Raw genomic sequence first — 55,497 nt, 5'->3', positions numbered from 1 at the left:
CCACACCACCGCGTCGTCGGGGTCGCCCGGCGCCTCCTCGACGGCTTCCTCGGCGGCCCTGGACAGGGCCATGTCGAGCTGCTCGGCCGCGATCGAGCCCTCGTCCTTGAGCCATTCGAGCCGGCCGATGACCTCGTTGGCCGACTCGCGCGCGAGGTCGCACAGCACCAGGTCGCCGGGCGGCCGGTGGGCGGCGCCCGGCAGGACCGCGACGTTGGTGACGCCGGCGCAGTCGTCGAGCACCTCCAGCACCTCGCCGGTGCGGTCGGCCGGGCTGATCAGACGCAGATGGAGCACCCGGCCATTGTCGTCCATCCGACGTTGACGTTCCGTTGAACGTGATCAGGCAGGCTGACTTCATGCGGATGTTGACATGTCATGACCACGGCGAGGAGTGCTGGTTCGCGGACATCGACGACCTGGGCTGTTCGGGGCGGTTCGCGAGCTACCTGTTCGACGAGGTGTTCAGGTCCGGCGAAGCCGTACCCGCCTGACGGAGTGGTCGGCGCCCTTGTGCAGGACGAGGTCGGCGCGGCCGCGGGTGGGGGCGATGTTCTCGACGAGGTTGCGTTCGTTGATGTCGCGCCAGACGTTGACCGCGAATTCGGTGGCCTCTTCGTAGGACAGCTCGGCGATGTGCCGGAAGTAGGACTTGGGGTCCTCGAACGCGGTGCGGCGCAGCTTGTGGAACCGGTCGACGTACCAGGTGCGGATGTCCTCGACCTTGGCGTCCACGTAGATGGAGAAGTCGAAGTAGTCGTTGACGGCGAGTGAGGTGGGCGGGGCGGGCTGGAGGACGTTGAGCCCCTCGATGATCAGGATGTCGGGGTTCTTCACGGTCTGGCGGGCGCCGGGGACGATGTCGTACTCCAGGTGGCTGTAGACCGGGGCGTTCACCTCGGCCGCGCCCGCCTTGACCTCGGCCACGAACCGCACCAGCGCCCTGCGGTCGTAGCTCTCGGGGAAGCCCTTGCGGTGCATGATGCCCTTGGACTCCAGCACCGCGTTGGGGTAGAGGAAGCTGTCGGTGGTGACCAGCTCCACGTGGGGGTGTTCGGGCCAGCGGGCGAGCAGCGTGTGCAGCAGTCGCGCCGTCGTCGACTTGCCGACCGCGACGCTGCCCGCGATGCCGAGGATGTACGGCATCCGCCCGCCCGGTCGCCCGAGGAACGCGCTCAGCACGCTGCTGCGCTGCTGCGAACCGGTGAAGTGCAGGTTCAGCAGCCGGGTCAGCGGCAGGTAGATGTCGGTGACCTCGGCGAGGTCGATGGGGTCGTCGACGCCTCGCAGCTCTTCGAGCTCGTCCGCCGTGAGAGTCAAGGGCGTGTTCTTGCGGAGCTCGCTCCACTGCTCCCTGCTCAGTTCAACGTAACCGTTGTTCACCCTGGCAGCGTAGCGATGGTGTCAGAATGCGGTTCCGGCCGGGGTATCCACAGCCTGTGGACAAAATCGGGGGATTACCGATACTGCGTTCGGGGAATGAAGAGGGTTTTTGCATGGACCGAGTTCGCATGGACCGACGCGGCTTCCTGACCCGGGCCGTCCTGGCCGCCGGGCCGTTCGCCGGCGTGGCCTGCGCGGGGCAGCGCGGCGGCGCCGCCCCCGCGCCCGGTTACGGGCGGCTCGTCCCCGTCGCCGACCAGCGCGACGGCGAGGTGCGGCTGCACCTGCCCGAGGGGTTCCGCTACCGCTCGTTCAACGCGGCCGGGGAGAAGTTCTCCGACGGCAGCACGGTGCCCGGCAGGCACGACGGGATGGCCGCGTTCCCCGGGCCGCGCGGCAGCGCGATCCTGGTGCGCAACCACGAGGTCAACGGCCCCGTCGGCGCGTTCGGCGACGAGCGGCTCGCGTACGACCCGATGGCGGGCGGCGGCACGGCGACGCTGCGGGTCAGCCGCTACGGCGAGGTGGCCGAGAGCAGGCCGTCGCTGACCGGCACGATGATGAACTGCTCGGGCGGCCCGATGCCCTGGGGCGCCTGGGTGAGCTGCGAGGAGACCGTCAACGGGCCCGACGTGGGCGACGACTTCACCGGCGGCGACAACTCCCGGCTGACCGAGAAGCACGGCTATCTCTTCGAGGTGCCGCTCAAGGGCGTCTCGCGGGCCAGGCCGATCAGGGCCGCCGGGCGGTTCGCGCACGAGTCGGCGGCCTTCGACCCGGCCACCGGCACGCTCTACCTGACCGAGGACAACTTCGGCTTCCCGTCCGGCTTCTACCGCTACGTGCCGCCCCGGCATCCGATGCGCGAGGGGCGGCTGCTCGACGGCGGCAAGCTCCAGATGCTCGCCGTCGCCGACCGGCCGCGCGCCGACCTGTCCACCGGGCAGGAGCCCGGCGCGGCCTTCGCCACCACCTGGGTGGACATCGACGACCCCGACCCCGCGTTCACCGGCAGGCCGTCCAACGACGTCGCCGTGCAGGCGGTCGGCAGGCAGGGCCGGGCGGCGGGCGCGGCGATCTTCTCCAGGCTCGAAGGCGCCGTCTTCCACCAGGGCATCGTCTACTTCGTCTCCACCCAGGGCGGCGACCCCGCGCCCGGCGAGACGCCGCCCGACGGCTTCGGCCGGGGCCGCGGCCAGGTGTGGGCGTACGAGACGTGGAGCGGCCGGCTCCGGCTCGTCTACCAGTCGCCCCGCGCGGCCACCCTGGACCTGCCGGACAACGTGACCGTCAGCAGGCGGGGCACGCTGGTCCTGTGCGAGGACGGCGACGGCGACAACTACCTGCGCGGCCTCACCAGAGCCGGGAAGATCTTCGACTTCTGCCGCCTGGCCCCCATCCCGGGCGACGCGGGCGCGGAGTTCGCCGGCTCCGCCTTCGGCCCCGGCGGCCACACCCTGTACGTGAACGTCCAGTCCAAGCGGGGCCGCTCGTTCGCCATCTGGGGTCCCTGGCAGCGCGGCGACTTCTAGATAGCCTGGGCACCATGATCCTGGGCATCGGGGTCGACGTCGTCGACATCGCGCGTTTCGAGGCCACGCTCAAGCGCACCCCCGCGCTGCGCGAACGGCTGTTCACCGAGGTCGAGCAGCCGCTCGCCGTCCACTCGCTGGCGGCCAGGTTCGCCGCCAAGGAGGCCGTGGCCAAGGCGCTGGGCGCGCCCCCCGGGCTCGGCCACCGGGAGGCCGAGGTGCGCTGCGACCCCCACGGCAAGCCCGAGCTGTACGTCAGCGGCAAGGTGGCCGAGGTCGCCTACGGCCTCGGCGTCAAGCGCTGGCACGTCTCGCTCAGCCACGACGGCGGCATCGCCATCGCCTACGTGATCGCCGAAGGATGACGTGATGATCACCGCCTACACCGCCGACCAGATCAGAGCCGCCGAACAGGAGCTCATGGCCCGCCTGCCCGGCGGCACGCTCATGCTCCGCGCCGCAGCCGGCCTCGCCGCCGCGTGCGCGGGCCTGCTCGGCGGCGTGTACGGCAGCCGCGTCGTGCTGCTCGTCGGCAGCGGCGACAATGGCGGCGACGCCCTGTACGCCGGGGCGGCGCTCGCCAGGCGCGGGGCCGCGGTCGAGGCGGTGCTCGCCGGATCGCGCACCCACGAGGCCGGGCTGGCGGCCTTCCGCGACGCGGGCGGGCGGATCGGCGACGCCGCCGCGCTGGACCGGGCCGACCTGGTCGTCGACGGCCTGGTCGGCATCGGGGCCACCGGCGCGCTCCGGGAGCCGTACGCCGCGCTCGCGGAGCGGGCGGGGGCGGGCCCCGGGCTGGTCGTGGCCGTCGACGTGCCCAGCGGCGTGGACGCGGGCAGCGGGCGGGTGGCGGGCGCCGCCGTGCGCGCGCACCTGACCGTGACGATGGGCGCGTACAAGACGGGGTTGCTCGTCGATCCCGGGGCCGGGCACGCCGGGCGGGTCGAGCTGGTCGACATCGGGCTCGGCCCCTGCCTGCCGGAGCCGGACGTGACGGCGCTGACCCGCGACGACGTGCGCGAGCTGCTGCCGAGGCCGGGCGCGGAGTCCGACAAGTACCGCAGGGGCGTCGTCGGCGTCGCGGCCGGCAGCGACCTCTACACGGGCGCGGCGGTGCTCGCCGTCGGCGGGGCGCTGCGGGCGGGCGCGGGCATGGTCCGCTACGCCGGTCCCGTCGGGCCCGCGGACCAGGTGCGGGCGCGCTGGCCGGAGGCGGTCATCACCGAGCTGGCCGAGCCGTCGATCGACCGCGTCGGGCGGGTGCAGGCGTGGGTGCTCGGGCCGGGGCTCGGCACCGGCGGCTGGGCCCGCGAGCTGGCCACCCGGGTGCTCGCCTCGGACGTGCCGGTCCTGGTCGACGCCGACGGCCTGACCCTCGTGGCCAAGGAGCCGGGGCTGCTGCGCCGTGCCGCGCCCGTGCTCGTGACCCCGCACGCCGGCGAGCTGGCGCGCCTGACCGGGGCCGCGCGGGAGGAGATCGAGGCCGACCGGCTGGCGCACGCCCGCCGGGCCGCCGCCGAGCTGGGCGTGACCGTGCTGCTCAAGGGCTCCACCACGGTGGTGGCCGAGCCGGGCGGCGCCGCCCGCGTCAACACGACGGGCACCCCCTGGCTGGCCACCGGAGGCACCGGCGACGTCCTGTCCGGCATCGCCGGGGCGCTGCTCGCCCAGGGACTGAGCAGCGCCGACGCCGGAGCGTGCGGCGCCTGCCTGCACGGGCTCGCCGGACGCCGGGCCGCGGGCGGCGCGCCGCTGACCGCCGCCGACGTGGCGGACGCGGTGCCGTCGGCCATCAGGGAAATCGCGCTCGACCATCGGGACGAGCTGCCAAACTAGAGGTATGGACTCCCGGACGGCGACCCCCGCGCAGGCGCGCGTCGACCTCGCCGCGATCAGGCACAACGTGGCCCTGCTCAAGGACCGCGCCTCAGGCGCGGAGCTCATGGGGGCCGTCAAGGCCGACGCCTACGGGCACGGCCTGGTGCCCGCCTCACGGGCCGCGCTGGAGGGCGGCGCGAGCCGGCTCGGCACCGCGTTCGTCAGGGAGGCGCTCGCGCTGCGCGAGGGCGGCGTCACCGCCCCCGTGCTGGCCTGGCTCCTCACCCCCGGCGAGCCCCTGGACGAGGCGCTGCGGGCCGACGTCGAGCTGTCGGCCGCGAGCGAGGAGCTGCTCGGCGAGATCGCCGCCGCCGCCCGCCGCACCGGCGTCACCGCCCGCGTCCACCTGGAGGCCGACACCGGCATGAGCCGCGGTGGCGCCCCGCTCGCCGCCTGGCCCGCCCTGGTGGCCAGAGCGGTCGCGCTGCAGGCCGAGGGCGCCGTCGAGGTCACCGGGCTGTGGTCGCACTTCGCCTGCTCCGACATCCCGGGCCACTCCTCGATCGAGGCGCAGATCGACGCGTTCGAGACGGCGCTGAAGCTGGCCGAGCAGGCCGGGGCCGGCGGCTCCCACGTGATCAGGCACCTGGCCAACTCCGCCGCCATCCTGACCCTGCCCCGGACCCACTACGACCTGGTCAGGCCCGGCATCGCCATGTACGGGCTGAGCCCGATCCCCGAGGCGGGCGACTTCGGGCTCACCCCGGCGATGACGCTGACGGCCCGCATCGCCCTCGCCAAACGCGTCCCTGAGGACTCCGGAGTGTCCTACGGACACCTTTACATCACGGATCGCGAGACGACGCTTGGCCTGGTGCCGCTCGGGTACGCCGACGGAATCCTGCGGCACGCGACGGGGCGGGCCGAGGTGCTGGCGGGAGGCCGTCGCAGGCTGGTGGCCGGTCGGGTGTGCATGGACCAGTTCATGATCGACGTGGGTGACGACCCGCTGGCCGCGGGCGACGAGGTCATCCTGTTCGGGCCGGGCGGTCAGGGCGAGCCGACCGCCCAGGAGTGGGCCGATACCCTCGGCACGATCACTCATGAGATCGTGACGAGGATCGGCGCTCGGGTGCCGAGGGTGTACGAAGGCTGAGGGACATGACGACGACAACACGGCGGAAGGTCGGCATCGCGGGCGCGCTCGTCGGCGCCGCCTCCGCGGGGATCGCCGCGGCCGCCATGGCCAAGCGCTACGCGGTCGGCCGCATCCGGCTGCGCCCCGACACCGAGGCGAGTGAGCCGTTCGGCGAGCTGCGCGGGCGCGAGCACACGCTGATCACCTCCGACGGCAAGGCGCTGCACGTCGAGGTCGACGGCCCCGACGACGCGCCGCTCACCCTCGTCTTCTGCCACGGCTACTGCCTCAACCTGGAGTCGTGGCACTACCAGCGCCGCGAGCTGCGCGAGCAGCACCGCATGGTGCTGTGGGACCAGCGCTCCCACGGCCGCTCCCAGCGCGGCGCGGCCGACGACAGCACGATCGACCGGCTCGGCCAGGACCTGGCCGAGGTCATCGAGCAGTACGTGCCCGGCCCCTGCGTGCTCGTCGGCCACTCCATGGGCGGCATGACGATCATGGCGCTGGCCGACAGCCGCCCCGAGCTGTTCGGCGACAAGGTGCGCGGCGTGGCCCTGCTGTCCACCTCGGCCGGCAAGCTCGCCGAGCTGACCCTGGGCCTGCCCGCGCTGGCCTCCAAGGTCGTGCACAAGCTGGCCCCCACGACCGTGTCGATGCTGGGCCGCCGCGGCTCGTTCATCGACCGCACCCGCCACGCGGGCAGCGACATCGCCTTCCTCATGACCCGCTACATGGGCTTCGGCGACTCCAGGAACGTCAGCCCGACCGTGGTCGACTTCGCCGAGTCCATGATCCGGGGCACGCCGACCGAGGTGGTCGCCGACTTCTACCCGGCGCTGATGGACCACGACAAGCTGTCCGCGCTGCACGTCCTCGACCCCGTGCCCACCGCGATCCTGGTGGGGGACAAGGACTGGCTGACCCCGCCCGACCACAGCCGGGCGATGGCCGAGGCGCTGCCCAAGGCCCAGCTCACCGAGGTGCCCGACACCTCGCACCTGCTCCAGCTCGAGCGGCCCGGCGTGGTCAACGACGCGCTGCGCGACCTGATCAAGAGGGTGGCGCTGTGAGGCTGCCGACCGCCGAGGAGATGCGCGCGTTCGGCGCCCGGCTGGCCGCCCGGCTGCGGCCCGGCGACCTGGTGGTCCTGTCGGGGCCGCTCGGCGCCGGCAAGACCACGCTGGTGCAGGGCATCGGCGAGGGCCTGAAGGTGCGCGGGCCGATCACCTCGCCCACGTTCGTCATCGCCCGCGTCCACCCGTCGCTGGCCGGCGGGCCGCCGCTGGTCCACGTCGACGCCTACCGGCTCGGCGGCGACCTGGAGGTGGACGACCTCGACCTCGACGCCTCGCTGGAAGACTCGGTGACCGTCGTCGAGTGGGGCGAGGGGTTGGTCGAGGGGCTGTCCGACGACCGGCTGGAGATCCACATCGACCGCGAGGCGGGTGACGAGGCCCGCCTGGTCACCCTGCGCGGCGTCGGCGCCCGCTGGGCCGACGACACGCCGTCTGAAGGGGCACAAGAGTAAAACCACCGCCATGCCCCGGTGATCCTGTCACCCTTGACGTATCACGCCGATGACATGAAACATGATCATTGGTAAGGGTTGGCCCAGAAATTCTGGGTATCAGGAGGGGCGGCATCCACGAAAACTGGTGGATGCTTGGTGAAAGACGGCGGAGTGGGGTGCGGCGGTGCTCAGGGTCAGCCAGGTCGCGTACGCGGGAGCCATCCTCATGATCGGCCTCGCCGGTTGTTCGGCGGAGGCGCAAACACCGCCGTCGGGGTCGGCCTCCCCGACGGTCAGTCCGACCGGCAGTCCCACTGGCAGCCCCACGGCGGCGCCGACCGCCACCACCAGTTCGACGGCGAGCCCGGCGGCCACCCGGCCGTCCATCCTGGTCCAGCTCAACCCCGACCGCGTCACCGCGGGCGAGACCTCGACCGTGTGGGTGCTGGCCAACTGCCCCGAGCCCACCGGCGGCCCCGCCCACAGCGGCACCGCGACCTCCCGGGCGTTCGTCAGCGGCGTCACGCTCAACCCGGCCGACGCCGCGACCTCCTCGCCCTCGCCGACCGGCGCCCGGGCGGGCGGCGCCTGGGTGCGCGGCCAGGCGCAGGTCAACGGCACCGTCCGGCGCGGCTCCTACCGGGTCGACGTCAAGTGCGACGGCACCAACCACGTCGGCCGGGCCACGCTGCGCGTCCGCGCGCCCGAGCCGCTGCCCGACGACGTGCCCACCAAGGCGCCCAGGGCGGGCGGCGGCGGCACCTTCGGCAAGGACGTCGACGAGGGCTCGTCGATCCCGCTCGTGCCCGTGGGCCTGGCGCTCGGCGTCGCCGCCGCTGCCGGGATCGGGATCGCGGTCAAGCGCCGCCGGTCCTGAAGATGGCGCGTTCGGGACGGGTCGTCCTCGCGGGCGCCGTGACCGGCCTCGTGCTGGTCGCCTTCGGCAAGAACATGCAGTCCGCCCCCGAGGAGACGGCGGCCGGCGTGGTGCCCCGCAGCATCGACATCCCCTCGATCGACGTCGAGGCGCCGCTGATGAAGCTCGGGCTCAAGGACGGCGAGGTCGAGCTGCCGCCGTACGAGAAGCCCAAGGTCGCCGGCTGGTACACCGGCAGCGCCGTGCCGGGCGAGAAGGGCGCCTCCGTCATCGTCGGCCACGTCGACACCAAGACCTCGCCGGCCGTCTTCTACAAGCTCCGCCAGGTCCGCAAGGGCGAGACGGTCAAGGTCGAACGCAGCGACGGCAAGGTCGTCGAGTACAAGGTCACCGCGATCGAGCAGGTGCACAAGGACGACTTCCCGCTGCGCAAGGTCTACGTCGAGGACGGGCTCAAGCTCGTCACCTGCGGCGGCAAGTTCGACTACGCCAAGGGCGAGTACCTGGACAACATCATCGTGTACGCCAGCGAGGCCTGAAAACCGGTTGCGCCCTCTGTGACGATGGAGGGCATGAGCGTGGACACCAGCCCGCCCGCGTCCGGCTCCCGGGTGCCCTGGCCCGAGGTGCACCCGGGCGTCCGCGAGGCGGTCGAGAAACTGCTCGGCGCGCCCGTCGCCGAGGCGGTCACCCAGGAGGGCGGCTTCTCTCCGGCCGCCGCCGTTCGGCTGCGCGCCGCCAACGGCCGCCGGGCCTTCGTCAAGGCCGTCGGCCCCGAGCCGAACGCCGAGGCGGTGCGCATCTACCGGGCCGAGGCCCGGGTCGCCGCCGCCCTGCCCGCCTCGGTGCCGGCGCCCCGGCTGCTCGACGCGTTCGAGCTCGACGGGTGGGTGGCGATGGCGTTCGAGGACGTCGAAGGCCGCCACCCGGCCATGCCGTGGCGGCGCGACGAGCTGGACCTGGTGCTCGACGCCGTCGACCGGATGTCGGCCGCCCTCACGCCGTCACCGGTGGACGTGCCGCCGATCGGGGAGGTCATGGGGCAGTCCTTCCAGGGCTGGCGCAGGCTGCTCGGCGAGGACACCACCGGGCTCGACCCGTGGGCGCTGCGCCACCTGCCGGCGCTGGCCGAGCTGGAGTCCGGCTGGGCCGAGGCGGCGACGGGCGACACGCTGGCCCACTGCGACCTGCGGGCCGACAACGTGCTCATCTCGGACGGGCGCGTCTACGTCGTCGACTGGCCGTGGGCGTCGCGGGCCGCCGCCTGGTACGACCGGGTGGCGATGCTGCCGTCGGTCGGCATGCAGGGCGGGCCGCCGCCGCACGAGCTGCTGCCCGACCCCGACCCGGACGTCACCAAGGCCGTCACCGCCCTCACCGGCTTCTTCGTCCGGCAGTCCCGCCAGCCCGCGCCGCCCGGCCTGCCGACCCTGCGCGCCTTCCAGCGGGCCCAGGGCGTGGTGGCGCTGGAATGGCTCAGACAGCGGACCGGCTGGTCCTGAAGCACCGGCAGGCCGAATCGGCGGAGCGGCCGGGTCTGACCTGTCGGGCCGGTAGGCTAAGCAGTCGTGCTGGTCCTGGCCTTTGACACCGCGACGCCCGCCGTCACCGCCGCCCTTCACGACGGGCAGCGGGTGCTCGCCGAATCCACCACGATCGACGCGCGCCGCCACGGCGAGTTGCTCGTGCCCACCGTCGAGCGCGTCCTCGCCGAGGCGGGGGTCGCGCTGCGCGACGTCACGGCCGTCGTCGCGGGCAGCGGCCCCGGCCCCTACACGGGCCTGCGCGTCGGGCTGATGACCGCGCAGGGCCTGGCGACCACCCTCGGCGTGCCCGCCCACGGCATCTGCACGCTCGACGCCGTCGCCTACGGGTCCGGGCTGGAGGAGCCGTTCCTGGTCGCCACCGACGCGCGGCGCAAGGAGGTCTTCTGGGCCCGCTACTCCGACCGCCGCACCAGGGTCGACGGCCCGCACGTCGACCGGCCCGCCGACGTGCCCGTCGAGGGGCTGCCGGTGGCTGGGGCCGAGCTCTACCGCGACGTCCTGGGCCCCGCCGTCGCCCCCGCCTACCCGTACGCCGGGTTCCTGGCCGCGCTCGCGGCCGAGCGGATCGCGGCGGGCGCCCCGCTCGACCCGCCGCGCCCGATCTACCTGCGCCGCCCCGACGCCGTGGTGCCCGGGGCGCCCAAGAAGGTGACGGCGTGAAGCTGCGGCAGATGACCGAGGCCGACCTGCCGGCGGTCATGGCGATCGAGCGGGCCACGTTCCCGCGCGACGCGTGGAGCGAGGGCATGATGCGCGGCGAGCTGGCCGACCAGCCGCGCACCCGCCACTACGTGGTGGCCCTGGTCGAGGAGCAGATCGTCGGCTACGCCGGGCTCGCCGTCGCCGCCGACCAGGCCGACGTGCAGACGATCGCGGTGCTCGACACCCACCGCGGCACCGGCGTCGGCGGCGCCATGCTCTCCGCCCTGCTGCAGGAGGCCGGCCGCAGGGGAGCCAGGGAGATCTTCCTGGAGGTGCGCGAGGACAACCCGGTCGCCCGCGGCGTCTACACGCACTTCGGGTTCGAGGAGATCGGCACCCGCCGCCGCTACTACGAGGACGGCACCGACGCGATCATGATGAGAAGGAAGCTGGATGGCTGACGCACCCCTGGTCCTGGGCATCGAGACGTCCTGCGACGAGACCGGCATCGGCATCGTCAGAGGCCACACGCTGCTGGCCAACACCATCGCCTCCAGCATGGACGAGCACGCCCGCTTCGGCGGCGTGGTGCCGGAGGTGGCCTCGCGGGCGCACCTGGAGGCCATGACGCCGACGGTCGAGGCCGCGCTGTCCGCCGCCGGGCTGAAGTTCTCCGACATCGACGCCATCGCCGTCACCGCCGGCCCCGGGCTGGCCGGGGCGCTGCTCGTCGGCGTCGCCGCCGCCAAGTCCTACGCGCTCGGCCTCGGCGTGCCCCTCTACGGCGTCAACCACCTGGCCGCGCACGTCGCCGTCGACCAGCTCGAACACGGGCCGCTGCCCAAGCCGTGCATCGCCCTGCTCGTCTCCGGCGGCCACTCCTCGCTGCTGCTGGTGCCCGACGTGGCCGAGGACGTGATCTCGCTCGGCTCGACCGTCGACGACGCGGCGGGCGAGGCGTTCGACAAGGTGGCGCGGGTGCTCGGGCTGCCGTTCCCCGGCGGGCCGCACATCGACCGGGCCGCCCGCGACGGCTCCGGCACCGCCGTCGCCTTCCCGCGCGGCAAGATGGACGACGGCACGCTCGACTTCTCCTTCTCCGGGCTCAAGACCGCCGTCGCCCGCTGGGTGGAGGCCCGCGAGTCGTCCGGCGAGCGCATCCACGTGCCCGACGTGGCCGCCTCCTTCCAGGAGGCCGTGGTCGACGTGCTCACCCGCAAGGCGCTGCAGGCGTGCAAGAAGTACGAGGTGCACGACCTGCTCATCGGCGGTGGCGTGGCGGCCAACTCGCGCTTGCGCGCGCTGGCCCAGGAGCGGTGCGACGCGGCGGGCGTCCGGCTGCGGGTGCCCCGGCCCGGCCTGTGCACCGACAACGGCGCCATGGTCGCCGCGCTCGGCTCCGACCTGGTGGCGGCCGGGGTGACGCCGTCGACGCTGGAGATCCCGGCCGACTCCTCGCTGCCGATCACCACCGTCCACGTGTGACCCTGCACTAGTGCAACTCGGGGGAATTTCCCCTGCTGGGAAGGCTTTTCCGGGCCCTCTGCGTACGTTGTCAGCATGAAGTACACAGAGGGCCCGTTCGCGCCCGTCACCGAGGAAGTCACGGCCTACGACCTGCCGGTCACCGGGCGTGTGCCGGCCGAGCTCAACGGCCGCTACCTGCGCAACGGCCCCAACCCGCTGGGCATCGAGGACCCCGCCGTGCACATCTGGGGCATGGGTCAGGGCATGGTGCACGGGGTGCGGCTGCGCGACGGCCGGGCCGAGTGGTACCGCAACCGCTGGGTCCGCACGCCCGGCCACGGGCCGATGGTGCACGTGATCGAGCACGCCGCCCGCACGTTCGCGCTGGCGGAGGGCGGGCTGCCGCCGGCCGAGCTGGACGCCGAGCTCGGCACGGTGGGCGTGTGCGCGCTCGGCGGCACCCCCGAGGGCTTCACGGCCGGCGCCCACTCCAAGCACGACCCGCTCACCGGCGCGCTGCACTCGCTGTCGTACCAGGTGGGCCAGAGCTTCGTGCAGTACATCGTGACCGGCCCCGACGCCGCCGTGGTGGCGAGCACGTCGATCCCGCTCACGCGGACGCCGTTCATGCACGACTTCGCGCTCACCGAGAACCACGTCGTCCTGTGGGACACGCCGCTCGGGTTCGACGGGTTCGAGTGCCGCTGGCTGCCCGGGCACCCCACCCGGGTGGGCGTCATGCCGCGCGCCGGAGGCGAGGTGCGCTGGCTGGAGATCGACCCGGTGCACGTCAGCCACACGCTCAACGCCTACGAGGACGGCGGCGCGATCGTCGTGGACCTGGTCACCGCCGACGGGCCGTTCGACCCGGCCGACCCCGGCGGCATCCGCCCCGCCCTGGACCGGTGGACGATCGAGACCGACCGGGTCGTCCAGCGGCGCCTCGACGACCGGCCGCAGGACTTCCCGCGCCTGAACGAGTCACGCACCTCCCGCCGCCACCGCTACGGCTACGCGGCGGCCACGGACCTGTACGGCATCCCGTTCACGCCCGCGGGCGCGCCTCCCGACGACGCCTTCACCAACGCCCTGGTCAAGCACGACCTGGACCGCGGCACCACCGAGGTGCACGGCTTCGGCCGGGGCGAGTCGGTCGGCGAGGCCGTGTTCGCCGCCACGGGGACCGGCGAGGACGACGGCTACCTGCTCACGTACGTGTCCGACCCGGAGCGCGGCGCGAGCGACCTGGTGATCCTGTCGGCGCAGGACTTCACCGGCGCCCCCGTCGCCAGGATCCACCTTCCCGTACGGGTGCCGCTCGGGCTGCACGGCAGCTGGCTGCCCGAGCCCGTGTGACACTGTTGGATCGTGACCGACCCCCGTCCGCCCTACCAGCGGATCGTCGCCGACATCGAGCGGCGCGTCGCCGAGGGCGAGCTGCGACCCGGTGACCCGGTCCCCACGACCAGGGCGATCATGCGGGAGTGGGGCGTGGCGATGGCGACCGCCACCAAGGCGCTGACCGCGCTCAAGCAGGCGGGCGTCATCGAGTCGGCGCCCCGGGTGGGCTCCGTCGTCGCCGCCCAGGCCGCCCCCAGGCGCTCCGCCGAGACGCTCGAACGCGACCGGATCGTCCGCGCCGCCATCGAGATCGCCGACGTCGACGGGCTGGCCTCGCTGTCCATGCGCTCGGTCGGCTCCCGGCTCGGCGTGGCGACCATGTCGCTCTACCGCCACGTCGAGTCGAAGGGCGAGCTGGCCCGGCTGATGGCCGACGCGGCGTTCGCCGAGATCGACTATCCCGAGCCGCCGCCGGGCTGGCGCTCGCACCTGCGGGTGGCCGCCCGGCTGCAGTGGGCGGCCTACCAGCGTCACCCGTGGCTGCCCCGGGTGGTGTCGGTCACCCGGCCGATCGTGCTGCCCGGCATGGTGGCCTACGCCCAGTGGTCGCTGCGGGCGCTGGACGACCTCGGGCTGCCCGCCGACACCCGGCTGCTCGTCTACGCCACCCTGGTCAACTACGTGCGCGGCACGGCGGTCAACATCGAGAGCGAGACCGACGCCGAGCGTGACACCGGGCTGACCAGCACGCAGTGGATGTCGCGGCGCCTGACGGTCGAGGGACGGCTCATCAAGCAGGTGACCGACCCCAGGGTGGCGATCGACCTGGAGACGATCTTCGCGTTCGGTCTCGAACGGGTGCTGGACGGGCTGTCGACCGTCATCACGCCGCGGCGCTGAGCGGCCGCGTCAGTCCTTGGCGCGGGTCGGCCGCAGCAGGGCCTCGGCCAGGGCCAGCATGGTCTCCTCCAGGGCTCCCAGGCGCTTGTTGAGGTCGGCTGTGGCGGGCTCGACGATGCCGGAGACCGTCTCGGCCAGCGCGTCGCGGTCGGGGCGGGAGCGGACGACCTCGGTGAGCGACGTCGCGGCCTCGGTCAGCCGCTCCAGGTGCTCGTCGCGGTGAGTGTCGAGCAGCTCGCCGATGCGCTCGTCGATGGCCAGCGCGGCCGGGAGCCTGCCGATGGTCTCGCCGACGCTCTCCAGGGCCTCGCTGGCCTGCTCGGAGCGGGTGGTGAGGCCGCTGAGGTGGGCGTCGAGGCCGTCGACCCGGGTGACCAGGTGCTCCTCGGCCGCGGCCAGGCGCTCGGCCAGCGCGTCGAACCGGTCGCCCTGGCCGCCGAGGCGCTCGGCGAGCGCGTCGAAGTGCTCGTCGTGCTCGCCGAGCCGGCTGTCGAGGCGGTCGAAGCGCTCGTCGTGGCCGCCGAGCTGCTTGGCCAGGGTGTCGAAGTGGCCGTCGTAGCCGTGGAGGCGGTCGGTGAGGGCGTCGAGGCGCTTGTCGTGGCCGGTGAGGCTCTGCGCGAGGGCGTCGAAGCGGGCGGCGTGGCCGGTGAGCTCGCCGTTCATCGAGCCGAGGCGGCCGTCGACGGAGGCCAGGCGGGTGCCGAAGCCGTCGAGGCGCGTGTCGGTGGCGGCGGCGCGGCCGTCGAGGCTCTGCAGGCGGCCCTCGATCCCGGCCAGCGTCTCGTCGGTGCTCTCGAAGCGCACGTCGACGCTCTCCAGGCGCGAGTCGATCGCGACGAGCCGCCCGTCGACCCGGTCGATCCGGCCGTCGACGCCGTCGAAGCGTCCGCCGAGCCGCTGCTCGGCGTCGTCGAGGCGGCCGAGCAGCCGCTCCTCCAGCGCGTCGACCCTGGCCGTGACCTGCTCGGTCGTGGTGGTGAGCTGCTGGGCGGCGAGGGCCAGGCGCTCGTCGAGGCTGTCGGACAGGTCGAGCATCACGCCCTCGACCCGCTCGGTGCGCGAGTGGAGCTCGGCCAGCGACTTGTCGATGCGGGTGAAGCGCCCGGCGGCGACCTCCATGCCGGCGCTGACCTGCGCCAGCTTGCTGGTGACCTCGCCCATCCGCTGGGTCACTCCGTCGGTGACCTCCAGCACCGACTGCAGCCGGCTCAGCGCCTCCTCGACGCTCTCGGACACGGTGCCGAGGTCGGCGCGCAGCTTGGGCAGCTCCAGGATCGGGTGGACCCGCTGGCTGACCGCGTCCACCCGGGTGTCGACGCCGCCGACCTGCTCGCCGACGGCGTCGACGTGGTCGCGCACCGCCTCGACGTGCTGGGCCAGCCCTTCGGCCCACATGGGCGGTTTGGCGGCGATGTCGTCGAGCCGTCCGGAGACGGTCTCCAGGGTGCCGCTCAGCCCGCCGAGCTCACGCTCGCGCACCTCGCGGAGGAGCCATTCCATGCCCTCCAGCCGCTGCCGGATCTCGTCGAGGACGGCTCCCTGCGTGCGCTGTTCGTACACATGATCCTGGGCGGCACGCGCCAGCAGCTCCCGCATCCTGTCGGAGATGGCGGTCTGGCCGCCTGCCTGCAGAAGGGTGGTGGTGTGGTTGGAATGGTCCACCGAAAGGCTCCTTCGCTGTCGACGGTCTGCCGCGTGGCGGTGGGGTTGGGTCCGATGTGCAAGTGAAAGAAGGAGAACGCGGCTCACCGCAATAGGGGGGAGAACTCCCGCCCGGCTACCTTAGCCTTTCGATCAAGGTCCGTCATCGGCGAAGGAGAAGATCGCTCTTATGATGGAATCGTCCAGATTTGTCATTCACGCAGGTCGTGACGGGTGGCAGATCAGAACGGATGGTTTATCCATAATCCTCGTCAGAATGACGACGGCGGATTCTTCACCGGAAAGCCGGAGGTCGCCGCGCAGCCGCTCGATATCCACAGCCGATCCGCGCTTTTTAATGGTGACATTTCCGACGCGGCGTGCCCGCAGCGCCGCTCTGAGCCGTTTGAGCGAGAACGGCAGCGTCTCGACCACCTCGTACCGCGCGGCCCACGGCGTGTCGACCGGCTCGTCCCCCGAGATGTAGGCGATCATCGGGTCGGCCAGCCACCCGCCCACCAGCTCGGCCACCTCGCCCACCAGATGCGCCCGCACCGCGGCCCCGTCCGGCTCGTACACGTAGCGCCCCACCGGCCCGGTGCCGGCCTCGACCCCGGTGGCGGTCAGCGTGTGGCCGCCCGGCAGGAGCGTCGCCCGCCGCCCGGGCTCGCCGGCGCCCGTCCAGAGCGCGGCCTCCTTCACCTCGCCCTTGTACGAGACCCACTCGGCCTGCGCCTGCGCGGGGATGAACTCGTACGGGATGCCGGGGGCGACCTTGAGGCAGGCCAGGCGCGCCCGGGAGAGCAGGTCGAGGACGACGGGCCAGGGCGGCGAGTAGGACATCGGGTCGAACGTGCGGCCCCGCGAGCCGCGCCTGGCCGGGTCGGCGAACAGCACGTCGTGGTCCTCGGGCCGCACGGTCGCGGCGTCGGCCACCCGCACGGTGACGCGCTCGCCCAGGCCGAGCGCGTCGGCGTTGGCGCGGGCGACGGCGGCGGTCAGCGGGTCGGCGTCGACGGCCTCGACCGTGCGGCCCGCGCGGGCCAGCGCCAGGAAGTCGCCGCCGATGCCGCAGCAGGCGTCGGCGACGCGCGGCCCGGCGCCGCACTCGGCCAGGCGGCGGGCCCGGTGTTCGGCGACCTCGGCGCGGGTGGACTGTTCGAGGCCGTGCGGGGTGAAGAACATGCGCGCCGCGTCGGCGCCGAACTTGGCGGCGGCCCGCTCGCGCAGCCCCGCCTGGGTGAGCGCCGCCGAGGTCAGGGCGGCGTCGTAGGTGCGGCGCAGCCGGGTGGCCGCCGCGACCGGGTCGGCGCCGGCGAGCTCCTCCGCCTCGGCCAGCGCCCGCAGGCCGCGCGGTGTCAGCAGCTCGGTGAAGGCGTCCAGGTCCACGACGTACGACGGTAGTGCACGCGGCGGGCCGGCTCAGAGATCGGTGTCGCGCAGGGAGACGAGCAGCTTGCGCAGCAGCCCGGCCAGGGCGGCGCGCTCGTCGTCGTCGAGCCCGGCCAGCAGGTCGCGCTCGTTGTCGAGATGCCCCTCCAGCACGTCGTCGACCAGGCGCAGCCCCTCGGGAGTGAGCGAGACCAGGATCATGCGGCGGTTTCCCGGCGCCGGCCGGCGGTCGACCAGGCCGCGCTCGACCAGGCGGTCCATGCGGTTGGTGAGCGCGCCGGGGCTGACCATCGCGGAGGAGGACAGGTCCTTCATGCACATGGTGTGGCTCTCGCCGCTGCGCAGCAGCGTGGCCAGCATGTCGAACTCCCAGGGCTCCAGGCCGCGCCCGGCCAGGAACTCCTTCACGCCGCGTTCGAGCAGGCGCGACAGGCGGGAGACCCGGCCGACGACGCCCATGGGCGAGGCGTCCAGGCCGGGGCGGGCCCGCGCCCACTGTCCGAGGATCACGTCGACGGCGTCTTCCATGCGTCCGACGATATCAAAAACTTCGACGTTGAAATTTTGGGGGAGCCGCGCTAGTTTCCTGGGTGTCGAAGTGTTCAACGTCGAAGTGTTCGAGGTGGAAGACATGAAGGTGCTGGTGCTGGGCGCGACGGGCTACATCGGCGGGGTGCTGGTCGAGCGGCTGATCGAGCGCGGCCACGAGGTCGCGGCGCTGGTGCGGCCGTCGGCCGACGGGAGCAGGCGGGTGCCCGGGGTGGCCGACGAGCGCCACGGCGACCTGGCGGACCCGGCGTCGGTCGCCGCCGCGCTGACCGCCGACGTCGACGCCGTGGTGCACGCCGCCGAGCTGACCGGCGACCGGGAGACCGACCTGGCCTCCGTCGGCGCGCTCGCCGCCTCCGGGAAGCGGGTGACGTACGTGAGCGGGGTCTGGGTGCTCGGCGAGGTGGACGGCGGGGACGAGGAGAGCCCGGCCGACCCCGTCCCGCTGGTCGCCTACCGCGACCAGGTCGAGCGGCTCGTGCTCGACGGCGGCGGGTCGGTGGTCCGGCCGGGCGTCGTCCACGGCCGGGGCGGCGGCATCCCCGCGCTGCTGCGCGAGCAGGCGGCCCGGCGCGGCACGGGCGTGTACGTGACCGCCGGGGGAGTGCCCGCCTGGACGGCCGTGCACGTGGACGACCTGGCGGACCTGCTCGTCGCGGTCGTGGAGAAGGGGGAGGCGCGGATCTACCACGCCATCGCCGAGGAGGGCGTGCCCGTGGACGCCGTCGCCGAGGCGGCCGGTGTGGCGGCCGGCGTGGGCGCCGCCGCGGAGCCGTGGCCGCTCGCGGAGGCCGCCGGGGTGCTGGGGGAGGGATTCGCCCAGGCCCTCGCGCTCAGCCAGCGCATCGGCGCGTCGCGCACCCGGGCGGCCCTGGGCTGGAACCCCGGCCGGGCCGGGATCGTGGCCGACCTGGCGGAAGGCTCCTACGCCTGATCGCCCAGAGCTGACGCGTTCGTGTTGACTGTCAAGCCCCTCTTGCATATGTTTCCTGTTGGCACTCTCCCCTTGAGAGTGCCAACTGTGCGACGAGGCAGGTCTGGCACCCGCGACGGCAGGCCCCGCTGGTCGCCTCTTCTGATCATTCAAATCTGAAGGGGAGGTCCGATCGTGACGACCGCCACCAAGGTTCCCGTTAAGCCGCTCGGCGACCGCATCGTGGTTCAGCCGCTTGAGGCAGAGCAGACCACCGCTTCCGGCCTGGTCATCCCTGACACCGCCAAGGAGAAGCCGCAGGAGGGCAAGGTCCTCGCGGTGGGCCCGGGCAACTGGGACGAGGACGGCGACAAGCGGATTCCGCTCGACGTCTCCGAGGGCGACATCGTCCTCTACAGCAAGTACGGCGGCACCGAGGTCAAGTACGGCGGCGAGGAGTACCTCGTGCTCTCCGCCCGCGACGTTCTCGCGATCATCGAGAAGTAAGCCGGTCGTGTCGGGCCCCGGGCGCTCCCAAGGCGGCCGGGGCTTTCGACGCTAGGAGAGGACTTTCAGCAAAATGGCGAAGATTCTGGAGTTCGACGAGGACGCCCGCCGCGCGCTTGAGCGCGGAGTCAACGCCCTCGCGGACGCCGTGAAGGTTACCCTCGGCCCGCGTGGCCGCAACGTCGTCATCGACAAGAAGTTCGGTGCTCCGACGATCACCAACGACGGTGTCACCATCGCTCGCGAGGTCGAGCTGGAGGACCGTTACGAGAACCTCGGCGCCCAGCTCGCCAAGGAAGTTGCCACCAAGACCAACGACATCGCGGGTGACGGCACCACCACCGCGACCGTCCTGGCCCAGGCCATGGTCCGCGAGGGCCTGCGCAACGTGGCGGCCGGCGCCTCGCCGCTGTCGCTCAAGCGCGGCATCGACAAGGCCGCCAAGGACGTCAGTGACAGGCTGCTCGCCTCGGCCATCCCGGTCGAGGACAAGAAGGCCATCGCCGACGTGGCGACGATCTCCGCCCAGGACGCCAAGATCGGCGACCTGATCGCCGAGGCGTTCGACAAGGTCGGCAAGGACGGCGTGCTGACCGTCGAAGAGTCCAACGCCATGGGCATGGAGCTCGAGTTCACCGAGGGCCTGCAGTTCGACAAGGGTTACCTGTCGGCCTACATGGTGACCGACTCCGAGCGGATGGAGTCCGTCCTGGAGGACGCCTACATCCTGCTCACCCAGGGCAAGGTCTCCTCCATCGCGGACTTCCTGCCGCTGCTGGAGCAGATCGCCCAGACGAAGAAGCCGCTGCTCGTGGTCGCCGAGGACGTCGAGGGCGAGGCCCTGGCCGTCCTGGTCACCAACAAGATCCGCGGCACCTTCACCTCCGTCGCCGTCAAGGCTCCGGGCTTCGGCGACCGCCGCAAGGCGATGCTGCAGGACATGGCCATCCTCACCGGCGGCCAGGTCGTCAGCGAGGAGGTCGGCCTCAAGCTGGAGAACGTCGGCCTGGAGGTGCTCGGCACCGCCCGCCGCATCGTCGTCACCAAGGACGCCACGACCATCGTCGACGGCGCCGGCGACCCTGCCGCGATCGAGGACCGGGTCAAGGAGATCAAGCTCGCCATCGAGCAGTCCGACTCCGACTGGGACCGCGAGAAGCTCCAGGAGCGCCTGGCCAAGCTCGCGGGCGGCGTGTGCGTGCTGCGCGTCGGCGCGGCCACCGAGGTGGAGCTCAAGGAGAAGAAGCACCGCCTCGAGGACGCGATCTCCGCGACGCGCGCCGCGATCGAGGAGGGCATCGTCTCCGGCGGCGGCTCCGCGCTGATCCACGTCTCCAAGGACCTCGACGACCTCGGCCTGACGGGCGACGAGGCGACCGGTGTCAACATCGTGCGCCGCGCGCTGGTCGAGCCGGCCCGCTGGATCGCCGAGAACGCCGGCCTGGAGGGCTACGTCGTCACCCACAAGGTGGCGGAGCTCCCCGCGGGCCACGGCCTCAACGCGGCCACCGGCGAGTACGGCGACCTGCTCGCGCAGGGCGTCAACGACCCGGTCAAGGTCACCCGCTCGGCGGTGCAGAACGCGGCGTCGATCGCGGGCATGCTGCTGACCACAGAGGCCCTCGTGGTGGACAAGCCCGAGGAGGAGGCCCCGGCCGGCGGCCAGGGTCACGGCCACGGGCACGGCCACTAGGGTTCGCCTGTAACGCGCTTCGGCCCGCACCGGATTCCGGTGCGGGCCGTTTCGTTGTTTGTAGCGCTATGTCACATTTTTCTGTGAAATATTGTTTATCTGAGTAAACCTGGAGTGCGGGTTAAGCGTCCGTGGTCTGACGAATGTCGTGCCATTTGGCTTATAACGTGAAACAATCTGCCAGGCATAAAGGCTTAGTGTTGTCACTCGATTACTATCGGTTATCGTCGCTTCAATGTGACCAATCCGTAGCCGTTCGCCATGACGACAGGCCGGAGCGGGCCGGGCATCATGCCTAACGTGAGCGAGGGAAGCGTCGCCGACGCCAAAATTGGGGTAAGGCTCGCGTCGAGACTTCCGGCACGGACGGATGACTCCGACCTAAGAGAACTGACGAGCCTCGCGGTGCAGGGAGATCGCAGTGCGATCGAATCCTTGCTCGGCGAGTTGCGTCCGATGGTGGTGCGCTATTGCCGCGCCAGGCTGGGCCGCGTTTCGGGGCAATATCACATTGCCGACGACGTGGCCCAGGAGGTGTGCATCGCGGTCCTGTCCGCGCTGCCGCGATACCGCGACATGGGGCGGCCGTTCGCGTCGTTCGTCTTCGGGATCGCCTCGCACAAGGTGGCCGACGCGCTGCGCAGCTCCGTGCGCTCGGCCGTGCCGACCCAGGATCTCCCCGACGGGCCCGACGACGGGCCGGGGCCGGAGGAGACCGTCGTCCGCTACATCGAGGTCGAGCACGCCCGCAGGCTGCTCGCCCGGCTGCCGCCCAACCAGCGCGAGCTGCTGCTGTTGCGGGTGGTGTCGGGGCTGTCGGCCGAGGAGACCGGTAATGTACTCGGCATGTCACCAGGTGCCGTACGCGTCGCCCAGCACCGGGCGCTGGCCAGGCTGAGGCAGATGGCCGAGCTGGAGTCGGCTTGACCCCTGAGGAAGAGAGCGACGCGCTGCTCGACGCGCTCGCGGCCGGTGAGCTGCCCGACAGCGGCGACCCGGCCGCCCGGGTGCTCGCGGCCCTGGTCGGCGACGTGCTCGATCAGCGGCGTTCCTCCGTGTCGATGACGCCGTCGACGTAGCCTCGCGCGTACTCCCAGGTGACGTAGGCGGCCGGATCGGGCTGGAAGGCCGGCTCGTGCATCTGGGGCTGGCCCAGCTCGATCATCTGGCGCAGGTTGCCGCGCAGCAGGTCCCAGTCGAAGAAGTGCTGCTCGCCGCACTCCGGGCAGTCGAGCACCAGGCCCAGCACCCCCTGCTGCTCCAGCAGGGAGCGGAAGACCTCGACGTCGGCCAGGTCGGTGATGGCCTCGTCGCGCTCGGCGGCGGTCAGCGGCTCGGCCTCGCCGAGCTCGCCCATCGCAGCGGAAGGGTCGTTGGGGTCGTCCGCGAACGGGTCGCGGGGGACGTCTTCCAGCACCTTCCCACCATATGACCGATGCGGCGCGAGCGGTGGGCATTGACCGACCCGGCCACGCCGCACACCCTCAGCCCCGCCCTCACGCCGGCTCTCAGCCCCGCCCTCACGCCGGCTCTCACCCCCGCCCCGGGCCTGCCCTCACGCCTGCGCTGGCCTGCCCTCACACCCGCCCCGGGCCTGCCCTCACACCCGCCCCGGGCCCGCCCTTACGCCCGCTCTCAGGCTTGCCTGGGCCGGCCTTGGGTCAGGTCAGCCAGCCGCGGCGGGCGGCCTCCACGCCGGCGTGGAAGCGGGACTGGGCGCCGAGCTCGGCCATCGCGTCGGCGAACCTGGCCCGTACGGTGCGGACCGACAGGCCGAGCTGCCGGGCGATGGACTCGTCGCACAGGCCCTGCGCGGCCAGCCGCAGCACCTGCGCCATGCCGCCGCCGCGCTCCCAGGGCAGCGGCACGGCCCGCCCCCACCACTCCTCGAACAGCGAGCGGAGCATGCCCGCCACGATGGGGGTGCGCATCAGGTAGAAGTTGTAGGCGTGGTCGGGCAGGTTGCCGCCCCAGGTGGCGGGCAGCCCGGCGGTGTCGCTGCCGGCCGTCATGAACCAGCTCGGCACCCGGTCCAGCGTGCGCACCTGGCCGCCGGTCGCGAGCAGCCGGGTGAGCTGGTCGCGGACCCCGGGCAGGGTGAGGGTGGCGACGGGCAGCACGGCCCGCACCACGAGCAGGCCCCGGCGCTGGGCGTCGATCCACGGCTCGACGAACTTGGCGGCGAAGTCGGCCATCGTCCGCTCGTCGGGGATCGCGGTCAGCAGCGTCATCGGGGGAGCCTGCACGGCCATGCCCATGACGCTCTCGTACAGCACGTCCGCGCCGCTGGCGGACTCGACGGGGAACGGGCCGCTGCGGTGGTCGCGGCCGGCGTCGTAGTCGCGGATGAGGCCGCGGATCGAGCCGAGCACGGTGTCGATGCGGCGGCTCTCCTCGGCCAGCCGGTCGAGCCGTTCGGCCACGAGCCGCCCGAGCGCGGCCGCCGGGTGGCGGGCCAGGTACTCGCCGGACTGCTCGTCGACGACGCCGAGCCTGACGAGGTCGTCGAGCTGGTCGGCGACCTGGTCGACGGGCCCGTCGGTGGCCTCGGCCAGCTCGGTGCGGGTGGCGCGGTGCAGGCGCAGCACTGCCGTGTAAAGGGCCGTTTGCGTGGGATCGAGGCCTAGCGTTTCGAGCGAATCTGGCACAGTTTGGTGCTCGTTGCGCATGTGTCGGGCTCCGTAGGGGGGAACGCGCGGCGTGCCGCGAGGATAACCCGGCATTCCTTACTTGTCCGCTGGTTGCGCCGACTGCCCCGGCGGGGGGTGCAACTTCGTGCAATTGCACGTTTTCACATTGCGCTGTGCCGTTCCGTAACCCACGCTTAACTCAGCGTCGGCATTCCGTTACAGGGCCCGGCGCCGCCGGCCATCAGGACGCGGAGGGGGGTTCGGTGGCGTGCGCGGCGTCAGGCCCGGATGCCGGTGGCCGGGGGACGGCGCGGCTCACCGACCGCTCCGTCCCCCGGCACTTCTGCTGGATGCCGGGAGTACGACGGACCGTGGGGGTCATCGTCCTCCCGGCATCCATGCGTTTTGGAGGCAGGCCCTAGACTTGCTGCATCAGCGCAACGGCAGGAGGGGCCGCAGCATGTCCAAGTTCACACAGACGGGTCTGACGTTCGACGACGTGCTGTTGGTGCCGGCCTATTCCGACCTGCAGCCGGGCGAGGCCGAAACCGCCACCAGGCTGTCACGCCGCATCACGCTGTCGATCCCGCTCGTCTCGGCGGCGATGGACACCGTCACCGAGGCGCGCATGGCGGTCGCGATGGCCCGGCAGGGCGGCATCGGCATCCTGCACCGCAACCTGTCGGTCGAGGAGCAGGCCCAGCAGGTCGACCTGGTGAAACGGTCAGAGGCCGGCATGGTGACCAACCCGGTGACCTGCAGCCCCGACGACACCCTGGCCGACGTCGAGCGCCTGTGCGCCACCTACCGGATCTCCGGGGTGCCCGTCACCGACGCCTCCGGCATCCTCGTCGGCATCGTCACCAACCGTGACATGCGCTTCGAGACCGACCAGGCCCGGCCGGTGCGCGAGGTCATGACCAAGATGCCGCTCGTCACCGCCCCCGTGGGGGTCTCGCGTGACGACGCCTACGCGCTGCTGCGCAAGAACAAGATCGAGAAGCTGCCGCTGGTCGACCCCGACGGCAGGCTGCGCGGCCTGATCACGGTCAAGGACTTCACCAAGAGCGAGCAGTATCCGCTCGCCACCAAGGACGCCGACGGCCGCCTGGTGGTGGGCGCGGCCGTGGGCGTCGGCGGCGACGCCGAGGTGCGCGCCAAGGCGCTCATCGAGGCGGGCGTCGACACCATCGTGGTCGACGTCGCGCACGGCCACTCCAAGGGCCTGGCCGACATGATCGCCAAGGTCAAGGCCAACAGCAAGGTCGACGTCATCGGCGGCAACATCGCCACCAGGGCCGGCGCCCAGATGCTCGTCGACGCGGGCGCCGACGCGGTCAAGGTCGGCGTCGGGCCGGGCTCGATCTGCACCACCCGGGTCGTCGCCGGTGTCGGCGCGCCGCAGGTCACCGCCATCTACGAGGCGTCGCTGGCGTGCGCCCCGGCCGGCGTCCCGGTGATCGGCGACGGCGGCCTGCAGTATTCGGGCGACATCGTCAAGGCCATCGCGGCCGGCGCCGACAGCGTCATGCTCGGCTCCCTGCTGGCCGGCTGCGAGGAGTCGCCCGGCGAGCTGATCTTCATCAACGGCAAGCAGTTCAAGTCCTACCGGGGCATGGGCTCGCTCGGCGCGGTGCGCAACCGCGAGCGGGGCGGCACCTCGTTCAGCAAGGACCGCTACGCCCAGGCCGAGGTCGGCGGCGAGGACAAGTACATCCCCGAGGGCATCGAGGGCCAGGTGCCCTACCGAGGCCCGGTCGCGGCGGTCGCCCACCAGCTCGTCGGCGGTCTGCGCCAGGGCATGTGGTATTCCGGCTGCCGCACGATCCCCCAGATGCACACCGACTGCGAGCTCATGCCGATCACGGCAGCGGGCCTCAAGGAGAGCCATCCCCACGACATCCAGATGACCGTGGAAGCTCCTAACTATCACAGAAGGTAAAACCGCATGACTCAGCAGGTGGAGATCGGCCGGGGCAAGGCAGGCCGCCGGGCTTACTCGCTCGACGAGATCGGCCTCGTCCCGTCGCGGCGCACCCGCGATCCGGAAGAGGTCTCGATCGCCTGGCAGATCGACGCGTACCGGTTCGAACTGCCCGTCGTCGTCGCGCCCATGGACAGCGTCGTCTCGCCCGCCACCGCGATCGAGATCGGCCGGCTCGGCGGGCTCGCGCCGCTCGACCTCGAAGGGCTGTGGACGCGCTACGAGGACCCGTCCCCGCTGCTGGAGGAGTGCGCCTCGCTCGACGCCGAGGCGGCCACCCGCAGGCTCCAGGAGATCTACGCGGCGCCGATCAAGGAAGAGCTGATCGGCCGCCGCATCGAGGAGATCCGCGCCTCCGGCGTGACCACGGCCGTCCGGCTGTCGCCGCAGCGCACGGTGCAATATCACAAGGCGGTCATCGACGCCGGGGTCGACATGTTCGTCATCCGGGGCACCACGGTCTCCGCCGAGCACGTCTCGGGGCGGGCCGAGCCGCTCAACCTCAAGCAGTTCATCTACGAGCTCGACGTCCCGGTGATCGTGGGCGGCTGCGCCACCTACACGGCGGCGCTCCACCTGATGCGCACCGGCGCGGCCGGCGTGCTGGTCGGCTTCGGCGGCGGCGCCTCCCACACCACCCGCAACGTGCTGGGCGTGGCGGTGCCGATGGCGACCGCGATCTCCGACGTGGCCGCGGCCCGCCGCGACTACATGGACGAGTCCGGCGGACGCTACGTGCACGTGATCGCCGACGGCGGCATGGGCACCTCCGGCGACATCGCCAAGGCCATCGCGTGCGGCGCCGACGCCGTCATGGTGGGCTCGCCGCTGGCCCGCGCCTCCGAGGCGCCCGGCCACGGCTTCCACTGGGGCTCCGAGGCGCACCACCCCGACCTGCCGCGCGGGCGGCGGGTCGAGTTCGGCACGGTGGGCACACTGGAGCAGATCCTGCACGGCCCGTCCAGCGTGGCCGACGGCTCGATGAACCTGATGGGCGCGCTCAAGCGCACGATGGCGTCGACCGGCTATTCGGACATCAAGGAGTTCCAGCGCGTCGAGGTCGTCGTCGCGCCGATCCAGCGCTGATCTCAGGATGAGGATTTCTCCACCGCGTAGAAAGAATTTTGCACGCGGTGGAGAATCCTCCACCCGGTCGCCGGTCCCGCCCGCGCATGATCGTCAAGATTTTCCCTGGGCGGTCCCTGCCTGGTGGGAGCAGGCGAGGGCCGCCTCTCAGCCGATCACCCGCGTCGCCTCGTCCAGCCACACCCGCTGCTCCTCCGGGGTGACGGTCATGCCGAACCGCTCGTGACCGGGCTCTCCCCAGCTCACCCAGGTGAAGTAGGCGTTGACCGCCTCCGCCCACACGTCGCGGTCGCCGAACCTGTAGACCTCGTAGTCGTCGCGGTGCGGCTGCCAGCTCGCGGCCGCCCACTCGTCCGGGCCGCCGATCACCCACATCCGGTAGAAGTCGTCCTCCTGGTAGACGCTGGTGCGCAGCCCGGTGAGCGCGGAGACGGCCAGGTCGGCGCCGAGCGGGGCGTAGGCCAGGGTGCGCGGGTCGACCGGGGTCCTGAACTCCAGCGCGTCCTCGCGCCGCCACGGCCCGAGCTCGGCGGGGCGCTGGGAGCGCATCATCATGTAGTGGGCGCCGCCGGAGAAGCGCCCGGCCGCCGTGCCGCCCGGCATGACCGTCAGGCGCAGCGCGTGGCCCGCCCCGAAGCCGGGGCAGTAGGGCGCGACGATCGCGCCGCCGGGCCGGGTCTGCTCGATCCACGCGTACGGCACCGTACGGACTCCGCAGGTGACGTGGACGCGGTCGTACGGGGCCCGCTCCGGGCAGCCGTAGGCGCCGTCGCCGACGATCAGGCGCGGGCCGTCGCCCAGGCGTCGCGCGGCGTCGGCGGCCACGGCGGGGTCGATCTCGATGCTCGTCACGTTCGCCGCGCCGACCAGGTGTGACAGCAGCGCGGCCGTCCACCCGGTGCCGGTGCCGATCTCCAGCACCCGGTTGCCGGGGGCGGCGTCGAGCAGGCGGAGCAGGTGCGCGACCGTCGCGGGCGCCGAGCACGACGAGGTGTAGCCGCCCTTGGCGGTCCGGAGGTCGGCGCGCCCGTCGTCGAGCTGCGTGACGATGGGGGACGCGGAGCGTACGGCCTGCCACCAGCCCTCCGGGTCGGCCCTGCGGTCGATCAGGAGTGGCGGCCCCTCCGGCTCCGGGACGTGTAAGGCCACGTCGGGCACGAACCGGTGGCGCGGTACCGCCTCCATCGCCCGCGCCACGGCGGTGGCGCTCACCTCGCGCCGCCTGCCTTCTGACGCTCGCCCACGGGACCTCCTTCGGCTCGACGGTGACGGACCGTGATCGTAGGCAGGCGGTACGGGACGGGCAAGGGATTCGCCGAAGAGCGCTGCCGGCAGGTGGAGAACTTTGTGCATCGGTGGAGAATCGTCATCCCCCGGGAGAAAGTCAGGGGCGTACGGCGCGGACGTAGTAGAGCAGTGACGGCAGCGGCCCCTCCGCCTCGACCCGGAAGCCCGCGTCGGGGATCAGGGTCCCGAGCAGCTCCTGCGGGGTGTGGTCCATGGCGGGGCCCGAGATCATGGCCATGAGCCGCTTGAGCAGCGGGTGCTCCGGCGGCCTGAACTCGGCGACGAGCAGCCGCCCGCCGGGCCGCAGCACCCGGAACATCTCGCGCGCCGCCGCCGGCCGGGCCTCCGACGGGATGTGGTGCACGGCCAGCGTGGAGACGACCAGGTCGAACGAGCCGTCGGGGAAGGGCAGGTCCTCCCCTCCGGCGACGACGTACTCGCAGTTGTCCGGGGCGCGGTCGCGGGCGTAGCCGATCATCGCGGGGGACGGGTCGACGCCCGTGACCTGCCCGCCGGGGCCCGCGACGGGCGACAGGATGCGGCTGAGGTAGCCGGTGCCGCAGCCGACGTCGAGGATCCGGTCGCCGGGCCGCGGCTTGGCCTGGGTGGCGACGCGGGTGAAGGCGGCGCGGCGGCCGCCGGGGTAGCCGAGCGAGGCGACGACCTCGTAGGCGCGCGGGTGGTCGATGGTGCCGCCCGCGTCGGCGTGCTCGGCGTGGTCGTGCAGGAGCCTGCCCAATCCCATGACGTCCTCTTCTCGGTACGGAACAAGGTGTTCGGTATTGAATGGTGCGTTCACCAGCCTGAGGAGTCCAGGACAGGCGGGTGCGGCGGACCCGCCGGGCCGTGCAGGAGCGGCGGCGGCTGGTGGTGTGCGTGGTGGGGGCGTTCATGGCGCTGGTTCAGGGGCGGAAGAGCCGCCAGAACGCCAGGGCCAGCTCGCCGGCCGGGGTTTCGCGGGGCCCGGTCACCCAGTGGGCGATCACGCCGACGAGCGCGCCCGCCAGGTAGGCGGCGTGCACGTCGGGCGGCACGTCGTCGAAGCCGGCCGGCCGGGAGCCCTGCCGGAAGCGGGCCGACAGCTCGCCGGTGAGGCGTTCGCGCAGGCGGGAGGTGCAGCGGGGGCTGCCGAGCAGGCACGCGTAGAGGGCGGCGCTGGCGGAGATGTGCGCGAACAGGGCGGTGAGCGGCTCGGGGGCGCGGTCGCGGGGCGCGTCGAGCGGGCAGAGCGCGGCGGCGCGGGCGACCTCGGCCACCGCGTCCTCCAGCGCGTCGGCGGCCAGCGCGTCGACGTCGGGATAGTGCAGGTAGACGGTGGCCCGGTTGACCTCGGCGCGTTTGGCGACCTCGGAGATCGTGATCGAGCCGGGCTCGCGTTCGGCCGCCAGGTCGAGGAGGGCGGCGTGCAGCCTGGCCCGGGTGCGCTGGGCGCGCGGGTCGTCGGGGTTCATGCCGCCCACTATACGACATGTGTTGCTTAATTGACAGTTGTCGCATAGTGTCGGTGTCATGCGAATCGAGATCTGGGCCGACGTGGTCTGCGGCTGGGCGTACATCGGCAAGCGGCGCCTGGAGAAGGCCCTCGAAGGGCTGGACGCCGAGGTGGTCTGGAGGCCGTTCCGGATCGACCCGACGGCCCCCGTCCAGGCGATCCCGTACGAGGAGGCGATGGCCGACCCCATGGTCGACGCCGCGGTGGAGCGCTGCGCCCCCGGCCTGACCCCGGGGGAGAACCGGGTGCGGATGTCGCTCATCGCCGCCGAGGAGGGCTTCGGCTGGCGCTGGGGTCCCGCCTGGCGCGCCAGCAGCCACGACGCCCACCGGCTGATCGCGCTGGCCGCCGAGCACGGCGCCGACCAGGACGCCGTGGCCGAGCTGGTGATGAAGGCCCACTTCATCGACGGCCTCGACATCAGCGACCGCCAGGTCCTGCACCGGATCGCCGCCGAGGCCGGCTTCCCCGAGGGCGCCGCGCTGCTCGACGACGGCGCCGGGGAGCAGCTCGTCCGCGAGCTCCTGCTCCGGGGCAAGGCCATGGGCGTCGCCACCTCGCCCACGCTGGTCGTCGGCGGCCGGGCGCTGGCCGGGGCCCAGTCGCCCGAGGTCATCAGGGACTTCGTGCTGGGCGCCGACGGCCCCGAGCGGCGGCTGCCCGAGGAGGTCGAGCGCTACCGGCACGCCGAGTCGCTGCTGGACCAGCGCGACCCGCTCGGCGCGCTGGTGCTGCTCGGGCCGCTGCTCGGCGAGCACGGCGACGACCGCAACGTGCTCATGCTCGCCGGCCGGGCCTACTACGCCTCGGCGCAGCTCGGGCGCGCCCGCGCCACGCTGGAGCGCCTGGTCGAGCTGTCGCCCGACGACGCGTACGTCCACCAGCTGCTGGGGCGCACGCTCCAGCGGCAGGGACGGCCCGACGAGGCCGCGCCGCACCTGCGGCTGGCCGGCGCCATGGTGCCGGACTACGCCTGACCACCTAGCATGCGAAGATGGCCGATCTCCAGGGGACGCACGCGGTCGAGGTGCGGGGCGACGTCGTCACCAAGCGCTACAAGGAGGAGAAGCCGGGCGCGGCCGAGCGCGAGTGGCGGGCACTGACCCTGCTGGCCCGCTACGCGCCCGGACTCGCGCCCCGGCCCATCTCCAACGAGGGCGGCGTGATCATGTCCCGCATCGACGGCGTCCCGCTGCGCGGCCTGGCCGACGCGCCCGCGCACGCCGCCGACCTGGCCGCCGCGCTCGCCGAGCTGCACGCCGCCGTCCCGCCGCAGGTCCTCGCCGGTGTGCCCGTACGCCGCTGGGGCCCGCAGGCGCTGGCCGGTCAGGTCAGGCAATGGTGCGAGCAGTGGCAGCCCAGGGACCCGGCGGCCGACCGCGCCGTGAGCGAGGGCTGCCGGTGGCTGGAGCGGTGGCGGCCGAGCGAGGGCGACCCGCCGGTGCTCGGCGCCGGTGACGGCAACCTGGCCAACTTCCTGTGGGACGGCGAACGGGTGCGGATCGTCGACTTCGAGGACTCCGGCCGCAGCGACCGCGTCTACGAGCTGGCGGAGCTGTCGCAGCACGTCTCCATGTGGGTCGACGGCGAGGTCGACGTCCTGCGCCACGTCGAGCTCACCGCCGCCGAGCGGGCCCGGCTGCGCGAGTGCAGCAGGCTCCACGCGCTCACCTGGCTGTTCCTGCTGTCGGGGGAGGGCCCGCGCAACCCGCCCGGCACCTTCCGCCGCCAGGTCGAGCGGGTCCTCGCCGTGCTGGAGGCGTGAGGCGGCTCAGCCCGCGAGCACCCCGAGCAGGTGGCTGACCTCGCGCGACACCGCGTCGCGGCCGGCCTTGACGTACTTGCGCGGGTCGACGACCTTGCCGTCGTGGTCCAGGTAGTCGCGGATCGCGCCGGTGAACGCCTTGTTCAGGTGGGTGGCGATGTTGACCTTCTTCATGCCCTGGCGCACCGCCTCGCGCAGGATCTCGTCGGGCACGCCGGACGAGCCGTGCAGCACCAGCGGCACCGGCAGGGCGGCCCGCAGCTCGCCGATGAGGCCCAGGTCGAGCACGGCGTCCTTGGTGGTCATCGCGTGCGAGGTGCCGACGGCCACGGCCAGCGCGTCGACGCCGGTCCTGGCCACGTAGTCGGCCGCCTCGTGCGGCTTGGTGCGGGCGCCGGGGGCGTGCACGCCGTCCTTGCCGCCGACCTCGCCCAGCTCGGCCTCCACCCAGACGCCGCGCTCGTGGCACCAGGCGGTCACCTCGGCGGTGGCGGCCACGTTCGCCTCGTCGGGCAGCGCGGAGGCGTCGTACATGACCGAGCCGATCCCGAGCGTGACGGCCTCCTCGACGAGCGCGCGGTCGGTGGCGTGGTCCAGGTGCACCGCGACCGGGACCTCCGCGCGGCGGGCGACCGCGAGCGAGGCGAGCGCGATCGGCTCCAGCGCGCCGTGGTAGCGGACGCAGTTCTCGCTGATCTGGAGCACCACCGGCAGGCCGAGGGCCTCCGCGCCCGCGACGATGGCGGTGGCGTGCTCCAGCTGGATGACGTTGAACGCGCCCACCCCGGCGGGTGACTCACGGACGATGTCGCCGATTCCGGCGAGCGGCATGACGGGCTCCTTCTACACGATCTCGATGAGGGGGTGGACGTGCGCGTACACGTCGCGGTCGAAGTCGCCCGCGACGGGCGCGGCCACGGCGGCGGCGCCCAGCGCCGCCGCCCGCCGCAGCCGCTCGGGCCACGGCGACCGTTCCACCAGGCCGAGCGCGAGCCCGGCCACCAGCGCGTCGCCGGCCCCCGTGGGGTTGCCTTCGACCTTGTACGGCATGCGCGCCCGCAGGACGCCCCCGGCGGTGACCGCCAGCAGGCCCGCCTCGCCCTGGGAGACGACGACGGCCTCGGCGCCCCGCTCGCGCAGCGCCTGGGCGCCTTCTTCGGGGGTGCCGTGCGGGACGGCCCTGGCCAGCTCCTCGGCGTTGGGCTTGACGACGGCGGGCCGGCCGCCGGGCGCGTGCCTGAGCGGCTCGCCGTCGGCGTCGACGATCGCCGGCACGCCGCGGGCGGCGGCGACGGCGGCGAGCCTGGCGTAGACGTCGGCGGGGACGCCCTGCGGCAGGCTCCCGGAGATGACCACCGCCCGCGCGCCGTCGAGCAGCGACTCATAGTGAGTCAGGAAATCTCCCAGCTCGTCCTCGGAGACCCGGGGCCCGGGCTCGTTGAACAGCGTCGCGCCGGAGGGCTGCGACACCGCGAGCGTGGTGCGCGACTCCCCGGCGATCGGCGCCAGCGCGGCGGGCAGCCCCGCCGCGCCCAGGTCGGCCTCGATCGCCCGGCCGGTCGGCCCGCCCGCCAGCCCGGTGACCAGCACCTCCTGCCCGAGCGCCGCGAGCACGCGGGCCACGTTGACGCCCTTGCCGCCCGCCCGCCGGTGCACGGCGGCCACCCGGTTGACCCCGTCCCACTCGACGGCGGGCACCTGGTAGGTCACGTCGAGGGCGGCGTTGAGCGTCACGGTGAGGATCATCGAGGCTCCGTGATCCAGACGCCGCGCTTCATCACTCCGGCCACCTCCAGCTCGTCGGTCAGCACCACCAGGTCGGCCGACTTGCCGACGGCGATCGAGCCGGCCCGGTCGGCCAGGCCGAGCACCCGGGCCGGCGTCAGCGAGGCGATCTGCGCCGCGTCGGGCAGCGACAGCCCCATGTCCTGGACGGCCCGCCGGAACGCCACGTCCATGGTCAGCGTGGAACCCGCGATCGAGCCGCCCTCGACCAGGCGGGCGACGCCGTCGAGGACGCGGACGCCCATCGGCCCGAGCCCGTACTCGCCGTCGCCGAGCCCGGCCGCCATCATCGCGTCGGTCACCAGCGCCGTGCGCCCCGGCCCGGCCACCTCGCAGGCCAGCCTCAGCATGGCCGGATGCACGTGGACGCCGTCGTTGATCAGCTCGACCGTGACCCGCTCGTCCTCCAGCAGGGCCGCGATCGGGCCCGGGTCGCGGTGGCCGAGCTGCGGCATCGCGTTGTAGAGGTGGGTGGCGACGGTGACGCCGGCCTCGATCGTCTCGCGGGTCAGGTCGTAGTCGGCGCTGGTGTGGCCGAGCGCCGCGATCACGCCCTCGGAGACGGCCAGCCTGATCGTGTCGAGCGCGCCGGGCAGCTCGGCGGCGATGGTCAGCATGCGCACGTGCCCGCGCCCGGCCTTGAGCAGCCCGGAGAACTCCTGCGGCGACGGCTCGCGCAGCAGCGCCGGGTTGTGCGCGCCGCAGCGCGACTTGGCGATGTAGGGGCCCTCGAAGTGGATGCCGGCCAGCAGGCCGTCGTCGCACAGGTCGGCCAGCGACGAGGCGGCGGCGGACAGCCGGTCGATCGAGTCGGTGACCAGGCTGGCCACCAGGGTCGTGGTGCCGTGGCGCTCGTGCAGCGCCACCGCCTCACGTGCTTCTTCCTGCTCGCCGGTCGGGAACGACCCGCCCGCGCCGCCGTGGTTGTGCATGTCGACGAAGCCGGGCACGACGTGCCGCCCGCCCAGGCTGTGACCCGGGCGGGGGGCGCTTCCGTGACCGACGTGCGTGATGCTGCCGTCTTCGATGGTCAGCCACCCCTCGTGCACTCCCTCGGGGGTCACGATGCGGGCGTCGGCGAGAGTAAGGCTCATGGAGAAAGGATCACAGATCGCGTGAGGTGCATGGGCTCGTCGGGGTTCAGTCCGCGGGCGAACGCGCGGGCCACCGCGACCCGCTGGGCCCGGATCAGCTCGGCCATCGGGTCGAGCCCGCTCTCCACGAACGTGCCGCCGGTGGCCTCGACCTGCGCGCGCAGGCCCTCGGGGGCGGTGCCGAGCATCCAGGTGACGCGGCCGGGCCCGGCGATGCTGATGGGGCCGTGGCGGTATTCCATCGCCGGGTACGCCTCCGTCCACGAGCGGGACGCCTCGCGCATCTTCAGCGCGGCCTCCTGGGCCAGGCCGACCGACCAGCCGGAGCCCAGGAACGTGAACTGCTCGGCGGCGACCAGCTCGTCCGGCAGCGGCTCGGCCAGGGCGAGCTCGGCGTCGGCGATGGCCTGGCTCAGGTCCTCGCCGAGGCTGGCGCGCAGCAGCGCGAGCTGGGTGGTGGCGAATCGGGTCTGCACGACCGACCGCTCGTCGGCGTAGTCGAGCACGACGAGCTCGTCGGCGGCGGTCCTGATCGGCGTCTCGGGGTCGGCGGTGATGGCCGTGGCCGGGATGTCGATCCGGTTGAGCAGGTCGAGCACCTCGGTGGTGGTGCCCGACCGGGTGAGCGCGAGCACGCGGTCGTAGCGCCGCCCGGCGGGGACCTCGGACGCGGCGAACGCGTCGGTCTCGCCCTGCCCGGCGCCTTCGCGCAGCGCGGCGTAGGCCATCGCGATGAACCAGGAGGTGCCGCAGCCGACGACGGCGACCCGCTCGCCCGGCTGGGGCAGCGCGCCCGCCGGGACGGCGGCGACGGCACGGCGCCAGCACTCGGGCTGGGACGCGATCTCGGCCTCGGTATGGGTGGACAACGCTTACCTCCGGATGTTCGTTTCTGCGTTGTTTATAGCAGAATAGAGCAGTAATGGACACCGGTGGCTCGGATCCCCGCGGCTGTGCCACGCTTGCCCCCTGACGGATCTGGCGAAGGGAGGCTGATCGTGTCCCGTTACGATCGGTGGAACGCGATTCTCGAGCTGCTCAGCCAGGAAGGCCGCCTGACCGTCGAGGAGGCGGCCCAGGCGCTCGACGTCTCCACCGCGACGATCCGCCGCGACTTCGACCAGCTCGCGCAGCAGCAGATGCTCATGCGCACGCGCGGCGGCGCGGTCGCCCAGAGCGTCAGCTACGACCTCCCGCTGCGCTACAAGACGGCCAGGCACGCCGACGAGAAACAGCGCATCGCCGCTGCCGCCGCCGAGCTCGTCCGGCCAGGCGCGGTCGTCGGCATGAACGGCGGCACCACCACCTCCGAGCTGGCCCGCACCCTCGCCACGCAGGCCACGCTGGAGTCGGGCTTCACGATCGTCACCAACGCGCTCAACATCGCCGCCGAGCTGACCGTGCGCCGCCACGTCAAGATCGTCGTCACGGGCGGGGTGGCCAGGCAGCAGTCCTACGAGCTGATCGGCCCGCTCGCCTCCGGGGTGCTCGACCAGGTGACGATGGACGTGGCCTTCCTCGGCGTCGACGGTCTGGACGTGACGCTGGGCGCGTCGGCGCATCACGAGGGTGAGGCGGCGGTCAACCATCAGCTCATCAGCCGGGCCGGGCACGTCGTGGTGGTGGCGGATTCCTCAAAAATCGGTAAGAGGGCATTTTCCCGTATCTGCCCCATCGAGCAGATCGACACGCTCGTCACCGACGCCCTGCTCCCCGACGACTCCGCCGCCGCCCTCACCGAAGCCGGCGTCAAGGTGATCCGCGCCTGACCACTGACCACCCCGGGGGCAGGTGATCCGGGGTTGAACGGGTAAGTATGGGATCAATGCAGCCCATACCCAGGGGGAGTCATGGCGGCGGGAAGGGGCGTGGCCCGGCTGGGGCCCGCCGAGCGCGGCGCGGCGCTGGAGACGATGGCCGCGCGCGAGCTGGACGTGGTCGTGGTCGGCGGCGGCGTGGTCGGCGCGGGCATCGCGCTCGACGCCGCCACGCGCGGCCTGGAGGTGGGCCTGGTCGAGGCCCGCGACTTCGCCTCGGGCACCTCCTCACGCTCGTCCAAGCTGATCCACGGCGGCCTGCGCTATCTCGAACAGCTCAACTTCGAGCTGGTCAGGGAGGCCCTTCAGGAGCGCGCCCTGCTGCTCCAGCGGATCGCCCCCCACCTGGTGCGGCCGGTGCCGTTCCTGTTCCCGATGACCCACTTCGGCTGGGAGCGCCCGTACGTGGGGGCCGGGGTGGCGCTCTACGACACGCTCGGGTTCGCCACCGGGCTGACCAGGGGCGTGCCGGGACACCGGCACCTGTCCAGGAGCCGGGCGCTGCGGCTGGCCCCGGCGCTCAAGCGCACCGCGTTCACCGGCGCCGTGCAGTACTGGGACGCGCAGGTCGACGACGCCCGGTACGTGATGACGATGCTGCGCACCGCCGCCACCTACGGCGCGCAGGTGGCGCCGCGCGCCCAGGCGGTCGGGTTCCTGCGCGAGGGCGAGCGGGTGACCGGGGTGCGGGTGCGCGACCTGGAGACCGGCGACGAGCTGGACGTGCGGGCGCAGCAGGTGGTCAACGCCACCGGCGTGTGGACCGACGACATCCAGGAGCTGGTGGGCGGGCGCGGGCAGATCCACGTGCGCGCGTCCAAGGGCATCCACCTGGTGGTGCCGCGTGACCGCATCCACTCCCTGACGGGGCTCATCCTGCGTACGGAGAAGTCCGTGCTGTTCGTGATCCCGTGGGGCAGGCACTGGATCATCGGCACCACCGACACCGAGTGGACGCTCGACAAGGCGCACCCGGCGGCGTCCCGGGCCGACATCGACTATCTGCTCGACCACGTCAACGCCGTCCTGTCGGTGCCGCTGACCAGGGACGACGTGGAGGGCGTCTACGCGGGGCTGCGCCCGCTGCTGTCGGGCGAGTCGGACGAGACGTCCAAGCTGTCGCGCGAGCACGTGGTGGCGCACCCGGTGCCGGGGCTGGTGATGATCGCGGGCGGCAAGTACACGACGTACCGGGTCATGGCCAAGGACGCCGTCGACGCCGTGGCGCACGGCCTGGACCAGCGGGTGCCGCGCTCGTGCACGGACCGGATCCCGCTGGCCGGGGCGGAGGGCTACCAGGCGCTGTGGAACGCCAGGCACCGGCTCGCGCACGAGTCGGGGCTGCACGTGGCCAGGATCGAGCACCTGCTCCAGCGCTACGGCTCGCTCATCGACGAGGTGCTGGAGCTGATCGACGAGGACCCGTCGCTGGCCAGGCCGCTGTCCGGGGCCGACGACTACCTGCGCGCCGAGGTGGTGCACGCCGCCACCCACGAGGGCGCCCGGCATCTCAACGACGTGCTGACACGCCGTACGCACATCTCGATCGAGACCTTCCACCGCGGCCTGGCGGTGGCGCAGGAGGCCGCCGAGCTGCTCGCCGGGCCGCTGGGCTGGGACGGCGAGCAGGTCAAGCGGGAGGTCGAGTACTTCACCAAGCGGGTGGAGGCCGAGCGGCTGTCGCAGGAGCAGGACACCGACCACGCGGCCGACGCGATCAGGCTGGGCGCGCCCGAGATCGTGCCGGTGGCCGCGCCCGAGCGGTCATGACCCGAGCGGGATCCAGCTCCGTTCGGCGAGCGTGGCGGCGTCGTTGACCTGGACTCCCGTGGCGGAGAACGTCCAGATGGCGTCACCGATGATCATCGAGCGCTGGATGCCCGGCTGGTAGGACTCGCCGCGCGGGGCCGGGTGCTCGATCAGCCCGACCTTGGCGATCTCCGTGTCGGTGATCTTCAGCACCATCGCGCCCGTCCGCTGGTCGCCCTCGGCGTAGCTGCTGAGCGGGATGACCGCGGTGCCGGTCTTGGGCCAGTAGAGGAACGCGTGCGGGTCCCATTCGGCCTCGGAGCCGGAGTTCTTCTGGAAGAACTGCGACAGCCTGGCCGGCTTGGCGGGGTCGGCCACGTCGAACAGCGAGACCTGGGTGCCGCGGGTGCGGCCCTCCTCGCTCGCCTCCTGGCCGATGCCGATCAGCCGGCCGTCGCCCGCCGGGTGCAGGTACGCCGAGTAGCCGGTGATCTTCAGCTCGCCGGTGACCTTGGGGGCGGCCGGGTCGCGCAGGTCCAGCGTGTAGAGCGGGTCCACCTGGCGGAAGGTGACGACGTAGCCGACCGGGCCGATGAACCTGACGGAGTAGATGCGCTCGCCGCCGCCCAGGCCGCCGACCTTGCCGACCTCGGCCAGTGTCGCGGCGTCGAGCACGTGCACGCTGCTGGAGCTCGTCTTGGCGTCGGCCGAGTTGAGCGTGGTGGCCACGCGCAGGCGGCCCTCGTGCTCGGAGAGCGAATACTGGTTGAGCAGCCGGCCGGGCACCTTCCCGGAGGCCACGTACGCGGGGGCGCCGGGGCCGCCGGTGTCGAAGCGGTGCACCTCGGTCTCCTCCGGCGGCAGCTTCGGCTCCGTGGGCGTCGGCTCGTCGGCGGGCGGCACCGGGGTGTCGCTGAGGGCGACGGCGATGGGCGACCACCAGCGCGGGTTGCTGGCCACGTACAGGCTGCGGCCGGTGCCGTACACGATGTCGCCGTCGGCGGCGAGGCTGATCGGGTCGGTGCCGGCGGCGGTGAGCCCCTGCGCGAGGTCGAGCGTGTGCACGGTCAGCAGCGAGGTGCCGGTGTAGTCGTCCGGGTGGCTGACCCGTTCGCACGGCACCCGCTTCTTGGTCGTGGCCCCGGCGGCGTCGGTGATCTCGATCTCGGGCAGCCAGGCGTCGGCCGGGGCCTGGCGGATCGCCTGCTGGTTGACCTTGGTCCGCTCGGCCTCCGGCATGGTGTCCTTGGGCTGCGGGAACGTGATGTCGGGCTGGCTGCGGGTGATCAGCCGGACGGTCGAGCCGACCATGCGGGCGTCGACGTGGGAGCCCTCCGGCGTGACCGAGCCGAGGACCTTCGGCTGCCCGGCCAGGTCCACGAGCACGTAGCGGGTGTCGCCGACGGGGGCGAAGCCGCGGTAGAGGGCCGGGCCGCCCTGGAACATCACCAGCGCCCGGTCGCCGGAGACGAGCAGGCTGCTGGGCGCGTAGCCGCGCTCCTCGGTGTCGGCCAGGTCGAGCGTGGCGGTGACCTTCCTGGTCGCGGTGTCGATGACGCGCAGGGTGCCGCCGTTGACGGTGAAGACGCGATCGCCGTCGGTCTTGACCAGGTCCGGCTCGTCCACGCCCGCCTCGTGCACGTTCGTGGTGGAGTGGTCGGGGGTCTGGGCGACGTCGCTCTCCTGGGTGACCGCCGCCCGGTCCTCCGCCTTGAACATGACGGGTCCGCCGCCGAAGCCCCACGGGCCGACGTTCTCGGCGGCCTTCTCGCGCAGGCCGGCGAGCAGGTCGTCGCAGCCGCTGTAGGCGACCAGGCGGACGGCTCCCAGCCGCGTCTTCTCGACGGTCGGCGGGCCGGCCGGGGTGGGGGTGGTGCAGGCGGCCAGGGCCGTCGCGAGGGCCGCGACGGCGATGACCGGGCGGATCGGGGTCTTCATGACCTCCTTCACGGATCGGACGCCCGGCCGGTTCACGGGTCAGCGGGGATTGACCGTGTAGATCGGGCTGAAATCGACGTCTTCGGCGATGTCGAGCAGCTTGCGCACCAGCTTGCCCCGGAAGTCGACCACCTGGACCGCGTCCCTGGCCTCGTTGTCCTGCTCCCAGCAGTAGAGGTGCTTCTCGTCGTACCAGCCGAGGACCTTGTCGCAGTCGGAGGTGAAGGCGCGCGAGCGCTTGCCCGTCCTGGAGTCCCACACGCAGTGGTCGCCGTCGCCGCCGCCGGGGCAGTTGGTGACGAACAGCGCGCCCGAGGGGGAGAACATGGCCGACGTGCCCGACGCGAGTTCGCCGATGCGGGGGACGTCGCGCAGCTTCCTGCCGGCGGCGTCGTAGAAGCGCAGGCCCTTGTTCTTGCCGCCGTAGACGTTGACCGCGCCCCGCTCCTCGCCGTCCCAGCCGAAGCCGGTCTCGCGGACCTGCCTGTCACGCACCAGCGACAGCTTGGGGAACCGGCCGGCGACGTCGACGACGGCGAAGCCGATGTAGTACCACTCGTCGCCGGTCTCCTCCTCGATGTTGAGCAGGATCTTGGTGCCGTCCTGGGACCACGACCGGATCGTGCTCTCCAGTGGCGCCTTCACCGTCGTGACCGTGGTCTTCTCGCCGGTCTTCTGGTCGATGATGTCGATGTAGTCGTAGCTGTCAGAGTTGAACTCCTTGCCGCGCGCCGCCAGGTAGCGGCCGTCGGGGGAGACCATCGACTCCTTGTTGCGCGGATATTTGGCGAATTTTCCGCGTAACGACTTTCTCGCGTAGTCCGTCCACTCCTTGCCCGACTCGTTGTAGACCTCGTACGAGGTGAGCGTGATCGCGTCGGACGGGTGCTCGTAGACCGTCGCCGAGGCGCCCGGCAGCGCCCTGGCCGTGCCCCTGGCCGGGACCGCCGTGACCGCCGTGCGCTCCGGCGCCGGCGGGTCAGTGGTCCGGGCGGAGCCGGACCGGCCGGGGGAGGGCGACTGCGTGGCGGCCACCGTGGCCCTGTCGAGCCGGATGATCGTTACGATGCCGGCCAGCAGCAGCAGCGCGCAGCCCAGCGTCACCCCCATGATCAGCGCCGTCCTGGACGAGCGGCGGCGTGGCTGCGGACGGCCGCTCGGATGGGTGACCGGCTGGTAGGGGCCCGGCGGCGCCCACGGCTGCGCATGCTGAGGGGCGGGGGCGGGGGAGGGGGCGTGGACCGGGCCGGCGGCCGAGGCCGCCGAGCCCTGCGCGAGGATGCCGGACCCCGGCGCCATCGGCCGCTGGAGCAGCCGCATGATCACCTGCTCGGCGGTGGGCCGCTGCGCCGGGTCCTTGCTCAGGCAGGCCAGCACGACCTCGCGCAGCGTGCCGTCGAGCTCGATGAGGTCGGGCGGCTGGTTGAGCACCCGGTTGATCACCGCGGGCATGGTGTCGCTGCCGAACGGGGCCCGCCCCGACGCGGCGTAGGCCATCGTGCCCGCCCACGAGAACATGTCGGCCGCCGGGCCCACCTGGTGTCCCAGGACCTGCTCCGGCGGCATGTAGGACGGCGTGCCGACCGGCATGTTGCTGATCGTCGAGGTCGCGTCGAGCGCCCGCGCGATGCCGAAGTCGATCACCCGGGGCCCGTCGGCGCCCAGGATGACGTTGGCCGGCTTGAAGTCGCGGTGCACGATCCCGGCCTGGTGGATCGCGGCCAGCGCGGTCGCGGTGCCGATGGCCAGCCGGTGCAGCGCCGACCCGGCGCGCGGCCCCTCCTGCTGGACGACCCGCTGGAGCGACGGGCCCTCGATGAACTCGCTGACGATGTAGGGCCTGTCGTGCTCGACGCCGGTGCCGAGGACCGCCGCGGTGCAGAACGGCGCCACCTGCTGGGCCACCTGGACCTCGCGCAGGAACCGCCCGACGCTCACCTCGTCGCCGGCGGACTCGGGGCGCAGCCACTTGACCGCGACCTGGGTGCCCGAGGGGTCCCTGGCCAGGAAGACCTCGCCCTGCCCGCCCTCGCCCAGACGGCCCAGCAGCTCCAGTCCGCCGATGCTGGGCGGGTCTCCGGCTCTGAGTGGCGCTATGTCTGGCATGAACGAATTCTGTCCCAGGTCAGGAGAGGGCAAAAACTACCCGCCGGTAGGTTCACCGAATATCCTTTCGCCATGCACCTGACGACCAGCGGCGGCACCCAGCGGATCACTGCCCCCTTCACCGGTGAGACCCTCGCCGAGCTGAGCCTGTCCGGCGCCGACGACGTGCGCGAGGCGTACCGGCGGGCCAGGGAGGCGCAGGCGGAGTGGGCGGCGCGGCCGGTCGCCGAGCGGGCGCGGCCGTTCCTGCTGCTGCACGACGCCCTGCTGGACCGGCGCGACGAGATCCTCGACCTGCTCCAGGACGAGACCGGCAAGGCCCGCAAGCACGCCTTCGAGGAGGTGCTCGACGTCGCCGGCTGCACGCTCTACTACGCGCGCCGCGCCGCCGGGCTGCTCGCGCCGCAGCGGCGCAAAGGCATCTTCCCCGTCGCGACGAGGGTCGCCGAGCTGCGCCGGCCCAAGGGCGTGGTCGCGCTGATCACCCCGTGGAACTACCCGCTGGCCCTCGGCGTCACCGACGCGGTGCCCGCGCTGCTGGCCGGCAACGCGCTGGTGCACAAGCCCGACACGCAGACCGCGCTGTCCACCCGGTGGGCCGTCGACCTGCTCGTGGAGCTCGGCATGCCGCGCGAGATCTGGCAGATCGTGCTCGGTGAGCCCGACGTCATCGGTGACGCGCTGTTCGACGGCGCCGACTACGTGGCCTTCACCGGCTCCACGCGCGGCGGCAGGAAGGTCGCCGAGAAGGCGGCCAAGCGGCTCATCGGCTGCTCGCTGGAGCTGGGCGGCAAGAACCCGATGGTGGTCCTCGACGACGCCGACCTGGACCAGGCCGTGCTCGGCGCGGTGCGGGCGAGCTTCGCCAACGCCGGGCAGTTCTGCATGTCGATCGAGCGGATCTACGTGCCCTCGTCCATGTTCGAGGCGTTCGCCTCCCGGTTCGCCCGGCAGGTCGGCAACCTGAAGGTGGGGCCGGGGCGCGACTGGTCGGTCCAGATGGGCTCGCTCACCTTCCGGCGGCAGCTCGACGCGGTCGCCGCGCACGTCGACGACGCGGTGGCGCGCGGCGCGACCGTGCTGGCCGGCGGCCGGGCCAGGCCCGACCTCGGGCCGCTGTTCTACGAGCCGACCGTGCTGACCGGCGTCACCGAGGACATGGAGCTGTGCCGCAACGAGACGTTCGGCCCGGTGGTCGCGCTCTACCCGTACGACACCGAGGACCAGGCGGTCGAGCTGGCCAACGACACCGTCTACGGGCTGAACGCCGCCGTGTGGACCGGCGACCCGGCGCGCGGCCGCGCGTTCGCCGCCCGCCTCGACGCGGGCACGGTCAACATCAACGAGGGGTACGGGGCCGCGTACGCCTCCTATGACGCGCCGATGGGCGGGATGAAGGCGTCCGGCCTGGGGCGCAGGCACGGCGCCGAGGGGCTGCTGCGCTACACCGAGGCGCAGACCGTGGCCTCGCAGGCGAGCTGGCTGGGGTTCGAGCCGCCGTTCGACCTGACGTACGAGAAGTGGTCCGAGGTGCTGGTGACGACGCTCAAGACGATGAAGAGGCTGCGGCTGAAGTGAGTTTGACGGGGGCAGTCGGCGTTTGTTAACCCTGGAAGAGTCTTTTGACTCTTTTGGGGGATTCATGGTGTTCAAAAGAACGATGACCGCTTCGCTCGCGGGGGTGGCCGTCCTGGCGCTGCACCTGGCCACGCCCACGGCGGCCGGCGCGGCGGCGTACGGCTGCAGCGGCACGCTCGTCGGGAGCTGGAAGGTGCCGATGAAGGACGCGCTCGACGGCTCCACCTACTACCGCAGCGACGTCAAGCTTTACTACGACGCGAGCACGGGGTGGAACTGCGCGGCCCTGGTCAAGCGCAAGGGCGCCCGCTACGGCGAGAAGACGCCCATGTGGCTGGAGATGTACAACTCCCGCTGGGCCGAGGACAACTGGAAGAACAACTACGACGAGGACCAGGGCCGCTTCAAGTACTACGCGGGCCCGGTCAAGGTCTACGGCAAGAACCTGTGCGTGAGCGTCCGCGCCCGCCACGGCGACCACACCGGTCCCGGCACCGACTACAACGGCAGGCTCGACCTGACCGGCGTCGCCTGCCGCTGACTCACAGGGCCGCTATCTCGTCCAGCAGCGCCACGAGCGCGCGGTCGTCCGTCGCCGGGGACATCACGGTGATCCTCAGGTGGCGGACGCCGTCCAGCTCGGTGGAGCTCAGGTGGAAGGAGCCGCCGCGCATCAGCCGCTCCCGGATCGCCGCCTGGTCGCCGTCGCCGTGGCGGAAGCAGACGATGTTGCTCTGCGGCTCGTACGGCGCCGTGAAGCCGGGCCGGTCGCGGGCCAGCTCCCAGAACCGGTGCGCGGTGTCGTACCGCCCGGCCACGTACTCGCCCAGGCCGCGCTCGCCGCGCCAGGCCAGGTTCAGGAAGATCTTCAGCCCGAGCTCGGCCTTGGTGCACTCGACCGTGCGGGTGATGAGGTCGAAGCCCTGGTCGCCGTAGAAGAGGTAGCTGGCCTCCTGCTTGAAGGCGGCGTCCAGGTCGGCCTCGCGCCGCACGAGCACGGCGGCGGCCAGTGACGAGGTGCGCAGCATCTTGTGCGCGTCCCAGACGACCGAGTCGGCCAGCTCGATCCCGTCGAGCAGGTGCGCGTGGCGGTCCGACAGCAGGGCCGAGGCGCCGTGCGCGGCGTCCACGTGGAACCAGACGCCGTGCTCGCGGCACCAGGCGCCGATGGCGCGCAGGTCGTCGTACAGGCCGGTGCCGGTGGCGCAGGCCGACGCGACCAGGGCCATCACCCTCTTGCCGGAGAGGTCGGGCAGCTTGGCGGGGTCGATCCGCCCCAGCGCGTCCGTCTCCAGCGGGACCAGCGCCCGCTGCCCCAGCCCGAGGATCGACGCCGCCCGCGCGATCGAGTAGTGCGCCGCCGGCGGGGCCAGGATCACCAGGTCGCCCGGCACGCCGTCGTCCCAGGCGTCCGGAACCGCCCGCGCCCGCGCCGCCAGCAGCGCGGTCAGGTTCGCCAGCGAGCCGCCGTGCGTCAGCACGCCGCCGCCCGCCGGGAAGCCCACCTTGCCCAGCATCCAGCGCAGCACCTCGAACTCCACCGTGGCCGCCGCCGCGCCCATCTCGTAGACGGCCATCGGGTTGTTCGTGGCGCCGTGTATGAAGTCGGCGAGCGCGGCCGGGAAGTCCGGCGAGGCGACCTGATGGGCGAGAAAGCCGGGATGGTGAAGCCTGGTGCCCTCCTCCAGGAACGTCCGCAGGAAGCCCCGGTAGGCGTCGGGCGTCAGCCCGCCCTTCACGATCAGGTCCCGCAGGCCCAGCCGCTCGGCCAGCTCGCGTGGCGGCGTGCGCCGCAGCACCGGGGCCTCGCCCCGCTGGCTCACGTCGACGTACGCGGCCAGCTCGCCGACCGTGATGCCGGCCGCTTCGGTGAACTCCTCAATGTTCCACATATTTCGGGATATTGATGACTTCGTCGGTCTACAGCTAGCCTGACCGAATCGAAGGGCGGCATCCATGCAGAACGCCGAACTGGATACGGTCGATCTGGCGATCCTCGCCGAATTGCAGAGGGACGCGCGGCTGCCCAACAAGGATCTGGCCGCGCGGCTCGGCGTCGCGCCCTCCACCGCGCTCGAACGGGTCCGCTCGTTGCGCCGCCGGGGCATCATCACCGGGTTCCGCGCCTCGGTCGACACCGCCAGGCTCGGCCGCCCGCTCCAGGCGCTGCTCGCGCTGCGGGTGCGCCCGCACACCAGCCAGCTCGTGGACCCGTTGCGCTCGTTCGTGCTCGGCCTGCCGGAGACGATCACGCTCTTCCACGTGGCGGGCGCGGAGGACTTCCTGGTGCACGTGGCCGTGGCCGACGCCGACCACCTGCACCGGCTCTGCCTGGAACGGTTCCTGATCCGGCCGGAGATCGTCCACCTGCACACCACGCTGATCTTCAAGGCCGAGCATCAGCCGATCCAGCGGCCGTCCGATATGTAACATTCATCCCCATGACCCTCCGGATCACGACGCTGGCCGAGCGTCCCGAGTTCGCCGAGTCGCTGTGGAACATGGACAGCTCCTGGCAGGAGTTCGTGCTGAACGACCCCATCGCGGACCTCTACTACGGGATCTGCGTGCGCGCCTACCCGGACTACGTCCTGGTGGCCGACAGCGACGAGGAGCCGGGGCGGCTGGCGGCGCGGGGCTGCATGGTGCCGTTCGCGCTCGGCGAGTCCGCCGAGCTGCCCGACGACGGCTGGGACGGCGTGATCCGGCGCGCCTGGCTGGGCCGCGAGCGCGGCACGACGCCCACCCGGATCTCCGCCCTGGAGATCACCGTCCGCAGCGACCTGCTCGGCACCGGCCTGTCCCCGCGCATGGTCGCCGCCATGCGCAGGCACGCCGCCGAACGCGGCTTCACCGAGCTCGTCGCCCCCGTGCGGCCCAACCGGAAGCACCTCGAACCGCACACCCCCATGTCCGAGTACGCCTTCCGCACCCGCCCCGACGGCCTCCCGTACGACGCCTGGCTGCGTGTCCACGTACGTGCCGGCGGGAAGATCGTCAAGGTGGCGCCGCGCTCGATGGTCGTCCCGGGCACGCTCGCCGAGTGGCGCGGCTGGACCGGCCTGCCGTTCGACCGCACCGGCGCGATCGAGGTCCCCGGCGCGCTGAGCCCCGTCCACTGCGTCGTGGAGCAGGACTACGCCGTCTACGTCGAGCCGAACGTCTGGGTCAGCCACCCATTGGGGTGAGTCCCGTACGGTCGCGCAGGCGCTCCTCGAAGCCCCGGACGTCCAGGCCCTTGGCGGCGGCCCACCCGTCGTCATGAAAAGTCGCCAGATGCCGCTCCTGGGCGTCGCCGAGCACCGACACCACCGTCCCGCTCTCGCCCCGCCCGCGCATCCGCTCCGCCAGCTCCAGCGCCGCCCACAGCGCCGTGCCCGACGACCCGCCCACCGGCAGCCCGGTCACCTCGCGGATGAGCCGCGCCGCCGCCACGCTCGCCGCGTCGGGCACCGGGATGACCAGGTCGACGAGGTCGGGCCGGAACCCCGGCTCGATCCTGGGCCGCCCGATCCCCTCGATCCGCGACGGCATCCCGGTGGCGTAGTCGGGCACGTCCAGCGTCCATCCGGGGAAATAGGCGGAGTTCTCCGGATCCGCCACGGCCACCCGGGGCCCCTCGCCCCCGGCGCTCTCCCGGCGCACGCGGCCCAGCGTCGCCGACGTGGCGCCCGTCCCGGCCCCCACCACCACCCAGTCCGGACGTACCTGGGCGCACAGCTCGGTGGCGAGGTCATGCTCGGCGGCCCGCCCGAACTGGTCGAGGAAGTGCCCCGGCACCTCCCGCGCCACGTCGTAGATCGCCGCGGGCGGCGACACGAACCGGCACTCCCCGCCGAGCTCCTCCACCGGCCGCGCCCGCTCCTCCGACCGCTTCCCCGGCATGATCACCACGTACGGCAGCGCGAGCCGCCGGGCGAACCATGCCTGCGCCACGGCGGCGTTCCCGCCCGTGGCCTCCACCACGGTCGTCCCCCGGGTGATCAGCCCGTCGAGCACCCCCTGCCGGAACAGCGCGCGGGCATGCCGGTGCCGCAGGCTCCCGGTCGGCTGCGCGGACTCGTCCTTGAGCAGCAGGCGAACCCCCGGCGTCCCGGCGGGGAACTCGATCAGCGGTGTGGGCGGCCCCGCCTGCAACAGGTCGAGCGCCCGGACATCCCAGCTCACGTCCACCATGTGCCCCGTCGGCGGATGTTCATCCGGCTTGTCCTCCCTTATCCTCCCGAGTCATGACCGAACTCCAGCCCAGACTCCGCGCGATCACCGATCTGATCATGGCCGAAGCCCGGGAGGCCAGCGGCAGGCACGAGTACGACGGCGCCGTCCAGGACCTGTCGCCCGAGGGCGTCCGCGCCGGGCTGGCCCGCCTTGGCCAGGGCGACGCCCCCGCCGACCCGTACGACGCGCGGCACCTGGGCGTGTTCGAGGAGAGCCTGCGCGTCCAGCTCGGCGAGCTGGAGCTGCACCGCAAGAACCCGCTCATCCACCTGTCCAACCTCGACCTGGCCTGCTACGACCGCGACTACGCCCCCGAGGCCGAACGCGCCGCCGCCAGGGCCGCTCACCTCGCGCTGTGGCCCGAGGCCGTCTCTCACGCGATCGCCTCCCTCGACCAGGTCAGCGCCCCCGTCGCGCGCTCCCTGCTCGGCGCCGTCAAGGGCCTGGCCGCCGGCGTCACCCACGAGGCCGCCCTGAAGGCCCACGCCGACCTCGTCGCGCACGTCGAGCGCGCCGCCGGGACCGGCGACCCCGACGCCGCGCTCGGCGGCCCCGCCCTGGCCCGCCTGATGGGCGCCGCCGAGGGCCTGGACGTGGACCTGGGCAAGCTCGCCGAACGCGCCGACGCCGAACGCGACAGGCTGCTCGCCCGGCTCGCCGACGCCTGCGCCCGCCTCAGCCAGGCCGGCCGCCCGCCGCTCGACGTCGTACGCGAGCTCGTCAAGCAGCACCCCGACGCCGACGGCGTGATCGAGGCGGCCAGGATCGGCACCGAGAAGGCGATCGCGTTCACCCGCGAGAAGGACCTCGTGCCCTACCACGACGGCGAGTGCCTGGTCGGCCTGGCGCCCGAGTCGCGCCGGTGGGCGATGGCGATGATGTCGTGGAACGCCCCCGGCGAGCCCGCGGGCCCCTCCTGGTACCACATCACCCCGCCCGACCCGTCCTGGCCGGCCCGGGACGCGGAGGAGTGGCTGGAGGTCTTCAGCGACACCACGCTGCCCGCCATCAACGTGCACGAGGTCGCGCCCGGCCACTTCTCCCACGGCCTGGCCCTGCGCGCCGCCGGCTCCAACGTCAGGCGGCTGCTGCAGTCGCTGTCGTTCATCGAGGGCTGGGCCCACTACGCCGAGGAGCTCTGCGTCGAGGAGGGCTTCGAGGCCGAGGACCCGCGCTTCGAGATCGGCGTCTGGGTGGAGGCGCTCATCCGCGTCACCCGGCTCGCCTGCGCGATCGGCGTGCACACCGGCGCCATGACCGTGGAGGACGCCGCCGCGCGCTTCGAGGCCGACACCCACCTCGCCGGGCCCGCCGCGCTGTCGGAGGCCCGCCGCGCCTCGTTCGACCCGACCTACGGCCGCTACACCTGGGGCAAGCTGGTCATCCTCGACCTGCGGGAGCGGGCGCGGCAGGAGTGGGGCGCCGCCTTCACGCTGCAGCGCTTCCACAAGGCGATGTTCGATCTCGGCTCGCCGCCGCTGGGCCTCCTCGACGCCATTCTCTGAGGCCGGGGCCGATACACTGGGATTACCGCATTCGCCTTTGGGGGGTCTCTTTCGGTGTCTGAATTCGACACGGTACTGGTCGTCGACTTCGGCGCGCAGTACGCGCAGCTCATCGCGAGGCGGGTGCGCGAGTGCCACGTCTACTCCGAGGTCGTCCCGTCGACGATGCCGGTCGAGGAGATGCTGGCCAAGAAGCCCAAGGCCATCATCCTGTCCGGCGGCCCCTCCTCGGTCTACGCCGAGAACGCCCCGGCCGTCCCCCACGGCCTGTTCGACACCGGGGTGCCGACGTTCGGCATCTGCTACGGGTTCCAGGCCATGGCCCAGGCGCTCGGCGGCGAGGTCGCGCGCACGGGCGTGGCCGAGTACGGCGGCACCGCGCTCGACGTCCTCGACGAAGGCGTCATCTTCGCGGGCCTGCCGGCCACCCAGCAGGTGTGGATGTCCCACGGCGACAGCGTCGCGGCGGCCCCCGACGGCTTCGCCGTGACCGCCTCGACCAGCGAGACCCCGGTGGCCGCGTTCGAGAACCCCGAGCGCGGCCTCTACGGCGTCCAGTTCCACCCCGAGGTGCTCCACTCCGAGCACGGCCAGGCCGTGCTCAAGCACTTCCTCGACGCGGCGGGCTGCCGCCCCACCTGGACGATGCTCAACATCGTCGAAGACTCCGTCGAAGCCGTGCGCCGGCAGGTCGGCGACGGCCGCGCCATCTGCGCCCTGTCCGGCGGCGTCGACTCCGCCGTGGCCGCCGCGCTCGTCCAGCGCGCCATCGGCGACCGCCTCACCTGCGTCTTCGTCGACCACGGCCTGCTGCGCAAGGGCGAGGCCGAGCAGGTCGAGCGCGACTTCGTCGCCGCCACCGGCGTCAACCTGCGCGTCGTCGACGCCGCCGACCGCTTCCTCAAGGCCCTTGAGGGCGTCAGCGACCCCGAGGAGAAGCGCAAGATCATCGGCCGCGAGTTCATTCGCGTCTTCGAGGACGAGCAGCGCGCCATCATGGCCGACGGCCCCGTCGAGTTCCTCGTCCAGGGCACCCTCTACCCCGACGTCGTCGAGTCCGGCGGCGGCACCGGCACCGCCAACATCAAGTCCCACCACAACGTCGGCGGCCTGCCGGAAGACCTCCAGTTCACGCTCGTCGAGCCGCTGCGCACCCTGTTCAAGGACGAGGTGCGCCGCGCCGGCGAAGAGCTCGGCCTGCCGGCCGCGATGGTCTGGCGCCAGCCGTTCCCCGGCCCCGGCCTCGCCATCCGCATCGTCGGCGAAGTCACCCGCGACCGCCTCGACCTGCTGCGCGAGGCCGACGCCATCGCCCGCGAGGAGCTGTCGCGCGCCGGGCTCGACCGGGAGATCTGGCAGTGCCCGGTCGTCCTGCTCGCCGACGTCCGCTCGGTCGGCGTCCAGGGTGACGGCCGCACCTACGGCCACCCGGTCGTCCTGCGACCGGTCACCTCCGAGGACGCGATGACCGCCGACTGGGCCCGGGTCCCGTACGACGTGCTGTCGCGCATCTCGACGCGCATCACCAACGAGGTCCGCGAGGTCAACCGGGTCGTCGTCGACGTGACGAGCAAGCCCCCGGGCACCATCGAGTGGGAGTAGCCACCGCCGCCTGAAAAGCCCGGTCCCCCGGGAGTCGGCAGGGCTCCCGGGGCTCGTCAGGTCGCCGGGGCGTTCACCGGAGGCGTTCCTCCAGGTGGACGGTGATGGTGTCGCCGGGCCCCTTGCCGAGCAGTTCGCGCAGGGCGGCCTTCACCGGCAGCTTGTGGGTGCCGTCGCCGAGGGCCATGAACGAGCTGCGGAACGGCTGCCCGTCGATGGTGCCGCGCACCTTGACGAGCCCGCGGGTGCCGAAGAACTCCGCTGACCCGGGCATCACGACGTACGTCCAGCCGCCCTCGTTCGGGCTCTTGAGCAGGGTGGCGGTGAATTCCTTGTCCAGGGTGGTCATCGGCCGGCCTCCTGTTCGACGATCTCGAGGCCGTTGCCGTCGGGGTCGCGCAGCGTGAACATGGCCGGGACGCCGGGCCAGCGCAGCAGTTCGCCCACGTCGGCGCCGTGCCCGGTCAGCTCCTGGTGCAGGGCCGCGGCGTCGGGGGTGGTGAGCCGGATGCCGGTCTCGACGCCGGGGGCGCCGCCGGGCAGGAGCGCGATGGTGGTCGCGGAGCCGGGCGGGGCCACCTCGATCCATCGGCCGCCGAGCTGCTCGACCGGCGCGTCCAGGCGCTTGTCCAGGCCCAGGGTGCCGACGTAGAAGTCCAGTGCCCGGTCCTGGTCGCTGACGGGGACGCCTACGGTGTGTATGCCGGTGATGCTCATGCGGGGCCTCCTGGCGTTGGGTTCGTCGGGTATGACTCGCGGGCGGGAGAAAACTCATCGCTCGCCGCTTCCTCCACAGCGAGATCATCCCCACATAAGAGGATCTTTCGCTCAGCCCCCGCGACCCTTATGCTGCAACTGACAAGAATCTTTACAATAACGTCACCTCACCGGATCACGGGGGACCCGCCATGACACCGGTCGTCGCAGTGCTGCATTCCGAAGACGTCGCCCTGGATTTCCTGTCCGTCCTGACCCGTCACGCCGCCGACGACGTCCACGTGCTGATCGGCACCCACGCCGAGCACGTCGTCCTGCCGGGCGGAACTCCGCTCGCCGAACGGCTGGCGCTGCTCGCGCCGTACGTGGACCCGGGCCGCAACACCGCCCCGCTCCCCGCCCCGGACACGGTCGCGGACCGGCTGCGCGAGCTGCCGGAGCCGCAGGTGTGGACGCACTCGCCCGCCGACCACCGGGCCCGGCGGGCCCGCTACGGCAGGAGTGTCGTCCAGGCCGCCGGGACCGCGGCCTGCGCGGTCGGCGACAACCCGCACCTCCAGCTCGTCGCCGAGCGCGCCGAGGCGCTGGACGGGGCCGAGGTCGCGGCCAAGGTCGGCTTCGTCGTCACGCACGCCGGGGCGCTGCTCAACAGCCGGGTGCCCGACCGGCTCGTCACCACCGAACGGGTGCCCGCCGTCGAGCGGTTCGCCCGCCTGGAGCGGGAGCCCGCCGACCGGCTGTACGCGCTGACCGCCAGCCTGAGCGACGACGCCGCCCAGGTGACCGATCCGTGGGAGTTCGAGACGTCGGCGTACGAGGTCGCCCGGCTGGACGCGACCGCCGCGTGGGTCGCCCGCTGGTGGTTCCCTGGCGACGGCCCCCTGGTTGAAGTCGGGCCCTGCGAGGGAGCGCTCTCCCGGCGGCTGGCGGACAAGGGCTACACCGTGCACGCCGCCGAGCCGAACCCCGTCTTCCGCGCCCGCCTGGAGACCGTGCCGGGCGTCCTGGCCACGCCCGACGGCCTGGAGGAGCTGGCCAAGGCCGGCCCGTCCGGCGCGTACCTGCTGAGCGAGATGCTCTACTACGGCCAGGACCTCGACCTGCTGCACCGGCTGCCCACGGACCTGCTGCTGATCTCGCTGGCCGCCGAGCGGCTCAACGACACCGTGTGGCCGTGGGTGCGCGAGCAGTCGGAGTGGACCGTCGCCGAACGCTGCGAGCTGGCCGCGCCCGCGCTGGAGTTCGTCTGCGACGGCCGCGCCTACCTGCGCAAACGCGGCAGCCGCGGGCTGGTCCTGACGCGGGGCGGGAGGCGGGCATGAGCTTCCGGACGCTGGTGGTCTCCCCGCACTTCGACGACGCCGCGCTGTCCGTCGCGGGCGTGCTGGCCACGCTGCCGCGACCGGCCGCGATCGTCACCGTCTTCGGCGGACCGGCCGCCGAGGAGGGCGACGACCGGGGCCCGTCGGCGTGGGACCGGCTGTGCGGGTTCACCTCGACGGGCGAGGCCGTACGCGAGCGGCGCGCGGAGGACGCCCGCGCCTGCGCGGCGCTCGGCGTGGAGCAGATCGCGCTCGACCACCCCGACGCGCCCGCCGCTGGGACGTGGCTCGACGGCCTGGAGGACTGCCTGGCCGCGCACGCCGGGCCCGCCACCCAGGTCCTGTTGCCGATGGGCATCGGCAACAGCGCCCACCTCCAGGTCCGCGACCAGGCGCTGAAGACGCTGGCGGGCACCGGCGGCCCGGCCCCGTGGATCTACGCCGACCTGCCGTACGCGTCGATCGTGCGCGAGTGGGGCACCGGGGCGGCGTCGCGGGCGCTCACCGAGCACCCGCGCGCCGGGGCGCCGCTGCGCGCGCTGGAGTCGATCAGCCCGCACCGGGCCGAGCGGCTGGACGCGCAGGCGTGGGGCGCCAAACGGCGGGCCGTGCTCTGCTACGCCTCCCAGCTTGCGCCCCTGGCCAGCGAGTTCGGCGACATCCTGGCGGTGCCGGGACCGCTCAACCACGAGCTGGTCTGGACCCTCGGCCCGAGCGGCTGAACACGGCGACTCCCGGGACCGGACGGCCCCGGGAGTCAAGGTGAGGCCGGTCAGAAGTCCGTCGTCACCGCCGCGCCCGAGAACGCCTTGGCCCCGTACAGGCTGACGTAGTGGTAGCCGGGCGCCGGGTTGACGACCGTCAGCGTGTGCGCGTTGCCCGCGCCCGTCGCCCGCTGCGTGTAGGACGACGTGGTGGCCCAGGAGCTGCCGCTGTAGTACAGGTCGGCGTCACCGGTGCCGCCCGACGAGGTCAGGGTCAGCCTCGCCGTGCCCGCCGGCACGTACAGGTACAGATAGGCGTAGTTCCCCGCGGATGCCGACAGGCCGCTGCGCCGGCAGTCCTGGCCGAGCTGCCTCACGTCGGCGCCGGTGCACTCCGCCGCCGCCGTGACCGTGACCTGCTTGCTCGTGGTGTCGGTGCGGCCGCCCTCGCCGGTGACCGTCAGGCTGACCGTGTACGTGCCCGCCGAGGCGTACGTGTGGGACGGGTTGGCCGACGTGGCCGAGCCGCCGTCGCCGAAGTCCCAGCGCCGGGCGGTGATCGTCCCGGTCGAGGTGTCGGTGAACGACGCCGTCAGCCCGCTCGCCGCGTACGTGAACCCCGCCGACGGCGTCGAGCCGCCGTTGCCGAGCGAGCCCAGCCAGGTGTTCCAGTCGGAGTCGTACCGGCTGCCGATCGTGCTGGTCAGGAACGTCCGCGCGGTGCTCCACGCGCCCGTCCGGTACGAGCCCAGCACGGTCGCCACGTCGGCCGGATGCCGCTCGAACATGTAGCGGACGGCCAGGTAGCCCCACCGGTACACGCGGGTGGAATCGTGCGAATAGGTGGTGTCCCAGAGCGTCGACAGCCCGTACGTGCGCTTGGCCGCCTCCGCGATCGCCGCGTCGTAGGCCAGGTTCCGGTACGAGTACGACACGTACTCGGCGAAGCCCTCGATCCACCAGATCGTCGGCGTGCTGACCCCGGCCGAGAAGTCGCCGTGCATGTTGAAGCGGCCGTCGAGGTAGTGGGTGTACTCGTGGTTGAGGTTCCAGATCTGGAAGTCGGGGCGCAGCCACTCGGCCTCGTAGGCGATGAACCTTGGCTGGTTGCCCGTCGCCGACGGGTCGCCCTCCAGGTACATGCCGCCGTTGTCGGTGTCGATGCCGAACATCGCGCCCGCGTACGTCTGGTAGTCGGCGCTGGAGTCGAACACCACGACCTCCAGCGTGGTGTTGCGGTCACCGGCGACCGGGCCGTTGTCACGCGCCACGTCGTGGAAGAACGCGTCCTGCCCGGCCAGGCTGGAGCAGCTGCCGTCGAGCTGCGCGGAGGTCATCTGCTGGGCGCGGATCCTGATGCTGGGGCTGCAGGCGTGGGTGACGGGCAGCACCTCGGCCGCCAGCCGCTCCTGCAGGTCGCAGACGCCGTAGTAGGAGCAGTTCGACCCGTCGTAGAAGTCGGCCATCTCGGCGACGCCGACCCACAGGGGAGCGGTGGCGCCGGTGATGGAGCTGCGCGTGAGCAGGTCGCGCGCCAGCGGCCGGACCGTGGCCCGCAGGTCGGCGTGCTGGAGGAACCGGGCCAGCTCGCGGCCCGCGTTCGAGGTCAGGTAGCCGTTGTCGGTGCCGAGCAGCGCCAGGTGGCGTGTCGCGAACGAGGTCAGCGTGTCGAGCACCCCGCGATCCGCCCGCACCGCCGCGACGAACGCCGGGAGCTGGTGCCCACGGAACAGCACGGTGTAGACGCTGTTGACCGCGTTCAGCATCGACCACGACCCGTCGTACGAGCTGTCGTAGTCGTTGAGCAGGCGCTCGACCACGTACAGGTAGCGGTCGTTCTCCGCGGCGCTGTCGATCAGCGTGACCGCCTCCGACAGCACGTCGCCGTTGGCGTCGCTGACCGTGCCCGATCGGGAGTTGCCGAAGAACGCGTCCAGACCGGCCTGGATGGCGGTCTTCAGCGTCTGGCCGTACGCGCCGACGTCGCCGGGGTAGTACCACTGGACGTAGTAGCCGGCCCGCAGGTAGAGCACGAGCTGGGCGGTGGCGGTGCTGTTGTCGCCGGGGTAGCTCGCGCCGTTGTCGCGCAGCGCGTACGCGACGCTGACCATCTGCGACTCGCGGAAGGCCAGGTTCGCGTCCCGGCCCGTCAGGCTGAACAAGGTGCCGACGCACTCGGTGGTGGACGTCTTGATCTGCTGGACGAGCGCGCTGCCGGTACGGCTGGTGAAGTCGCTCACCGAGCAGGCGGCGGCCTTGGCGGTC

General features: G+C 72.6%; 55 protein-coding genes (2 of these 55 running past the window's edge). 34 read left to right on the top strand and 21 right to left on the bottom strand.

The features are described from left to right. Positions 1-297, bottom strand: the 5' portion of a protein-coding gene (locus AB0J53_RS19070) for a DUF389 domain-containing protein (protein WP_219500469.1). The gene continues 660 nt to the left of window position 1, outside the view; only the first 297 of its 957 coding nucleotides appear in the window; the start codon lies at positions 295-297; its stop codon lies off the left edge, out of view. A 62-nt stretch (positions 298-359) separates the two neighbouring features. On the opposite strand from AB0J53_RS19070, the gene AB0J53_RS19065 reads away from it, so the two are divergent. Continuing rightward, positions 360-494, top strand: a complete 135-nt coding sequence (locus tag AB0J53_RS19065; RefSeq protein ID WP_281426775.1) for a hypothetical protein — start codon at positions 360-362, stop codon at positions 492-494. Here AB0J53_RS19065 and coaA read toward each other — a convergent pair. Then, positions 466-1,383, bottom strand: coding sequence for a type I pantothenate kinase (gene coaA / locus AB0J53_RS19060; RefSeq protein ID WP_364173740.1), 918 nt, complete (start codon positions 1,381-1,383; stop codon positions 466-468). The two genes, AB0J53_RS19065 and coaA, sit on opposite strands and share 29 nt — an antisense overlap. A 128-nt stretch (positions 1,384-1,511) precedes the next feature. Between coaA and AB0J53_RS19055 the strand changes: the two genes are divergently transcribed. The 14 genes from AB0J53_RS19055 to AB0J53_RS18990 all read left to right on the top strand — a co-directional run bounded on the left by AB0J53_RS19055 (position 1,512) and on the right by AB0J53_RS18990 (position 14,158). Beyond that, positions 1,512-2,915 carry an alkaline phosphatase PhoX gene (locus AB0J53_RS19055; RefSeq protein ID WP_364173737.1) on the top strand — a complete coding sequence of 468 codons (1,404 nt, stop codon included), beginning with the start codon at positions 1,512-1,514 and terminating at the stop codon, positions 2,913-2,915. Between the two features lie 14 nt (positions 2,916-2,929). Next, positions 2,930-3,280: a holo-ACP synthase gene (locus AB0J53_RS19050; protein ID WP_219500474.1), complete on the top strand. Its 351-nt coding sequence runs from the start codon at positions 2,930-2,932 to the stop codon at positions 3,278-3,280. Positions 3,281-3,284: 4 nt separating this feature from the next. Beyond that, positions 3,285-4,751, top strand: coding sequence for an NAD(P)H-hydrate dehydratase (locus tag AB0J53_RS19045; RefSeq protein ID WP_364173733.1), 1,467 nt, complete (start codon positions 3,285-3,287; stop codon positions 4,749-4,751). Between the two features lie 4 nt (positions 4,752-4,755). Then, entirely contained in the window at positions 4,756-5,889 is a 1,134-nt protein-coding gene (gene alr, locus AB0J53_RS19040) for an alanine racemase (protein ID WP_364173731.1), read from the top strand. Positions 5,890-5,894: 5 nt separating this feature from the next. Continuing rightward, the gene (locus tag AB0J53_RS19035) at positions 5,895-6,944 is read left to right on the top strand and encodes an alpha/beta hydrolase (protein WP_364173728.1); all 1,050 of its coding nucleotides are present in this window, start codon (positions 5,895-5,897) and stop codon (positions 6,942-6,944) included. Beyond that, positions 6,941-7,402 carry a tRNA (adenosine(37)-N6)-threonylcarbamoyltransferase complex ATPase subunit type 1 TsaE gene (gene tsaE / locus AB0J53_RS19030; RefSeq protein WP_308125610.1) on the top strand — a complete coding sequence of 154 codons (462 nt, stop codon included), beginning with the start codon at positions 6,941-6,943 and terminating at the stop codon, positions 7,400-7,402. Before AB0J53_RS19035 ends, tsaE begins: the two co-directional genes overlap by 4 nt. Positions 7,403-7,568: 166 nt before the next feature. Continuing rightward, positions 7,569-8,261, top strand: a complete 693-nt coding sequence (locus AB0J53_RS19025; RefSeq protein ID WP_357591380.1) for a hypothetical protein — start codon at positions 7,569-7,571, stop codon at positions 8,259-8,261. 2 nt (positions 8,262-8,263) lie between these two features. Further along, on the top strand, positions 8,264-8,800 hold the full coding sequence (locus tag AB0J53_RS19020; protein WP_219500485.1) for a class F sortase: 537 nt from the start codon (positions 8,264-8,266) through the stop codon (positions 8,798-8,800). A 33-nt stretch (positions 8,801-8,833) separates the two neighbouring features. Continuing rightward, positions 8,834-9,763: a phosphotransferase gene (locus AB0J53_RS19015; RefSeq protein ID WP_364173723.1), complete on the top strand. Its 930-nt coding sequence runs from the start codon at positions 8,834-8,836 to the stop codon at positions 9,761-9,763. Between the two features lie 66 nt (positions 9,764-9,829). Beyond that, complete coding sequence (tsaB, locus tag AB0J53_RS19010) at positions 9,830-10,468, top strand: tRNA (adenosine(37)-N6)-threonylcarbamoyltransferase complex dimerization subunit type 1 TsaB (protein ID WP_219500488.1); 639 nt, start codon at positions 9,830-9,832, stop codon at positions 10,466-10,468. Between the two features lie 11 nt (positions 10,469-10,479). Further along, the gene (gene rimI, locus AB0J53_RS19005) at positions 10,480-10,911 is read left to right on the top strand and encodes a ribosomal protein S18-alanine N-acetyltransferase (protein ID WP_219500775.1); all 432 of its coding nucleotides are present in this window, start codon (positions 10,480-10,482) and stop codon (positions 10,909-10,911) included. Further along, positions 10,904-11,935 (top strand): tRNA (adenosine(37)-N6)-threonylcarbamoyltransferase complex transferase subunit TsaD, encoded by a 1,032-nt coding sequence (gene tsaD, locus AB0J53_RS19000; protein ID WP_364173720.1) that lies wholly within the window; start codon positions 10,904-10,906, stop codon positions 11,933-11,935. Before rimI ends, tsaD begins: the two co-directional genes overlap by 8 nt. A gap of 75 nt (positions 11,936-12,010) precedes the next feature. After that, positions 12,011-13,273: a carotenoid oxygenase family protein gene (locus AB0J53_RS18995; protein WP_364173717.1), complete on the top strand. Its 1,263-nt coding sequence runs from the start codon at positions 12,011-12,013 to the stop codon at positions 13,271-13,273. Positions 13,274-13,285: 12 nt separating this feature from the next. After that, positions 13,286-14,158, top strand: coding sequence for a TetR/AcrR family transcriptional regulator C-terminal domain-containing protein (locus tag AB0J53_RS18990; protein WP_219500495.1), 873 nt, complete (start codon positions 13,286-13,288; stop codon positions 14,156-14,158). A 9-nt stretch (positions 14,159-14,167) separates the two neighbouring features. Here the strand turns inward: AB0J53_RS18990 and AB0J53_RS18985 are convergent, their stop codons facing one another. The 3 genes from AB0J53_RS18985 to AB0J53_RS18975 form a co-directional block, all read right to left on the bottom strand. Then, the gene (locus tag AB0J53_RS18985; protein ID WP_364173714.1) at positions 14,168-15,820 is read right to left on the bottom strand and encodes a hypothetical protein; all 1,653 of its coding nucleotides are present in this window, start codon (positions 15,818-15,820) and stop codon (positions 14,168-14,170) included. A 195-nt stretch (positions 15,821-16,015) separates the two neighbouring features. After that, a complete protein-coding gene (locus tag AB0J53_RS18980) occupies positions 16,016-17,188 on the bottom strand; it encodes a class I SAM-dependent methyltransferase (protein ID WP_364173711.1) in 1,173 nt (390 codons plus the stop codon). Between the two features lie 33 nt (positions 17,189-17,221). After that, positions 17,222-17,719, bottom strand: coding sequence for a MarR family transcriptional regulator (locus tag AB0J53_RS18975; RefSeq protein WP_364173708.1), 498 nt, complete (start codon positions 17,717-17,719; stop codon positions 17,222-17,224). Positions 17,720-17,789: 70 nt separating this feature from the next. Between AB0J53_RS18975 and AB0J53_RS18970 the strand changes: the two genes are divergently transcribed. The 5 genes from AB0J53_RS18970 (at position 17,790) to AB0J53_RS18950 (ending at position 21,932) form a co-directional block, all read left to right on the top strand. Further along, a complete protein-coding gene (locus AB0J53_RS18970) occupies positions 17,790-18,674 on the top strand; it encodes an NAD-dependent epimerase/dehydratase family protein (protein ID WP_364173705.1) in 885 nt (294 codons plus the stop codon). Between the two features lie 171 nt (positions 18,675-18,845). After that, positions 18,846-19,160, top strand: a complete 315-nt coding sequence (groES, locus tag AB0J53_RS18965) for a co-chaperone GroES (protein WP_197093639.1) — start codon at positions 18,846-18,848, stop codon at positions 19,158-19,160. Between the two features lie 73 nt (positions 19,161-19,233). Beyond that, entirely contained in the window at positions 19,234-20,853 is a 1,620-nt protein-coding gene (groL, locus tag AB0J53_RS18960; protein WP_219500502.1) for a chaperonin GroEL, read from the top strand. Positions 20,854-21,144: 291 nt separating this feature from the next. Then, the gene (locus tag AB0J53_RS18955) at positions 21,145-21,780 is read left to right on the top strand and encodes a sigma-70 family RNA polymerase sigma factor (RefSeq protein ID WP_156325505.1); all 636 of its coding nucleotides are present in this window, start codon (positions 21,145-21,147) and stop codon (positions 21,778-21,780) included. Next, on the top strand, positions 21,777-21,932 hold the full coding sequence (locus tag AB0J53_RS18950) for a hypothetical protein (protein WP_156325503.1): 156 nt from the start codon (positions 21,777-21,779) through the stop codon (positions 21,930-21,932). Before AB0J53_RS18955 ends, AB0J53_RS18950 begins: the two co-directional genes overlap by 4 nt. On the opposite strand, the gene AB0J53_RS18945 is transcribed toward AB0J53_RS18950, so the two are convergent. Both AB0J53_RS18945 and AB0J53_RS18940 read right to left on the bottom strand, forming a co-directional pair. Then, a complete protein-coding gene (locus AB0J53_RS18945) occupies positions 21,893-22,270 on the bottom strand; it encodes a DUF5319 domain-containing protein (protein ID WP_219500503.1) in 378 nt (125 codons plus the stop codon). The two genes, AB0J53_RS18950 and AB0J53_RS18945, sit on opposite strands and share 40 nt — an antisense overlap. A 244-nt stretch (positions 22,271-22,514) precedes the next feature. Beyond that, positions 22,515-23,441: a LuxR C-terminal-related transcriptional regulator gene (locus tag AB0J53_RS18940; RefSeq protein ID WP_308125611.1), complete on the bottom strand. Its 927-nt coding sequence runs from the start codon at positions 23,439-23,441 to the stop codon at positions 22,515-22,517. 502 nt (positions 23,442-23,943) lie between these two features. On the opposite strand from AB0J53_RS18940, the gene guaB reads away from it, so the two are divergent. After that, positions 23,944-25,425, top strand: a complete 1,482-nt coding sequence (guaB, locus tag AB0J53_RS18935; protein WP_219500507.1) for an IMP dehydrogenase — start codon at positions 23,944-23,946, stop codon at positions 25,423-25,425. A 6-nt stretch (positions 25,426-25,431) separates the two neighbouring features. Continuing rightward, the gene (locus AB0J53_RS18930) at positions 25,432-26,553 is read left to right on the top strand and encodes a GuaB3 family IMP dehydrogenase-related protein (protein ID WP_219500509.1); all 1,122 of its coding nucleotides are present in this window, start codon (positions 25,432-25,434) and stop codon (positions 26,551-26,553) included. 147 nt (positions 26,554-26,700) lie between these two features. Here the strand turns inward: AB0J53_RS18930 and AB0J53_RS18925 are convergent, their stop codons facing one another. From AB0J53_RS18925 to AB0J53_RS18915, 3 genes are all read right to left on the bottom strand, one after another. After that, complete coding sequence (locus tag AB0J53_RS18925; protein WP_364173698.1) at positions 26,701-27,765, bottom strand: protein-L-isoaspartate(D-aspartate) O-methyltransferase; 1,065 nt, start codon at positions 27,763-27,765, stop codon at positions 26,701-26,703. Between the two features lie 172 nt (positions 27,766-27,937). Then, complete coding sequence (locus AB0J53_RS18920; protein WP_364173695.1) at positions 27,938-28,585, bottom strand: methyltransferase domain-containing protein; 648 nt, start codon at positions 28,583-28,585, stop codon at positions 27,938-27,940. Between the two features lie 157 nt (positions 28,586-28,742). Continuing rightward, positions 28,743-29,291: a TetR/AcrR family transcriptional regulator gene (locus AB0J53_RS18915; protein ID WP_364173692.1), complete on the bottom strand. Its 549-nt coding sequence runs from the start codon at positions 29,289-29,291 to the stop codon at positions 28,743-28,745. Positions 29,292-29,349: 58 nt separating this feature from the next. Here AB0J53_RS18915 and AB0J53_RS18910 point away from each other — a divergent pair, with 58 nt between their 5' ends. Together AB0J53_RS18910 and AB0J53_RS18905 are read left to right on the top strand one after the other, a co-directional pair. Next, complete coding sequence (locus AB0J53_RS18910) at positions 29,350-30,309, top strand: DsbA family protein (RefSeq protein WP_364173689.1); 960 nt, start codon at positions 29,350-29,352, stop codon at positions 30,307-30,309. 17 nt (positions 30,310-30,326) lie between these two features. Beyond that, positions 30,327-31,097, top strand: a complete 771-nt coding sequence (locus AB0J53_RS18905; RefSeq protein WP_364173687.1) for a phosphotransferase — start codon at positions 30,327-30,329, stop codon at positions 31,095-31,097. A gap of 6 nt (positions 31,098-31,103) precedes the next feature. Here the strand turns inward: AB0J53_RS18905 and AB0J53_RS18900 are convergent, their stop codons facing one another. Genes AB0J53_RS18900 through AB0J53_RS18885 form a run of 4 tightly spaced genes read right to left on the bottom strand, consistent with a single transcriptional unit; the run spans position 31,104 to position 34,845 of the window. Continuing rightward, positions 31,104-31,928 (bottom strand): class II fructose-bisphosphate aldolase, encoded by an 825-nt coding sequence (locus AB0J53_RS18900; RefSeq protein WP_364173684.1) that lies wholly within the window; start codon positions 31,926-31,928, stop codon positions 31,104-31,106. Positions 31,929-31,940: 12 nt separating this feature from the next. Next, entirely contained in the window at positions 31,941-32,843 is a 903-nt protein-coding gene (locus AB0J53_RS18895) for a 1-phosphofructokinase family hexose kinase (protein ID WP_364173681.1), read from the bottom strand. Next, on the bottom strand, positions 32,840-33,976 hold the full coding sequence (gene nagA, locus AB0J53_RS18890; protein ID WP_219500527.1) for an N-acetylglucosamine-6-phosphate deacetylase: 1,137 nt from the start codon (positions 33,974-33,976) through the stop codon (positions 32,840-32,842). Before nagA ends, AB0J53_RS18895 begins: the two co-directional genes overlap by 4 nt. After that, positions 33,973-34,845: a sugar isomerase gene (locus AB0J53_RS18885; protein ID WP_364173676.1), complete on the bottom strand. Its 873-nt coding sequence runs from the start codon at positions 34,843-34,845 to the stop codon at positions 33,973-33,975. Before AB0J53_RS18885 ends, nagA begins: the two co-directional genes overlap by 4 nt. A gap of 129 nt (positions 34,846-34,974) precedes the next feature. Here AB0J53_RS18885 and AB0J53_RS18880 point away from each other — a divergent pair, with 129 nt between their 5' ends. Beyond that, positions 34,975-35,745 carry a DeoR/GlpR family DNA-binding transcription regulator gene (locus AB0J53_RS18880; protein ID WP_219500531.1) on the top strand — a complete coding sequence of 257 codons (771 nt, stop codon included), beginning with the start codon at positions 34,975-34,977 and terminating at the stop codon, positions 35,743-35,745. An 81-nt stretch (positions 35,746-35,826) separates the two neighbouring features. Continuing rightward, positions 35,827-37,563 carry a glycerol-3-phosphate dehydrogenase/oxidase gene (locus AB0J53_RS18875; protein ID WP_219500533.1) on the top strand — a complete coding sequence of 579 codons (1,737 nt, stop codon included), beginning with the start codon at positions 35,827-35,829 and terminating at the stop codon, positions 37,561-37,563. On the opposite strand, the gene AB0J53_RS18870 is transcribed toward AB0J53_RS18875, so the two are convergent. Both AB0J53_RS18870 and AB0J53_RS18865 read right to left on the bottom strand, forming a co-directional pair. After that, complete coding sequence (locus AB0J53_RS18870) at positions 37,558-39,480, bottom strand: beta-propeller domain-containing protein (protein ID WP_364173673.1); 1,923 nt, start codon at positions 39,478-39,480, stop codon at positions 37,558-37,560. The genes AB0J53_RS18875 and AB0J53_RS18870 overlap by 6 nt on opposite strands. Before the next feature lie 39 nt (positions 39,481-39,519). Next, positions 39,520-41,586 (bottom strand): WD40 repeat domain-containing serine/threonine protein kinase, encoded by a 2,067-nt coding sequence (locus AB0J53_RS18865; RefSeq protein WP_364173670.1) that lies wholly within the window; start codon positions 41,584-41,586, stop codon positions 39,520-39,522. Positions 41,587-41,658: 72 nt separating this feature from the next. On the opposite strand from AB0J53_RS18865, the gene AB0J53_RS18860 reads away from it, so the two are divergent. Together AB0J53_RS18860 and AB0J53_RS18855 are read left to right on the top strand one after the other, a co-directional pair. Continuing rightward, positions 41,659-43,164, top strand: a complete 1,506-nt coding sequence (locus tag AB0J53_RS18860; protein WP_364173667.1) for a succinic semialdehyde dehydrogenase — start codon at positions 41,659-41,661, stop codon at positions 43,162-43,164. 82 nt (positions 43,165-43,246) lie between these two features. Continuing rightward, complete coding sequence (locus tag AB0J53_RS18855) at positions 43,247-43,705, top strand: hypothetical protein (protein ID WP_364173664.1); 459 nt, start codon at positions 43,247-43,249, stop codon at positions 43,703-43,705. A 1-nt stretch (position 43,706) separates the two neighbouring features. Here AB0J53_RS18855 and AB0J53_RS18850 read toward each other — a convergent pair whose 3' ends face one another. Further along, positions 43,707-45,056: a pyridoxal-dependent decarboxylase gene (locus tag AB0J53_RS18850; RefSeq protein WP_364173662.1), complete on the bottom strand. Its 1,350-nt coding sequence runs from the start codon at positions 45,054-45,056 to the stop codon at positions 43,707-43,709. A gap of 64 nt (positions 45,057-45,120) precedes the next feature. Between AB0J53_RS18850 and AB0J53_RS18845 the strand changes: the two genes are divergently transcribed. Further along, positions 45,121-45,594, top strand: a complete 474-nt coding sequence (locus AB0J53_RS18845) for an Lrp/AsnC family transcriptional regulator (protein ID WP_219500543.1) — start codon at positions 45,121-45,123, stop codon at positions 45,592-45,594. Between the two features lie 11 nt (positions 45,595-45,605). Continuing rightward, entirely contained in the window at positions 45,606-46,352 is a 747-nt protein-coding gene (locus AB0J53_RS18840; protein WP_219500545.1) for an N-acetyltransferase, read from the top strand. Here the strand turns inward: AB0J53_RS18840 and AB0J53_RS18835 are convergent. Then, positions 46,333-47,331, bottom strand: coding sequence for a pyridoxal-phosphate dependent enzyme (locus tag AB0J53_RS18835; RefSeq protein ID WP_364173657.1), 999 nt, complete (start codon positions 47,329-47,331; stop codon positions 46,333-46,335). The genes AB0J53_RS18840 and AB0J53_RS18835 overlap by 20 nt on opposite strands. Before the next feature lie 62 nt (positions 47,332-47,393). Between AB0J53_RS18835 and AB0J53_RS18830 the strand changes: the two genes are divergently transcribed. Next, positions 47,394-48,887, top strand: coding sequence for a DUF885 family protein (locus tag AB0J53_RS18830; protein ID WP_364173654.1), 1,494 nt, complete (start codon positions 47,394-47,396; stop codon positions 48,885-48,887). A gap of 54 nt (positions 48,888-48,941) precedes the next feature. Continuing rightward, positions 48,942-50,489 carry a glutamine-hydrolyzing GMP synthase gene (gene guaA, locus AB0J53_RS18825; protein WP_364173651.1) on the top strand — a complete coding sequence of 516 codons (1,548 nt, stop codon included), beginning with the start codon at positions 48,942-48,944 and terminating at the stop codon, positions 50,487-50,489. Positions 50,490-50,562: 73 nt separating this feature from the next. Here the strand turns inward: guaA and AB0J53_RS18820 are convergent, their stop codons facing one another. Both AB0J53_RS18820 and AB0J53_RS18815 read right to left on the bottom strand, forming a co-directional pair. Next, positions 50,563-50,838: a DUF1905 domain-containing protein gene (locus AB0J53_RS18820; RefSeq protein WP_219500551.1), complete on the bottom strand. Its 276-nt coding sequence runs from the start codon at positions 50,836-50,838 to the stop codon at positions 50,563-50,565. Next, positions 50,835-51,206 (bottom strand): VOC family protein, encoded by a 372-nt coding sequence (locus AB0J53_RS18815; protein ID WP_357591341.1) that lies wholly within the window; start codon positions 51,204-51,206, stop codon positions 50,835-50,837. Before AB0J53_RS18815 ends, AB0J53_RS18820 begins: the two co-directional genes overlap by 4 nt. A 209-nt stretch (positions 51,207-51,415) precedes the next feature. Here AB0J53_RS18815 and AB0J53_RS18810 point away from each other — a divergent pair, with 209 nt between their 5' ends. Both AB0J53_RS18810 and AB0J53_RS18805 read left to right on the top strand, forming a co-directional pair. After that, the gene (locus AB0J53_RS18810; protein WP_364173647.1) at positions 51,416-52,528 is read left to right on the top strand and encodes a hypothetical protein; all 1,113 of its coding nucleotides are present in this window, start codon (positions 51,416-51,418) and stop codon (positions 52,526-52,528) included. Continuing rightward, positions 52,525-53,250, top strand: coding sequence for a PIG-L family deacetylase (locus tag AB0J53_RS18805; protein WP_364173645.1), 726 nt, complete (start codon positions 52,525-52,527; stop codon positions 53,248-53,250). The genes AB0J53_RS18810 and AB0J53_RS18805 overlap by 4 nt, the downstream gene beginning before the upstream one ends. A gap of 50 nt (positions 53,251-53,300) precedes the next feature. On the opposite strand, the gene AB0J53_RS18800 is transcribed toward AB0J53_RS18805, so the two are convergent. Beyond that, on the bottom strand, positions 53,301-55,497 hold the 3' portion of the coding sequence (locus AB0J53_RS18800; RefSeq protein ID WP_364173642.1) for a collagenase. Its footprint extends 236 nt past the window's final position; 2,197 of the gene's 2,433 nt are visible here — the last part of the coding sequence; the start codon falls outside the window, past its right edge; it ends in the stop codon at positions 53,301-53,303.

Source organism: Nonomuraea sp. NPDC049725 (assembly GCF_040674795.1).
Classification (GTDB): Bacteria; Actinomycetota; Actinomycetes; order Streptosporangiales; family Streptosporangiaceae; genus Nonomuraea; species Nonomuraea ceibae.
This window is presented reverse-complemented; position numbering and strand designations above follow the sequence as displayed.

Coding starts and splice junctions, on each gene's coding strand:
- nagA (WP_219500527.1), bottom strand. CDS start 33,976: ATGAGCCTTACTCTCGCCGACGCCCGCATCGTGACCCCCGAGGGAGTG.
- AB0J53_RS18855 (WP_364173664.1), top strand. CDS start 43,247: ATGACCGCTTCGCTCGCGGGGGTGGCCGTCCTGGCGCTGCACCTGGCC.
- AB0J53_RS18830 (WP_364173654.1), top strand. CDS start 47,394: ATGACCGAACTCCAGCCCAGACTCCGCGCGATCACCGATCTGATCATG.
- AB0J53_RS18905 (WP_364173687.1), top strand. CDS start 30,327: ATGGCCGATCTCCAGGGGACGCACGCGGTCGAGGTGCGGGGCGACGTC.
- AB0J53_RS18955 (WP_156325505.1), top strand. CDS start 21,145: ATGCCTAACGTGAGCGAGGGAAGCGTCGCCGACGCCAAAATTGGGGTA.
- guaB (WP_219500507.1), top strand. CDS start 23,944: ATGTCCAAGTTCACACAGACGGGTCTGACGTTCGACGACGTGCTGTTG.
- AB0J53_RS18805 (WP_364173645.1), top strand. CDS start 52,525: ATGAGCTTCCGGACGCTGGTGGTCTCCCCGCACTTCGACGACGCCGCG.
- AB0J53_RS18895 (WP_364173681.1), bottom strand. CDS start 32,843: ATGATCCTCACCGTGACGCTCAACGCCGCCCTCGACGTGACCTACCAG.
- AB0J53_RS18845 (WP_219500543.1), top strand. CDS start 45,121: ATGCAGAACGCCGAACTGGATACGGTCGATCTGGCGATCCTCGCCGAA.
- groL (WP_219500502.1), top strand. CDS start 19,234: ATGGCGAAGATTCTGGAGTTCGACGAGGACGCCCGCCGCGCGCTTGAG.
- AB0J53_RS19050 (WP_219500474.1), top strand. CDS start 2,930: ATGATCCTGGGCATCGGGGTCGACGTCGTCGACATCGCGCGTTTCGAG.
- AB0J53_RS18815 (WP_357591341.1), bottom strand. CDS start 51,206: ATGAGCATCACCGGCATACACACCGTAGGCGTCCCCGTCAGCGACCAG.
- AB0J53_RS18915 (WP_364173692.1), bottom strand. CDS start 29,291: ATGAACCCCGACGACCCGCGCGCCCAGCGCACCCGGGCCAGGCTGCAC.
- AB0J53_RS18920 (WP_364173695.1), bottom strand. CDS start 28,585: ATGGGATTGGGCAGGCTCCTGCACGACCACGCCGAGCACGCCGACGCG.
- AB0J53_RS19065 (WP_281426775.1), top strand. CDS start 360: ATGCGGATGTTGACATGTCATGACCACGGCGAGGAGTGCTGGTTCGCG.
- AB0J53_RS18840 (WP_219500545.1), top strand. CDS start 45,606: ATGACCCTCCGGATCACGACGCTGGCCGAGCGTCCCGAGTTCGCCGAG.
- AB0J53_RS18875 (WP_219500533.1), top strand. CDS start 35,827: ATGGCGGCGGGAAGGGGCGTGGCCCGGCTGGGGCCCGCCGAGCGCGGC.
- AB0J53_RS18860 (WP_364173667.1), top strand. CDS start 41,659: ATGCACCTGACGACCAGCGGCGGCACCCAGCGGATCACTGCCCCCTTC.
- AB0J53_RS18870 (WP_364173673.1), bottom strand. CDS start 39,480: ATGAAGACCCCGATCCGCCCGGTCATCGCCGTCGCGGCCCTCGCGACG.
- rimI (WP_219500775.1), top strand. CDS start 10,480: ATGACCGAGGCCGACCTGCCGGCGGTCATGGCGATCGAGCGGGCCACG.
- tsaD (WP_364173720.1), top strand. CDS start 10,904: ATGGCTGACGCACCCCTGGTCCTGGGCATCGAGACGTCCTGCGACGAG.
- AB0J53_RS19035 (WP_364173728.1), top strand. CDS start 5,895: ATGACGACGACAACACGGCGGAAGGTCGGCATCGCGGGCGCGCTCGTC.
- AB0J53_RS19015 (WP_364173723.1), top strand. CDS start 8,834: ATGAGCGTGGACACCAGCCCGCCCGCGTCCGGCTCCCGGGTGCCCTGG.
- AB0J53_RS18975 (WP_364173708.1), bottom strand. CDS start 17,719: ATGGAAGACGCCGTCGACGTGATCCTCGGACAGTGGGCGCGGGCCCGC.
- AB0J53_RS18820 (WP_219500551.1), bottom strand. CDS start 50,838: ATGACCACCCTGGACAAGGAATTCACCGCCACCCTGCTCAAGAGCCCG.
- AB0J53_RS19055 (WP_364173737.1), top strand. CDS start 1,512: ATGGACCGACGCGGCTTCCTGACCCGGGCCGTCCTGGCCGCCGGGCCG.
- AB0J53_RS18900 (WP_364173684.1), bottom strand. CDS start 31,928: ATGCCGCTCGCCGGAATCGGCGACATCGTCCGTGAGTCACCCGCCGGG.
- alr (WP_364173731.1), top strand. CDS start 4,756: ATGGACTCCCGGACGGCGACCCCCGCGCAGGCGCGCGTCGACCTCGCC.
- AB0J53_RS19045 (WP_364173733.1), top strand. CDS start 3,285: ATGATCACCGCCTACACCGCCGACCAGATCAGAGCCGCCGAACAGGAG.
- AB0J53_RS18850 (WP_364173662.1), bottom strand. CDS start 45,056: ATGTGGAACATTGAGGAGTTCACCGAAGCGGCCGGCATCACGGTCGGC.
- AB0J53_RS19020 (WP_219500485.1), top strand. CDS start 8,264: ATGGCGCGTTCGGGACGGGTCGTCCTCGCGGGCGCCGTGACCGGCCTC.
- AB0J53_RS18930 (WP_219500509.1), top strand. CDS start 25,432: ATGACTCAGCAGGTGGAGATCGGCCGGGGCAAGGCAGGCCGCCGGGCT.
- AB0J53_RS18910 (WP_364173689.1), top strand. CDS start 29,350: ATGCGAATCGAGATCTGGGCCGACGTGGTCTGCGGCTGGGCGTACATC.
- AB0J53_RS18995 (WP_364173717.1), top strand. CDS start 12,011: ATGAAGTACACAGAGGGCCCGTTCGCGCCCGTCACCGAGGAAGTCACG.
- AB0J53_RS18865 (WP_364173670.1), bottom strand. CDS start 41,586: ATGCCAGACATAGCGCCACTCAGAGCCGGAGACCCGCCCAGCATCGGC.